At 43.3% G+C, this 57,671-nt stretch carries 60 protein-coding genes and 1 tRNA gene (2 of these 61 only partly in view); 31 read left to right on the top strand and 30 right to left on the bottom strand.

The genetic code is table 11. From position 1 onward, the window contains the following. The 6 genes in view from nqrF to GKR61_RS14520 are tightly spaced (at most 15 nt apart) and all read right to left on the bottom strand, a layout consistent with a single transcriptional unit that may run on beyond the window. On the bottom strand, positions 1-213 hold the start of the coding sequence (gene nqrF / locus GKR61_RS14545; RefSeq protein WP_036954195.1) for an NADH:ubiquinone reductase (Na(+)-transporting) subunit F. The gene continues 1,014 nt to the left of window position 1, outside the view; the window shows 213 of its 1,227 coding nt (coding positions 1-213); it begins with the start codon at positions 211-213; its stop codon lies beyond the left edge, outside the window. Positions 214-228: 15 nt separating this feature from the next. Next, positions 229-825, bottom strand: coding sequence for an NADH:ubiquinone reductase (Na(+)-transporting) subunit E (gene nqrE, locus GKR61_RS14540; protein WP_006657396.1), 597 nt, complete (start codon positions 823-825; stop codon positions 229-231). A 4-nt stretch (positions 826-829) separates the two neighbouring features. Next, on the bottom strand, positions 830-1,459 hold the full coding sequence (locus GKR61_RS14535; protein WP_036954193.1) for an NADH:ubiquinone reductase (Na(+)-transporting) subunit D: 630 nt from the start codon (positions 1,457-1,459) through the stop codon (positions 830-832). After that, positions 1,452-2,246, bottom strand: a complete 795-nt coding sequence (locus GKR61_RS14530) for a Na(+)-translocating NADH-quinone reductase subunit C (protein ID WP_036954191.1) — start codon at positions 2,244-2,246, stop codon at positions 1,452-1,454. The genes GKR61_RS14535 and GKR61_RS14530 overlap by 8 nt, the downstream gene beginning before the upstream one ends. Next, complete coding sequence (locus tag GKR61_RS14525; RefSeq protein WP_036954189.1) at positions 2,239-3,477, bottom strand: NADH:ubiquinone reductase (Na(+)-transporting) subunit B; 1,239 nt, start codon at positions 3,475-3,477, stop codon at positions 2,239-2,241. The genes GKR61_RS14530 and GKR61_RS14525 overlap by 8 nt, the downstream gene beginning before the upstream one ends. A gap of 4 nt (positions 3,478-3,481) precedes the next feature. After that, positions 3,482-4,825, bottom strand: coding sequence for a Na(+)-translocating NADH-quinone reductase subunit A (locus GKR61_RS14520; RefSeq protein ID WP_036954187.1), 1,344 nt, complete (start codon positions 4,823-4,825; stop codon positions 3,482-3,484). A gap of 415 nt (positions 4,826-5,240) precedes the next feature. On the opposite strand from GKR61_RS14520, the gene GKR61_RS14515 reads away from it, so the two are divergent. After that, complete coding sequence (locus GKR61_RS14515) at positions 5,241-5,978, top strand: L,D-transpeptidase family protein (RefSeq protein ID WP_036954185.1); 738 nt, start codon at positions 5,241-5,243, stop codon at positions 5,976-5,978. Here the strand turns inward: GKR61_RS14515 and GKR61_RS14510 are convergent. Both GKR61_RS14510 and lpcA read right to left on the bottom strand, forming a co-directional pair. Beyond that, positions 5,949-6,716 (bottom strand): class II glutamine amidotransferase, encoded by a 768-nt coding sequence (locus GKR61_RS14510; RefSeq protein WP_036954184.1) that lies wholly within the window; start codon positions 6,714-6,716, stop codon positions 5,949-5,951. The two genes, GKR61_RS14515 and GKR61_RS14510, sit on opposite strands and share 30 nt — an antisense overlap. 26 nt (positions 6,717-6,742) lie before the next feature. Continuing rightward, complete coding sequence (gene lpcA, locus GKR61_RS14505) at positions 6,743-7,321, bottom strand: D-sedoheptulose 7-phosphate isomerase (protein WP_036954182.1); 579 nt, start codon at positions 7,319-7,321, stop codon at positions 6,743-6,745. 341 nt (positions 7,322-7,662) lie between these two features. Here lpcA and fadE point away from each other — a divergent pair, with 341 nt between their 5' ends. Beyond that, positions 7,663-10,128 carry an acyl-CoA dehydrogenase FadE gene (gene fadE / locus GKR61_RS14500; RefSeq protein WP_154600394.1) on the top strand — a complete coding sequence of 822 codons (2,466 nt, stop codon included), beginning with the start codon at positions 7,663-7,665 and terminating at the stop codon, positions 10,126-10,128. Between the two features lie 94 nt (positions 10,129-10,222). Here fadE and lysA read toward each other — a convergent pair whose 3' ends face one another. Next, on the bottom strand, positions 10,223-11,497 hold the full coding sequence (lysA, locus tag GKR61_RS14495; RefSeq protein ID WP_154600395.1) for a diaminopimelate decarboxylase: 1,275 nt from the start codon (positions 11,495-11,497) through the stop codon (positions 10,223-10,225). A gap of 123 nt (positions 11,498-11,620) precedes the next feature. Between lysA and GKR61_RS14490 the strand changes: the two genes are divergently transcribed. After that, positions 11,621-12,556, top strand: a complete 936-nt coding sequence (locus GKR61_RS14490; protein WP_108479438.1) for a LysR family transcriptional regulator — start codon at positions 11,621-11,623, stop codon at positions 12,554-12,556. Here the strand turns inward: GKR61_RS14490 and GKR61_RS14485 are convergent. After that, the gene (locus GKR61_RS14485) at positions 12,536-13,450 is read right to left on the bottom strand and encodes a LysR family transcriptional regulator (RefSeq protein WP_108479439.1); all 915 of its coding nucleotides are present in this window, start codon (positions 13,448-13,450) and stop codon (positions 12,536-12,538) included. The genes GKR61_RS14490 and GKR61_RS14485 overlap by 21 nt on opposite strands. A 125-nt stretch (positions 13,451-13,575) precedes the next feature. Between GKR61_RS14485 and GKR61_RS14480 the strand changes: the two genes are divergently transcribed. Together GKR61_RS14480 and GKR61_RS14475 are read left to right on the top strand one after the other, a co-directional pair. After that, positions 13,576-14,448 carry an MBL fold metallo-hydrolase gene (locus GKR61_RS14480; protein WP_154600396.1) on the top strand — a complete coding sequence of 291 codons (873 nt, stop codon included), beginning with the start codon at positions 13,576-13,578 and terminating at the stop codon, positions 14,446-14,448. A 146-nt stretch (positions 14,449-14,594) separates the two neighbouring features. Continuing rightward, positions 14,595-15,239 carry a DsbA family protein gene (locus tag GKR61_RS14475; protein ID WP_154600397.1) on the top strand — a complete coding sequence of 215 codons (645 nt, stop codon included), beginning with the start codon at positions 14,595-14,597 and terminating at the stop codon, positions 15,237-15,239. Here GKR61_RS14475 and GKR61_RS14470 read toward each other — a convergent pair. Then, positions 15,232-15,909: a prepilin peptidase gene (locus GKR61_RS14470; protein ID WP_154600398.1), complete on the bottom strand. Its 678-nt coding sequence runs from the start codon at positions 15,907-15,909 to the stop codon at positions 15,232-15,234. The genes GKR61_RS14475 and GKR61_RS14470 overlap by 8 nt on opposite strands. A 277-nt stretch (positions 15,910-16,186) precedes the next feature. Here GKR61_RS14470 and rsmE point away from each other — a divergent pair, with 277 nt between their 5' ends. The 9 genes from rsmE (at position 16,187) to hemW (ending at position 23,006) form a co-directional block, all read left to right on the top strand. After that, positions 16,187-16,918 (top strand): 16S rRNA (uracil(1498)-N(3))-methyltransferase, encoded by a 732-nt coding sequence (rsmE, locus tag GKR61_RS14465; protein ID WP_036954167.1) that lies wholly within the window; start codon positions 16,187-16,189, stop codon positions 16,916-16,918. 9 nt (positions 16,919-16,927) lie between these two features. Beyond that, entirely contained in the window at positions 16,928-17,875 is a 948-nt protein-coding gene (gshB, locus tag GKR61_RS14460) for a glutathione synthase (protein ID WP_036954166.1), read from the top strand. A 142-nt stretch (positions 17,876-18,017) separates the two neighbouring features. After that, on the top strand, positions 18,018-18,581 hold the full coding sequence (locus GKR61_RS14455) for a YqgE/AlgH family protein (RefSeq protein ID WP_108479443.1): 564 nt from the start codon (positions 18,018-18,020) through the stop codon (positions 18,579-18,581). Beyond that, complete coding sequence (gene ruvX, locus GKR61_RS14450; RefSeq protein WP_036954161.1) at positions 18,581-19,000, top strand: Holliday junction resolvase RuvX; 420 nt, start codon at positions 18,581-18,583, stop codon at positions 18,998-19,000. The genes GKR61_RS14455 and ruvX overlap by 1 nt, the downstream gene beginning before the upstream one ends. A gap of 128 nt (positions 19,001-19,128) precedes the next feature. Then, the gene (locus GKR61_RS14445) at positions 19,129-19,821 is read left to right on the top strand and encodes a YggS family pyridoxal phosphate-dependent enzyme (protein ID WP_154600399.1); all 693 of its coding nucleotides are present in this window, start codon (positions 19,129-19,131) and stop codon (positions 19,819-19,821) included. Between the two features lie 16 nt (positions 19,822-19,837). Beyond that, a complete protein-coding gene (gene proC, locus GKR61_RS14440; RefSeq protein WP_036954159.1) occupies positions 19,838-20,659 on the top strand; it encodes a pyrroline-5-carboxylate reductase in 822 nt (273 codons plus the stop codon). 21 nt (positions 20,660-20,680) lie between these two features. Beyond that, positions 20,681-21,265, top strand: coding sequence for a YggT family protein (locus GKR61_RS14435; protein WP_036954157.1), 585 nt, complete (start codon positions 20,681-20,683; stop codon positions 21,263-21,265). A gap of 15 nt (positions 21,266-21,280) precedes the next feature. After that, entirely contained in the window at positions 21,281-21,874 is a 594-nt protein-coding gene (locus GKR61_RS14430; RefSeq protein ID WP_036954156.1) for an XTP/dITP diphosphatase, read from the top strand. Beyond that, complete coding sequence (gene hemW / locus GKR61_RS14425; RefSeq protein ID WP_036954150.1) at positions 21,867-23,006, top strand: radical SAM family heme chaperone HemW; 1,140 nt, start codon at positions 21,867-21,869, stop codon at positions 23,004-23,006. Before GKR61_RS14430 ends, hemW begins: the two co-directional genes overlap by 8 nt. 96 nt (positions 23,007-23,102) lie before the next feature. Here hemW and GKR61_RS14420 read toward each other — a convergent pair whose 3' ends face one another. The 5 genes from GKR61_RS14420 to trmB form a co-directional block, all read right to left on the bottom strand. Further along, on the bottom strand, positions 23,103-24,053 hold the full coding sequence (locus GKR61_RS14420; RefSeq protein ID WP_036954223.1) for a siderophore ABC transporter substrate-binding protein: 951 nt from the start codon (positions 24,051-24,053) through the stop codon (positions 23,103-23,105). A 236-nt stretch (positions 24,054-24,289) separates the two neighbouring features. Further along, the gene (locus GKR61_RS14415) at positions 24,290-25,021 is read right to left on the bottom strand and encodes a DUF2884 domain-containing protein (protein WP_036954148.1); all 732 of its coding nucleotides are present in this window, start codon (positions 25,019-25,021) and stop codon (positions 24,290-24,292) included. A 42-nt stretch (positions 25,022-25,063) separates the two neighbouring features. Beyond that, positions 25,064-26,032, bottom strand: coding sequence for a glutaminase B (gene glsB, locus GKR61_RS14410; protein WP_410431244.1), 969 nt, complete (start codon positions 26,030-26,032; stop codon positions 25,064-25,066). Positions 26,033-26,068: 36 nt separating this feature from the next. Beyond that, positions 26,069-26,398, bottom strand: a complete 330-nt coding sequence (locus tag GKR61_RS14405; RefSeq protein ID WP_036954142.1) for a YggL family protein — start codon at positions 26,396-26,398, stop codon at positions 26,069-26,071. A 2-nt stretch (positions 26,399-26,400) separates the two neighbouring features. Next, positions 26,401-27,117: a tRNA (guanosine(46)-N7)-methyltransferase TrmB gene (gene trmB / locus GKR61_RS14400; RefSeq protein WP_108479449.1), complete on the bottom strand. Its 717-nt coding sequence runs from the start codon at positions 27,115-27,117 to the stop codon at positions 26,401-26,403. Positions 27,118-27,354: 237 nt separating this feature from the next. Between trmB and mutY the strand changes: the two genes are divergently transcribed. The 5 genes from mutY to caiF all read left to right on the top strand — a co-directional run bounded on the left by mutY (position 27,355) and on the right by caiF (position 30,920). Further along, positions 27,355-28,422 (top strand): A/G-specific adenine glycosylase, encoded by a 1,068-nt coding sequence (gene mutY, locus GKR61_RS14395; protein WP_154639855.1) that lies wholly within the window; start codon positions 27,355-27,357, stop codon positions 28,420-28,422. Further along, complete coding sequence (locus tag GKR61_RS14390; protein ID WP_006657365.1) at positions 28,419-28,688, top strand: oxidative damage protection protein; 270 nt, start codon at positions 28,419-28,421, stop codon at positions 28,686-28,688. The genes mutY and GKR61_RS14390 overlap by 4 nt, the downstream gene beginning before the upstream one ends. A gap of 123 nt (positions 28,689-28,811) precedes the next feature. Further along, positions 28,812-29,885, top strand: a complete 1,074-nt coding sequence (gene mltC, locus GKR61_RS14385; RefSeq protein ID WP_036954136.1) for a membrane-bound lytic murein transglycosylase MltC — start codon at positions 28,812-28,814, stop codon at positions 29,883-29,885. Between the two features lie 191 nt (positions 29,886-30,076). Continuing rightward, a tRNA-Phe gene (locus tag GKR61_RS14380) sits at positions 30,077-30,152 on the top strand. Between the two features lie 375 nt (positions 30,153-30,527). After that, entirely contained in the window at positions 30,528-30,920 is a 393-nt protein-coding gene (caiF, locus tag GKR61_RS14375) for a carnitine metabolism transcriptional regulator CaiF (RefSeq protein WP_036954132.1), read from the top strand. A gap of 96 nt (positions 30,921-31,016) precedes the next feature. Here the strand turns inward: caiF and caiE are convergent, their stop codons facing one another. From caiE to caiT, 6 genes are all read right to left on the bottom strand, one after another. Then, a complete protein-coding gene (caiE, locus tag GKR61_RS14370; protein WP_036954130.1) occupies positions 31,017-31,610 on the bottom strand; it encodes a carnitine operon protein CaiE in 594 nt (197 codons plus the stop codon). A gap of 33 nt (positions 31,611-31,643) precedes the next feature. Next, positions 31,644-32,429 carry a crotonobetainyl-CoA hydratase gene (caiD, locus tag GKR61_RS14365; RefSeq protein WP_108479451.1) on the bottom strand — a complete coding sequence of 262 codons (786 nt, stop codon included), beginning with the start codon at positions 32,427-32,429 and terminating at the stop codon, positions 31,644-31,646. 27 nt (positions 32,430-32,456) lie between these two features. Next, complete coding sequence (gene caiC, locus GKR61_RS14360; protein WP_154600400.1) at positions 32,457-34,016, bottom strand: crotonobetaine/carnitine-CoA ligase; 1,560 nt, start codon at positions 34,014-34,016, stop codon at positions 32,457-32,459. Positions 34,017-34,088: 72 nt separating this feature from the next. Further along, positions 34,089-35,309 (bottom strand): L-carnitine CoA-transferase, encoded by a 1,221-nt coding sequence (gene caiB / locus GKR61_RS14355; protein ID WP_036954124.1) that lies wholly within the window; start codon positions 35,307-35,309, stop codon positions 34,089-34,091. 70 nt (positions 35,310-35,379) lie between these two features. Next, complete coding sequence (gene caiA / locus GKR61_RS14350) at positions 35,380-36,522, bottom strand: crotonobetainyl-CoA dehydrogenase (protein WP_036954121.1); 1,143 nt, start codon at positions 36,520-36,522, stop codon at positions 35,380-35,382. A gap of 49 nt (positions 36,523-36,571) precedes the next feature. Beyond that, positions 36,572-38,089, bottom strand: coding sequence for an L-carnitine/gamma-butyrobetaine antiporter (gene caiT, locus GKR61_RS14345; RefSeq protein ID WP_036954118.1), 1,518 nt, complete (start codon positions 38,087-38,089; stop codon positions 36,572-36,574). A 527-nt stretch (positions 38,090-38,616) separates the two neighbouring features. Between caiT and fixA the strand changes: the two genes are divergently transcribed. The 5 genes from fixA (at position 38,617) to GKR61_RS14320 (ending at position 43,387) form a co-directional block, all read left to right on the top strand. After that, entirely contained in the window at positions 38,617-39,390 is a 774-nt protein-coding gene (gene fixA, locus GKR61_RS14340) for a putative electron transfer flavoprotein FixA (RefSeq protein WP_036954115.1), read from the top strand. An 11-nt stretch (positions 39,391-39,401) separates the two neighbouring features. Beyond that, the gene (locus GKR61_RS14335; protein ID WP_154600401.1) at positions 39,402-40,343 is read left to right on the top strand and encodes an FAD-binding protein; all 942 of its coding nucleotides are present in this window, start codon (positions 39,402-39,404) and stop codon (positions 40,341-40,343) included. Between the two features lie 54 nt (positions 40,344-40,397). Next, the gene (gene fixC, locus GKR61_RS14330) at positions 40,398-41,684 is read left to right on the top strand and encodes an FAD-dependent oxidoreductase FixC (RefSeq protein WP_036954109.1); all 1,287 of its coding nucleotides are present in this window, start codon (positions 40,398-40,400) and stop codon (positions 41,682-41,684) included. Then, on the top strand, positions 41,681-41,968 hold the full coding sequence (gene fixX / locus GKR61_RS14325; RefSeq protein WP_036954107.1) for a ferredoxin-like protein FixX: 288 nt from the start codon (positions 41,681-41,683) through the stop codon (positions 41,966-41,968). The genes fixC and fixX overlap by 4 nt, the downstream gene beginning before the upstream one ends. Positions 41,969-42,064: 96 nt before the next feature. Next, positions 42,065-43,387, top strand: a complete 1,323-nt coding sequence (locus GKR61_RS14320; RefSeq protein ID WP_108479456.1) for an MFS transporter — start codon at positions 42,065-42,067, stop codon at positions 43,385-43,387. A 32-nt stretch (positions 43,388-43,419) separates the two neighbouring features. Here GKR61_RS14320 and GKR61_RS17975 read toward each other — a convergent pair whose 3' ends face one another. The 7 genes from GKR61_RS17975 to GKR61_RS14285 form a co-directional block, all read right to left on the bottom strand. Beyond that, positions 43,420-44,001 carry a hypothetical protein gene (locus GKR61_RS17975; RefSeq protein ID WP_051422722.1) on the bottom strand — a complete coding sequence of 194 codons (582 nt, stop codon included), beginning with the start codon at positions 43,999-44,001 and terminating at the stop codon, positions 43,420-43,422. Positions 44,002-44,457: 456 nt separating this feature from the next. Beyond that, on the bottom strand, positions 44,458-45,240 hold the full coding sequence (locus GKR61_RS14310; protein WP_036954101.1) for a sulfite exporter TauE/SafE family protein: 783 nt from the start codon (positions 45,238-45,240) through the stop codon (positions 44,458-44,460). 6 nt (positions 45,241-45,246) lie between these two features. Continuing rightward, complete coding sequence (locus GKR61_RS14305; RefSeq protein WP_154639854.1) at positions 45,247-46,089, bottom strand: MurR/RpiR family transcriptional regulator; 843 nt, start codon at positions 46,087-46,089, stop codon at positions 45,247-45,249. A gap of 15 nt (positions 46,090-46,104) precedes the next feature. Continuing rightward, on the bottom strand, positions 46,105-47,469 hold the full coding sequence (locus GKR61_RS14300) for a PTS transporter subunit EIIC (protein WP_154600402.1): 1,365 nt from the start codon (positions 47,467-47,469) through the stop codon (positions 46,105-46,107). Positions 47,470-47,522: 53 nt separating this feature from the next. Further along, positions 47,523-48,443 (bottom strand): N-acetylmuramic acid 6-phosphate etherase, encoded by a 921-nt coding sequence (murQ, locus tag GKR61_RS14295; RefSeq protein WP_036954092.1) that lies wholly within the window; start codon positions 48,441-48,443, stop codon positions 47,523-47,525. Positions 48,444-48,630: 187 nt separating this feature from the next. After that, a complete protein-coding gene (locus GKR61_RS14290; protein ID WP_230083169.1) occupies positions 48,631-49,323 on the bottom strand; it encodes a carbohydrate-binding family 9-like protein in 693 nt (230 codons plus the stop codon). Positions 49,324-49,515: 192 nt separating this feature from the next. Further along, on the bottom strand, positions 49,516-50,427 hold the full coding sequence (locus GKR61_RS14285; protein ID WP_108479459.1) for a LysR family transcriptional regulator: 912 nt from the start codon (positions 50,425-50,427) through the stop codon (positions 49,516-49,518). Between the two features lie 103 nt (positions 50,428-50,530). Between GKR61_RS14285 and GKR61_RS14280 the strand changes: the two genes are divergently transcribed. From GKR61_RS14280 to GKR61_RS14250, 7 genes are all read left to right on the top strand, one after another. Then, positions 50,531-51,130: an FMN-dependent NADH-azoreductase gene (locus GKR61_RS14280; RefSeq protein WP_036954084.1), complete on the top strand. Its 600-nt coding sequence runs from the start codon at positions 50,531-50,533 to the stop codon at positions 51,128-51,130. 521 nt (positions 51,131-51,651) lie between these two features. Beyond that, positions 51,652-51,951, top strand: coding sequence for a helix-turn-helix domain-containing protein (locus GKR61_RS14275; RefSeq protein ID WP_036954081.1), 300 nt, complete (start codon positions 51,652-51,654; stop codon positions 51,949-51,951). A gap of 92 nt (positions 51,952-52,043) precedes the next feature. Then, a complete protein-coding gene (locus tag GKR61_RS14270; protein WP_154600404.1) occupies positions 52,044-52,622 on the top strand; it encodes a fimbrial protein in 579 nt (192 codons plus the stop codon). 60 nt (positions 52,623-52,682) lie between these two features. Further along, positions 52,683-53,393 (top strand): fimbria/pilus periplasmic chaperone, encoded by a 711-nt coding sequence (locus GKR61_RS14265; protein ID WP_036954075.1) that lies wholly within the window; start codon positions 52,683-52,685, stop codon positions 53,391-53,393. A 40-nt stretch (positions 53,394-53,433) separates the two neighbouring features. After that, positions 53,434-56,061, top strand: a complete 2,628-nt coding sequence (locus GKR61_RS14260) for a fimbria/pilus outer membrane usher protein (RefSeq protein ID WP_230083168.1) — start codon at positions 53,434-53,436, stop codon at positions 56,059-56,061. 54 nt (positions 56,062-56,115) lie between these two features. Further along, on the top strand, positions 56,116-56,637 hold the full coding sequence (locus GKR61_RS14255) for a hypothetical protein (RefSeq protein ID WP_154609515.1): 522 nt from the start codon (positions 56,116-56,118) through the stop codon (positions 56,635-56,637). 30 nt (positions 56,638-56,667) lie between these two features. Further along, positions 56,668-57,483: a hypothetical protein gene (locus GKR61_RS14250; protein ID WP_154600407.1), complete on the top strand. Its 816-nt coding sequence runs from the start codon at positions 56,668-56,670 to the stop codon at positions 57,481-57,483. A 137-nt stretch (positions 57,484-57,620) separates the two neighbouring features. Here GKR61_RS14250 and GKR61_RS14245 read toward each other — a convergent pair whose 3' ends face one another. After that, on the bottom strand, positions 57,621-57,671 hold the end of the coding sequence (locus tag GKR61_RS14245; protein ID WP_036954067.1) for a helix-turn-helix domain-containing protein. It continues 288 nt past the right edge of the window; only the last 51 of its 339 coding nucleotides appear in the window; its start codon lies beyond the right edge, outside the window — the gene reads right to left on this strand; it ends in the stop codon at positions 57,621-57,623.

Here is a 57,671-nt window from a genome sequence, read left to right as displayed (position 1 = left end):
ACCACAGGCAGAAGAAACAAAGATACCCTGGTTTGCTAACATACCTAACAGCTTATCGCCTGCTGGAGCATCAAAGCTCTTCTCAGGATCGCCGTTGACTTCAACTTTAATGTTCCCTGTATTGACCAACTTGGACTTTGCAAACAGGATCAGGCCTGTCAGCGCCAAGACAATCAGGGTAAACATAACTACGCCTAGAATAATAATATCCATGAATTCTTCTCGCCTTTATAGCTGCACACCGGAGAAGGACATAAAGCCCAATGCCATCAAACCGGTCGTGACAAAGGTGATGCCTAACCCTTTAAGACCCGCTGGAATGTCTGAATACTTCATCTTTTCACGAATCGCGGCCATTAAGACAATCGCTAACATCCAACCAATACCGGAACCAAAGCCATAAACAATGGATTCAGTGAAGTTGTAGTCACGCTGAGCCATGAAAGATACACCACCAAAGATTGCACAGTTTACGGTGATCAACGGTAAGAAGATCCCCAATGCGTTGTACAGTGATGGGAAGTAACGATCTAAAATCATTTCCAGAATTTGAACCAGTGCCGCGATAACACCGATAAAGGTAATGAAGTTGAGGAATGAGAGATCCACACCTTCAACTAGCGCGCCGTCACGTAACACTAAGTTGTACACTAAGTTGTTCGCAGGGACGGAGATACCAAGCACCACAGTTACCGCAATACCCAGTCCAAAAGCAGTTTTTACGTTCTTCGATACCGCAAGGAATGTACACATCCCTAAGAAGAAAGCTAACGCCATGTTTTCGATGAAAATGGCTTTTACAAACAAGCTAATATAATGTTCCATGCTCTTAATCCTTCTCTACCTGAGCTGGTTTCAGAGTACGTAGACCCCAAATCAGCATACCGATGATAAAGAATGCACTTGGCGCTAACAGGAATAAGCCGTTTGGCATGTACCAACCACCATTTTGCAGTGATTCAAATACCGTAATACCAAACAGTTTACCGGAACCAAATAGCTCACGTAGGAAGCCAACCAGTACCAGAATCACACCGTAACCAAGACCGTTACCGATACCATCCATAAAACTTTCGATTGGTGGTGCTTTCATCGCATACGCTTCAGCACGCCCCATCACGATACAGTTGGTGATAATCAAACCAACGAATACGGAAAGTTGTTTCGAGATTTCATAGGCATAGGCACGTAAGATTTGGTCAACCACAATTACCAATGATGCAATAATTGCCATTTGAACAATAATACGAACACTGCTTGGAATGTAATTTCTAATTAATGAGATAAAAAAGTTAGAGAACGCGGTAACTAGCGTTACGGCGATGGTCATAACCAATGCAGTTTCAAGTTTAGTGGTCACCGCTAATGCAGAGCACACACCCAAAACCTGCAATGCAATTGGGTTATTATCTAACAATGGTCCTAGTAGGACGCGTTTTACTTCTTTAGAATCAGCCATTATTCAGCGCTCCTTCACGAACTTTTTTCAGGAACGGACCAAAACCGTTATCGCCTAGCCAGAAATCAAACATATGTTGAATACCGTTTGAAGTCAGCGTTGCACCTGAAAGACCATCGATACCAAATGGGTTATCGGTGGCACCACCACGCACGATTTTGATTGCAGGGATACCCTGCTCATTGAACAGTTTTTTACCCGGCCACTGCGCTTTCCATTGTGGGTTGTCAACTTCACCACCCAGACCCGGCGTTTCACCATGCGCATAGTAGGTAATACCGCGAGAGGTTACACCATCGATATCCACGGCGATAAAGGCATACATTACTGACCATAATCCTGAACCATAAACTGGCAGAATCACTTGGGTCACTTTCCCTTGTTCATCTTTAACCAGATAAATTTCAGCGCTATTGGCACGACGGCGAATTTTCGCAATGTCTTCTTCTGGGGATAGTGCGATGCTGGTCTCTTCGCTACGCAGTTCGCTGTTTAAGTCAAAACGACTTACGCTGTTAGATAGTTCATTCGTTTTGAAATTCAGCAATTTAGGCTCGATACGCTCGCCATACACTTTTTGAATTTCTTCAGCGCTCATTTTAGGTTGCAGCAGACCTGCAACACTTAAAATATTACGCTGAGTATCTAACATCATTTGTTCTTGTTGCTGAGGTTTCAGACCAACCGCAGCACCGGCAACGACGACGGAACAGACTAAGCAGAGAATGAAAACAACGATAAACGTTCTGCCGACGCCATCTTTATTTACTGGTTTATCATTAGCCACGGGCTTTTCTCCGTTTAATATTTGCTTGAACGACCATATAGTCAAACAGAGGAGCAAACAGGTTGGCGAACAGGATTGCGAGCATCATCCCTTCAGGGTATGCAGGGTTCACAACCCGAACAAGTACGCACATTACGCCGATCAAAATCCCGTAAGCCCATTTACCTTTATCGGTAAAGGAAGCGGAAACAGGGTCTGTCGCCATAAAAATCATACCGAAGGCAAATCCGCCTAAAACCATGTGCCACCACCATGGCATAGCAAATAGTGGGTTGGTGTCTGAACCGATAAAGTTGAACAGGTAAGACATGGCAATCATACCCAGCATCACACCCGCCACGATGCGCCAAGAGGCGATACGGAAGAAGATGATAAATGCGCCACCGATGAAGATCATCAGGGTAGAAACTTCACCAATTGAACCCGGCATGTTACCTAAGAAAGCTTGCATCCAAGTGATTGGCTCGCCAGTTACTGTGTTTACCAGTGAACTCACACCACCCGTCGCCCATTGTGATAGAGGCGTTGCACCCGAGAATCCATCAGCCGCAGTCCAAACTAAGTCACCTGAAATTTGTGCAGGGTAAGCAAAGAAAAGGAAAGCACGACCCGCTAATGCAGGGTTAAGGAAGTTACGACCTGTACCACCGAAAATCTCTTTTGCAACAACCACACCAAAGGTGATACCGAGCGCCGCTTGCCATAATGGAATGGTAGGCGGAACAATCAGCGCAAATAAGATAGAGGAGATAAAGAAGCCTTCGTTGATTTCATGACCACGGATCATGGCAAACAACACTTCCCAGAAACCACCGACCAAGAATACCACTAAGTAAATTGGCAGGAAGTAAATCGCACCTAGCAGCATTTTGCTGCCCCAGCCGGCATCCGGTGCTAAAGAAGCACCTAATAATTGCGCTAGAGAATAGTGCCAATCACTCGCTAAAACTTGTTGCAGTTCAGCGCCACTGTATAAGTGATGCAGCGCGGGAATAGCTTGGTTACCGACATTATACATACCCCAGAACATCGCTGGGAAAACAGCAAGCCAGACTAAAATCATCATGCGCTTGAGATCGATAGTATCGCGTACGTGTGAGCGACCTTTTGTCACCGTGCCCGGTGTATAGAAAACTGTCGCAACAGCTTCATACAATGGATAGAATTTTGCTAATTTTCCACCGGGTTCAAATTGGTGCTCATATTTTTCAAATAAATTTTTCAGACCCATGGAATTACCCTTCTAGCTCAATCTTGGTCAGGACATCACGTAGTACTGGACCATATTCATACTTAGCTGGACACACATAGGTGCACAGTCCCAAGTCTTCTTCATCGAGTTCCAGACAACCCAGTTCCTGAGAAGTATCGGTGTCCCCTGCAAGCAGATCACGCAGTAAGTGGGTGATCATAATATCGAGAGGCATTACACGCTCATAGTTACCAATTGGTACCATTGAACGCTCACCGCCATTCATCGTCGTGGTAAAATTGAAGCGTTTATTCTTCAAGAAATGCCCGATGGTGGTACGCGTGATAGTGAACTTGTTCACTCCTGGCATAATCCATCCAAACAGCTCTTTTTCACGACCTTCCGCTAATACAGAAACTTGGTTATGGAAACGACCAAGATAATGATGAGCATCATCACAAGTCACGCCCCACAGCACAGAACCAGAAATAATGCGGTTCTCACCTGCTTTGAGCTGACCTTTGGTTAATTCGTAGATATCTGCGCCAAGGCGAGTGCGTAGCAAGCGAGGTTTCTCAACTTGCGGACCTGCGACAGAGACAACGCGATCAGTATAAAGATGACCAGTGGTAAATAATTTACCGATAGCAATCACATCTTGGTAATTGAGGCTCCACACTTTTTTGCTAATGCTAACAGGCTCAAGGAAATGAATATGAGTCCCTGCTAAACCCGCTGGATGTGGCCCTGCAAATTGTGTGTATGTGATTTGTGCATTAGCAGCTTGTTTTGGAAGCTCGCCCGCACCATGACAAACATGCACCTTGCCTTCAGTCAGTCGGCTCAAAACGATGAGACCGTCAGTAAAGGCTTGTGCATTTTCACCAATAATAATCGAAGGATCAGCAGCAAGAGGATTAGTGTCAATTGCAGTCACAAAAATCGCTGCGGGGGATGAACCTGGCTCCGGAGAACGGCTAAATGGGCGCGTTCTTAAAGCAGTCCATAAACCGGATCTTAAAAGATTTTGTTCAACCTGCTCTTTCGTCAGTGATGGGAGTTGGTCAGTAGAATAAGACTCGAAAGTCTCTTGTTCGTCACCATCGATTTCGATAATAACAGACTGAAGTACACGACGCTCACCACGATGAATAGCAATAATTTTACCGCAGGCTGGGCTCGTAAATACCACGCCAGGATTCTTTTTATCTTCAAAAAGAACCTGCCCTTTTTTTACACGCTCACCTTCTTTAACCAGCATCGAAGGACGCATTCCGACATATTCTTCACCTAGCACAGCTACGTGTTGAATTTTCGGGCCGTCTTCTATCACTTGGGCTGGCTCACCTGCTATTGGAAGGTTAAGGCCTTTTTTAATTTTAATCATAAGATCTGCACAAGTTTATCAGTTAAACCCTAAGCTAACGATTCAGCAATGAATGATAGCGACTCAATAATAAAAATAACTCAAGTTGCTTACGCCACTCGAGTAAGTAAATCTAACAATATTGCTACACTTTCTCTTCTTCTGCCGAGGTCAATTTTATCAGTTCCCTCGACCTCTGTCCGGTTATAGAAGTGACCTAGTTCAAGCAAATTGCAATAAAATTTAAAATTTTGTTGCAACAATTCGTAAATACCTACATGTTGGCTCACATTTATCGAGCATCGATTAATTTATAGTCAATAATGATTCATTAGAAAATTATTAACTTGATATATTAAATTTTGTTCCATTCGTCTAAAATATGCTGAATTTGGTCCATTTTTAATCAGCTTATTTTTCAACATTTGGCTTAATTATGCATATAAGTAAAACCATTGGTGTTTATTTACTCTTCACATTTGCAGCGTCTGCATTTGCTCAAGAAGAAAACACATTATTCTCCCTTAATAGTAAGCCAACTGCTCAGCCTGATTCACCGATATTTATTCAAATATTTAAGCAAGAGGGTGTGCTTGAGCTCTACCAAAAAACAGCCGTAGGAAAGTATAAATTAGTCAAAACCTACCCTATCTGTAAGTTTTCTGGTGGACTAGGTCCTAAAAAGATAGAAGGTGACTTGAAAAGCCCTGAGGGGTTTTATCAGATCACGCGCTCACAACTCAATCCAAATAGTCGATATTACCGATCTATCAATCTTGGATTTCCTAATGAGTTCGATAAGACGCAGGGGTATTCTGGTAACTATCTGATGATTCACGGTAGCTGTGTGTCTGTCGGATGTTATGCAATGACAGATAAATCCATGGGGGAAATTTATCAAACCGTGGAACAAGCACTTCAAAATGGTCAACCTGCCGTTGATGTGAGCATTTATCCATTTCGCATGACTAAAATGAATATGCTGCGTTATCGCAATTCAACGCATTATGCTTTCTGGAAACAGCTTCAACCTGCTTATGATTATTTTGAGCGAACCGGCAAACCTGCTGAAATATCAGTAACATTAGGTAAATATCATGTTAACAGCATGCCAGAAACGCCCACTAAGTTATTGGGATCTAAATCACAGTATGCGTTGGCCACGGTCGAATAGCACAAATTCACCGGGTTCAATTTTTTGCCACGTCTCGTTACCTGTTAAGGGAGCCGTGGCAATAACTGAAACAATATCACTTGGCGTTGTGCACTGTTGGAAGTCAATCTCGATGTCCTGATCCAACAGTTTCGCTTTACCAAACGGTGCCCTACGCGTGATCCAATGCAGCTTTGTTGAGCTAAACGCCATCAAATATTGCCCATCGGATAACAACATATTAAATACCCCTTTTTCACGCAGTTGCTGCGCAAGAGTGCCAATAAAACGGAAAACAGCTTTCCAGTTTGTTGGTTTTCTTGGATATTTTTGATTCAGTTGATGTAAAATCCAGCAAAATGCCCATTCACTATCAGTTTCACCAATTGGTCGATAGTGTCCCGTCTTTAATGAACGAAACCCTTTCAATTGCCCATTATGCGCATAAGTCCAGTTTCGTCCCCATAATTCCCGCGTAAACGGATGGGTATTCACCAGTGAAACATCCCCTCGGTTCGCCTGACGAATGTGCGCCACAATGCTTTCTGATTTGATGGGGTATTCCTGCACAAAACGCGCCACAGGGGAGACAAAACTCGGTTGAGGATCTTTAAATGTGCGACAACCTAATCCTTCGTAAAACGTGATCCCCCATCCATCTTTATGTGGGCCAGTCTGCCCACCACGGGAAATCAGTCCACTTAGGCTAAACGTAATATCGGTTGGTACATTGGCACTCATGCCAAGCAACTCACACATTTAAAGTCTCCTGCTACTAAAAATGGTTACTTAACCATCTCTTTTTCAATTAATTGGATCAAAATATGGATCACTTTGATGTGGATCTCTTGGATACGATCTGCGTAACCAAAATGCGGAACGCGAATTTCAATATCCGCGCTTCCAGCCATTTTTCCGCCATCTTTCCCTGTCAGGGTGATGACTTTCATGCCTTTCGCACGTGCCGCTTCAATCGCTTTAATAATATTACCAGAGTTACCTGAGGTAGAAATGCCAAGCAGCACATCACCTTTTTGCCCTACCGCTTCCACAAAGCGAGAGAAAACAAATTCATAACCAAAGTCATTACTCACGCAAGAAATATGACTAACATCGGAGATAGCGATCGCTGGGTAGCCAGGACGGTTTTCACGATAGCGTCCAGTTAACTCTTCCGCAAAGTGCATTGCATCGCAGTGAGAGCCACCATTACCGCAAGAGAGAACTTTACCACCCGCTTTAAAAGAGTCCGCCAGCAACACTGCTGCTTTCTCAATTGCTTGCAGATTTGCATCATCACTTAAAAATTTTGATAGCGTATCTGCCGCTTCAGTCAGCTCACCACGGATCAAGTCTTGGTACATGAGTTTCCCCTTAATTTTCACGAATGCTTGATGGAGATAATTACGTCTTTATAGGTAATTTATCTTTGATTTCTCGATTGTTGCACAGGGTACATTTTGTTTCTACTTTTGATTGTACCGTATGGGGTATGGTTGACGAAATCTCCAGCAGTGCGCTTCTGGTCTGAGGCTAGCTAAATGCAGGCTATTTTTTCATCCGCTGTCCCTTTACAAAGGCAACTGATGATTTTGTGAGCCAAGTTGTAATTAAGATGTAAATATCTTGCTAATTGTTTATTACCAGATATAGATTAATAAAACAAACAGGTCAGACCTCTTACAAGTAGACAGGAGCTTCAACTATGATCCTTCTCAGTATTGTTTTATTTATTGCGTTAATCGGCGTGCTGAGCTACCACAAAAGCTCACTCATTCTGAGCACCGTTATATTACTGGCTTATACCGCAGCCATGGGAGCTGCTAATGTCTGGAGCTACTGGATGCTGTTGCCCGTCGCTCTGGTTTTACTGCCATTTGTCATCACGCCAATTCGCCAATCACTGTTTTCATCAAAAGCGATGACAATGTTCCAGAAAGTGATGCCACCGATGTCTAGCACAGAAAAAGAAGCGATTGATGCTGGAACCACTTGGTGGGAAGGTGACCTGTTCCGTGGGGCACCAAATTGGAACAAACTTCATAACTACCCAAAACCACAACTCACCGCAGAAGAACAAGCGTTTATTGATGGTCCAGTGGAAACTGTTTGTGGCATGGTGAATGACTTTGAAGTCAGTCATGAACTCGCAGATTTACCGCCAGAAGTCTGGCAATATCTACGCGATCACCGTTTCTTCGCCATGATCATCAAAAAAGAGTATGGTGGATTAGAATTTTCAGCCTACGCCCAATCTCAAGTCCTGCAAAAATTAGCGGGTGTTTCCGGTATCCTTGCTATCACTGTGGGTGTTCCAAACTCATTAGGTCCGGGTGAATTACTGCAACATTATGGTACCGATGAGCAAAAAAATCGTTATTTACCAGGCTTAGCTACTGGTGAAGAGATCCCATGCTTTGCATTAACTAGCCCTGAGGCGGGTTCTGATGCAGGTGCCATTCCTGATGCTGGTGTTGTCTGTATGGGCGAATGGCAAGGCGAACAAGTTTTAGGTATGCGCTTAACTTGGAACAAACGCTATATCACCCTTGCGCCAATCGCCACTGTATTAGGCTTAGCCTTTAAATTAACTGACCCAGATAAGCTACTGGGTGGCGAGAAAAATCTCGGTATTACCTGCGCTCTGATCCCAACGAACACCCCAGGTGTTGAAATTGGTCATCGTCACTTCCCATTAAATATACCATTTATGAATGGTCCAACTCGCGGGAAAGATATTTTCGTACCTATCGATTACATTATCGGTGGTCCGCAAATGGCGGGACAAGGTTGGAGAATGCTGGTGGAATGTCTGTCTGTTGGACGTGGGATCACATTGCCATCCAACTCAACAGGTAGCTTGAAGAGTGTCGCAATGGCAACAGGGGCTTATGCTTATATCCGTCGTCAGTTCAAACTTCCTATCGGAAAAATGGAAGGTATTGAAGAGCCTCTAGCCCGTATTGCAGGTAATGCCTATTTAATGGATGCCGCAGCAACTCTAATTACCTCCGGTATTATGCTGGGCGAAAAACCAGCAGTGCTCTCCGCCATTGTGAAATACCACTGTACTCACCGTGGTCAACGTTCAATTATCGATGCGATGGATATCACGGGTGGTAAAGGCATCTGTTTAGGAAGTTCCAACTTCGTTGCCAGATCCTACCAAGGCGCACCTATCGCCATTACCGTTGAAGGCGCCAACATTTTAACGCGTAGCATGATCATCTTTGGACAAGGCGCCATTCGCTGCCATCCTTACGTTCTCGAAGAAATGGCGGCAGCTCAAGACAATAACCTGAATAAGTTTGATAAAGCGGTATTCGGTCATATTGGTCATGTGATCAGTAATAAGTGCCGCAGTTTCTGGTTAGGTTTAACCAATGGGCGCGGCAGCAGCGCACCAACTAAAGATGAAACTCGCCGTTATTACCAAATGCTTAACCGCCAAAGTGCTAATTTAGCCCTACTCTCTGATGTGTCGATGGGCGTTCTAGGTGGTAGCTTAAAACGTCGTGAGCGTATCTCTGCTCGTCTTGGGGATATTCTGAGCCATCTGTATCTTGCTTCTGCAACGTTAAAACGTTATGAAGATGAAGGTCGCCAAAAAGCGGATTTACCGCTGGTGAAATGGGCCCTTGAAGATTGTCTGTATCAATCAGAAAAAGCGATGGACGATTTACTGAAAAACTTCCCAAATCGCTTTATTGCTGGCGCATTGCGTATTGTTCTGTTCCCGACAGGTCGTGCAATGTCGATGCCATCTGACCGACTGGATCACAAGCTGGCGCAGCTAATGATGGAGCCATCGGAAACACGCGACAGAATTGGACGTGGTCAATTCCTAACCCCTGTAGAGAACAACCCGCACGGCTTAGTGAACCAAGCTCTGTATGACATTATTGCCGCAGAGCCAATCTTTGAACGTATCTGCCGCTTAACAGAACGCAAATTCAGTTTCACGCGTTTAGATAAGTTAGCCGACCAAATGTTGCCAGAAAACATTATCACCCAAGAAGAAGCAGATATTTTACGTAAAGCAGAAGCCAGCCGCTTACGTACTATTAATGTCGATGAGTTTGATTTCGATGATTTAGGTGTGGTTCCATCAAAAAAGCCACACACTGAGTCAGAGGATGAATCTCAGTCGAAAAAGAAAAAAGCGGCGTAATTAAGTTAACGCGCTAAAAATTGTCACTGTACTAAAAACAACAAGGGAGCCAATAGCTCCCTTGATTTATATTCATCTATTAATATGAATTAATTTACAGCTCTAAAGCTAATAATTCTTGAATAGTTTGACGGCGACGAATCAGCGTCGGTTTTCCGTCAATGAACATAACTTCTGGCAATAATGGGCGGCTATTATAGTTCGATGACATTGATGCGCCGTAAGCCCCTGTGTCATGGAAAACCAAATAATCGCCAACGTTGACTGCTGGCAGTAAACGCGTTTCCACCATCCCGCCTTCTAGCTGGGTAAACACATCCCCAGATTCACACAATGGACCCGCCACGATCGTCTCTTTTAATGGCTGATTGCCTAATGAACAAAAAACAGCGCTGCCACCGTCTGCTGGCAATACCGAAATATGGTGATAACTACCATACATCGCAGGGCGCATTAAATCGTTAAAACCGCTATCCACCAGCACATAATGGCGGCTGCCCATATCCTTAACCGCACGCACTTGTGCCAATAAAATACCCGACTCCGCCACTAAATAGCGCCCCGGCTCAATTTCTAATTCAATAGAGTGACCTAAGTGCTGCGCGATACGCTGGCGGGCGTTATCCCACAGGCTGTAATAGTGCTGAACATCAATGAGTTCATCCTGTTCGCGATAAGGCGTTGATAGACCACCACCCGCCGAGATAGCCTCAATATCCACGCCCGCAGACATCACCAGCTCCACCATAGAATCACACACATTAGCAAGATGCTGGTAGTCAACACCGGAGCCAATGTGCATGTGAATGCCCACTAACTTCAGGTTGTACTGTTGGATTTTCGCTAATGCTTCGGGTAAATCTTGGTGCCAAATCCCGTGCTTGCTGTTCTCTCCGCCCGTATTGGTTTTTTGGCTATGACCATGTCCAAAGCCCGGGTTAATACGCAGCCAAACTGGGTGACCGGCTTTATACTCACCAATCTGTTGTAGCATATCGATAGAGCCCGCATTCACAGGAATATCTAACTCTGTCACTTTCAGTAATGTTGCTGGATCTAACACATCCGCCGTAAATACGATTTCCGACTTTTCACGCCCCGGCTGAAAACCCGCCACTAACGCACGCTCAATTTCACCCAATGACACCGAATCCACTTTCACGCCCTGTTCACGCATCAGACGCAGAATATGAATGTTTGAACACGCTTTTTGAGCAAAACGAACGGTATCGAACACTTTTAATTGTTCAATACGGTCAATAATCACTTCACTATCATAAACCCAGACAGGCGTACCAAACTGCGCAGGCAGTGCACGTAAATGTTCAGGAGTGAGATACTGGCTGGTGGTGTTGGCGAATGTGGTCATCGGAACCTCGTTGGCAAGTTTTATTATAGTGAGTTCGATTATTAGACGAATAAGACGGGAAAAAAAATATCCTTTTTGCTAAAGTCTATTCATATTTGATATAGAAATACGAGAGGAGCAATCATGCAGGCAATTTCTTGGCGACATATTGAAATTTTTCGTGCGGTAATGACCACCCCCAACCTCACGGAAGCGGCAGCATTGCTAAATACCTCTCAGCCAACCATCAGCCGAGAACTGGCGCGACTCGAGCATTTATTACAGTTTAAATTATTCGATAGAGTCAAAGGTCGCCTACACCCTACGGCGCAAGGCTTGCGCTTTCATGAAGAAGTCGAACACTCCTATTATGGTTTGGAGCGTATTCGCAACTCAGCAGAAACTATTCGCCGCTTTGAACACGCCCAGATTTCCATTGCCTGCTTGCCTGCATTTGCACAATCTTTACTACCGCAAGTTTGCCAAGCCTTTATGGAAAATTACCCTGATGTGAACTTAACGGTGATCCCGCAAGAATCCCCCGTATTAGAAGAGTGGCTATCCGCCCAACGTTATGATGTGGGGCTAACTGAGCACTTACAAACCCCGCCGGGCACGGAACAATTGACTTTAGGTTCCTTAAATGAGGTTTGTGTACTACCCGTTGGGCACCCTTTTGAGCAGAAAAAGATCCTCACCCCACAAGATTTTCATCAACAGCGTTTTATTAGCCTGTCTCTGACAGATAGCTATCGGCAAATCATTGATACCATCTTTGCTGAGCATCAAGTGGAGCGCAAAATGGTGATGGAAACCCATTCCGCTTCCTCTATTTGCGCCATGACATTGAAAGGAATTGGAGTCTCTATCGTCAATCCCCTAACTGCATTGGATTTTTATCAGCAATCCGCAGGTAAACTGGTGATCCGCCCACTCAGTTTTTCAATCCCATTTACCGTCAGCTTAATTACACCGAACCACCGCCCATCTTCACAAATCACCCATATTTTCACTGAGCATTTACAACGCACCTTTACACAAATAGAGCATGACCTCACCTTAGCGCTGCGACATCAATGAGAGCCAGTGAGGTGAGGTTTTAAACCAATTGGCAAGGAAGTCGATCACGGCACGTAATGGCGTTGGCATATGCTGCCGACTGGTATAGACCCCGTAAATACCAAGGGGCATCGGTGTATAATCCGGTAACAACTGAACCAACGCCCCCGATTGCAAATAGCTCGCCACGGAATAGTAAGGTTGCATCGCTATACCCGCGCCATTTAATGTCGCTTCCATTAAAAATACGGATTCATTGGCACTTAAACGTCCATCGACTAATACCGTCGAGGTTTCACCCGCTTTTTCAAAACTCCACATGCTACGTCCAAAAAAGCTGTAAGTGAGGCACTCCATCAGAGCCAAATCTTCGGGTTTGGTGGGTAAATTTTTACCTTGTAGAAACTTCGGCGAAGCACAAATTACGGAATGGCAGGTCGATAACGGCTTGGCAATTAAATTCGGTTCTAACTGATTGGTGATACGGATAGCCAGATCGATACGCTCCTCGATTAAATTCACCGATTTATTCGAGATCTGCATATCAATCATCATATTGGGATACATCTGCAAAAACTCAGAAATGGCTAGAGACAACGCACTTTGAGCGATGGATTGGGAGCAGCTAATCCGCACCAAACCCGCTAACTCTTTCGTATCGTGCTTTTGCTCTACCGGAACGCTTAAAGAGATAGCATTTAGCTGCAATGATTGTTGATAAACCCCTTCCCCCGCTGACGTTAAACTTAAGCGCCGCGTGGTACGGTTAAGTAAGCGCACCCCTGCCCACTGTTCCATTTCAGCCAAATAGCGCGTCACCATTGCACGGGACATGTCCAATTTATCTGCCGCACCGCTGAGGCTACCTTGTTCTACAATAGTAATAAACACCTGCACCGCTTTGAGTCTATCCATATTATTTGACCGATTTATGCAACAAAGATGACCTAATTATGGCGTTTTTCTTACCTTAATTGCAATTTAATATACACACCAAGCCAAATCAGGCACACAACACGACTTAACATTAGGATAAGAAAATGAAACTATCGACTGTATTAACTGCAACCGCCTTTGCTACTGCCACACATTTTGCTCAGGCTACTACCTTAACTTTAGATGTTTATAACCCGGGCAATAACAGCGTGTTCCCTGTCTCCTCTGAAATTATCAGCGGCGATAAAGAAGTGGTTTTGATTGATGCACAATTCCAAAACAATGATGCCCAGCAGTTGGTCGATAAAATCAAAAAGCTGGATAAAAAGCTGACCACCATTTATATCAGTCACTCAGACCCAGACTACTATTTTGGTTTAGAAACACTGACTAAAGCCTTCCCTGATGCCAAAGTGGTTGCGACTCAACAAACCGTTGATGCGATTAACGCCACTAAAGATGGCAAACTGGCTTACTGGGGCGGCGTCTTAAAAAATGAAGCACCAAGCAAAGTTGTGGTGCCTGAAATTATCAAAACCAATCACTTCACTGTGGATGGTGAAACGTTAGAAATTAAAGGGTTAGATGGCGCATCACCAGACAGAAGCTACGTTTGGGTGCCTTCACTCAAAGCGGTTGTCGGGGGTGTCGTTGTTTCTGACAATATCCACGTTTGGGTTGCCGACACTCAAACCAAGCAATCGCGCCAAGATTGGCAACAAACGCTAGAAAGTATCAAAGCGCTAAAACCAAGTGTGGTTGTTCCGGGACACTTTACAGGTAAATCCAAAATGGATCTGGCGAGTGTGACCTTTACCCAAAAATATTTAACGGACTTTGAAAAAGCTAACAGCCAAAGTAAAGATTCCGCAGAACTTATCAAGAAAATGGAAACTCTCTACCCAAACTTGGATGATAAATCCAGCTTAGAATTAGGCGCTAAAGTGGTAAAAGGCGAAATGCAGTGGCCACAATAAGCCGCTGACAATAGAAAATAAAGACTGTCAATAACGGAGATAGCGACGATTAACCCGCTATTTTCCGTTAGCTTGTTTTTTTAACGACCAGCTTTTCAGCTATTCGAATAGAATGATAAAACAAAGAATTAGAGAGAATAAAAACCATGAACACAATTACCCTACATTATATTTATGACCCTTACTGTGGCTGGTGTTATGCCGCTGCGCCGTTAATTGCCATTGCTGCTAATCACCCAAATATTCACCTAGAATTGCACGGTGGCGGAATGCTTGCGGGTAGTGCACGCCTACACCTTGATGACCAATTCCGTCAATATATTTTGCAATCAGATAAACGCATTGCAGCAATGACGGGACAAGTTTTTGGTGATGACTACATCGCCATGTTACATCAGCCAAACGTCGTGATGGATTCCGCGCCACCACAAACCGCCATTTTGGCGGCAACAAAGCAAGGCAAAGGCGTTGAAATGCTTAAAGCGTTGCAGAAAGCTCACTACGTTTCAGGTCGCCAGATTAAACAGCCCGAAGTCTTAGCCGAAGTGGCGCAAGAAATTGGTTTAAATATTGACCAGTTCCAAAAAGATTATGCCCAATGTGCACAAACGGAAACCGACGCTCATATTGCACAAAGTAAGCAATTACTTGGGCAATCTGGCGCTTCTGGCTTCCCAACGCTACTGATCGAACAGCAAGGCAAATGGCTGCGCGTACCGCTGCAAAACTACCTTGGCGAGCCAGAAAAATGGCAGCAATTTTTAGACTCACTGGTGAAAGCTGCTAATTAGGATGCCAGCTAAGCAACAGCCAAAAACTGGCACTACCAATAATGGCGGGACCAAACGGAATGCTCCGCACGAATTTCTGTTTGCCTCGCCGTTCCTTTTTTTCTCGCCATGCGCGCCAAAGAAAATGCAGTAAACCTAAGCTCGCCGCAAGCCCCAGAAAATAGGGAAGATAGAATAGACCGAGCCACGTCGCACACGCGGTAATTAACTTAAAATCCCCTCTCCCCATTTGCGGTCGCCGACGAATTTTCTCTACTAACGTCGTAATAGCCACTAACCCAATGTAACTGAAGAGCAGCGCATAAATAGCGGATAACAAATTTCCCGCTGGCATTCCCCATTGAAACAACAGACCAAAAACTAATAACGGATAATTGAGGACATCTGGCAAATAACCTGTTTTTAAGTCGATTAAACCTAGTGGAATAACCAAGTTGAAAAACAGAAATAATAAAGCGAGAGCCGAAGGTGGATAACCAAGGAGCACAATCCCCGCGCCCAATATCCAATAACCTATCCATACCCAATTGACGTAAATGCTAATACCCGGTAAATCAAAATAACGGGCGGGAATTTCCCTTAGTAACCGAGTTGTCAGCCACGCTGACAAGAGGGACAATAATGTGACTAACGACATAGGTATTAAAAATCCATTTACGGCATCAATCATGGTGTTCTCCTTTTCCATGAGCGCTAAAGATGGGTTTACTAGACAAAGACAGGGCTTACTATACGGCGATGAATGCAGAAACCAACACTATAATTTCGTGGTTTTGGGTCGGTTTTATCGACAAATTTAGCGTGGATATGAGAGTGTGAAATGCAAGGCACAGACGAGCTAAAAAATCCCTCTTTTTAGTTATAAACTCAGTCCGTCCTCTTGTTTTTCGAGATTCTGCCCCCATATCCTGCATCAGTTATCTTAATTATTGGACTAAGGAAAAATCATGCGCGTTCCACGCATTTATCACCCAGAGCCACTCCAAATTAACACTACCATTTCGCTTTGTGATGATGCAGCCAACCATGTGGGTCGAGTTCTTCGCATGACAGCCGGACAACAGCTAGAATTATTTGATGGAAGCAACCATATATTCCGCGCTGAAATTACAGAAGCAACGAAAAAAAATGTGTTTGTCACTATCCAAGACAGCACATTGGATGACCGTGAATCCCCATTAGATATCCACCTTGGGCAAGTGATGTCCCGCGGTGAAAAAATGGAATTTACCATTCAAAAATCCGTTGAACTTGGCGTTAACACAATCACACCACTGCTTTCAGAACGTTGTGGCGTACGCCTTGATGGCGAGCGTTTAGAGAAAAAATTACAGCAGTGGCAAAAAATTGCCATTGCTGCCTGTGAGCAAAGTGGTCGCAACCGCATTCCTGAAATTCGCCCCGTTCAATCCCTTGAAGCGTGGTGTGCGGAAAATGACGGCGCGTTTAAAATTAATTTACACCCTCGGGCAAGTGAGAGCATCAACACGCTCCCCACTGATTTAAAGCACGTAAGATTACTGATAGGTCCAGAAGGTGGCTTATCTGCTGACGAAATTGCCATGACAGCCAATTATCAATTTACTGATATCCTGTTAGGGCCACGAGTATTACGAACTGAAACGACCGCGCTAACCGCTATAACGGCATTACAAGTGCGTTTAGGTGACTTGGGTTAAGGAGATAAAATGATCAAGCTCGGCATAGTAATGGATCCTATTTCATCCATTAAAATCAAGAAAGACACCAGTTTTGCAATGATGCTGGAAGCTGCACGCCGCGGTTATGAAATCCATTATATGGAGATGAACGACCTGTACCTGCACCAAGGTGAAGCCCGTGCGACCACAAAGATCGTGACGGTAGAAGAGAACCCAACCAAATGGTATGAGTTCCATTCAGAACAAGATATCGCCCTGAGCGACCTTGATGCCATTTTAATGCGAAAAGATCCGCCATTTGATACTGAATATATTTACGCGACTTACATTCTTGAGCGCGCAGAGCAAGCGGGCAGCTTGATTGTCAACAAGCCACAAAGCCTACGTGACTGTAACGAGAAGCTGTTTACGGCATGGTTCCCTGAGTTAACGCCAGATACCTTAGTCACTCGTAGCTCTGAAAAACTGCGTGAATTCCATAAAAAACACGGCGACGTGATTTTTAAACCGCTGGACGGTATGGGCGGCGCGTCTATTTTCCGTTTGAAGAAAGAAGACCCGAACGTTGGCGTTATCATCGAAACGTTAACGGAGCACAATTCCCGTTATTGCATGGCGCAAAACTTCTTACCTGCCATTAAAGAGGGTGACAAACGTGTGCTGGTGGTTGATGGTGAACCTGTGCCATATTGCCTCGCGCGTATTCCAGCACAAGGGGAAACCCGTGGAAACCTCGCAGCGGGTGGCCGTGGTGAAGCCCGTCCATTAACAGAAAGTGACTGGGCGATTGCTCGCGCTGTCGCACCGACCTTAAAAGAAAAAGGTCTGATTTTCGTGGGTCTGGATATTATCGGTGATCGCTTGACTGAAATTAACGTCACGAGCCCAACCTGCGCCCGTGAAATTGAAGCTGCATTTGATATCTCCATCACCGGTATGTTGATGGATGCGATTGAGCGCCGCCTGAAAAAATAATTTTTATGAAGGATCGTGTGTAAATAAAAACACATTATTTAAAAGGCAGCCTTTCGAGGTTGCCTTTGGTGTTATTTGCCATCACAGTAACAAGCTATCTTTATCATAACGAATAGGAACATAACCCCTGAGCTTGCCATTTATGAATTTACAGAATCATTTTTTAATTGCCATGCCTTCACTGACGGATCCTTATTTCGACCATTCCGTGGTGTATATCTGCGAACATAATGAAAATGGCGCAATGGGCCTCGTGATCAACAAGCCTATTGAAGATTTTTCTGTCGCAACCATGCTGAAAAAGCTGGAAATTGACGTGTCTGACAACACCAACACGCGAAACCTTGAAAAAATGGTAATTGCGGGCGGACCTGTTTCTGAAGAGCACGGGTTTATTATCCATACCCCTGTTGCAGGCTATGCGGCAAGTTTACGCCTCAATGACCATGTTATGGTAACAACCTCTAAAGATATTTTAGAAACATTAGGCAGTGAACAGCATCCCATGAATTCTTTAGTGACGCTCGGTTATTCAAGTTGGGAACCTGGGCAATTAGAAAATGAAATCATGGAAAATAGCTGGTTGACTGTTAAAGCGGATCCTAAACTGATTTTTGATACGCCGTTAAACGAACGTTGGAAAGCCGCAGGTAACCTTTTAGGCATCGACATTCATAATATCTCCATGCAAGCGGGGCATGCTTAATGTCAGCAAGAACTTTATTAGCGTTTGATTTTGGAACGAAAAGTATTGGTGTCGCTGTCGGTCAAGAGATCACCGGTACCGCTCGCGCATTAGCCTCATTAAAAGCCAGCGATGGCAGACCCGACTGGTCACAAATTGAAAAATTGCTCAAAGAGTGGCAACCGCAGCTGGTGATCGTTGGTCTTCCTTTAAATATGGATGGCACTGAGCAGCTCGTTACTAGCCAAGCACGTAATTTTGCCAATCGCATTCACGGGCGCTTTGGTGTGCAGGTTCAGCTACATGATGAAAGGTTGTCTACCGTAGAAGCGAAATCGGGACTGTTTGAGCAAGGTGGCTATCGCGCACTAAGTAAAGGCAAAGTGGATTCTGCCTCTGCGGTGGTGATTTTAGAAAGTTGGTTTGAACAAAATTACTAAAAGGCACATCTTTACGTTTATTTTCCCCATTCAGTTGCTGCAAAGGTGCCGTTCGCCCTTAATATGTTTTACACTAGGGTTAATTCTCACTATTCACCGAAAGCAACTGAAAAACGGTATTGAATAACATGACCATTCAAAAAAACCTATCTGATGTCACTGAGCGTATTCATCTTGCTGCAACCGAGTGTCACCGCTCCCCTCAAGATATTACCCTGTTAGCTGTGAGTAAAACCAAACCTTGTGAAGCCATTCTGGAAGCCATTGAGGCGGGTCAGCGCCAATTTGGTGAAAACTATGTGCAAGAAGGCGTGGAGAAAATCCAGCACTTTGCAGAAAGAACCGACTTAGTTTGGCACTTTATTGGCCCACTACAGTCAAATAAAAGTCGCTTAGTGGCAGAACATTTTGATTGGTTCCATACTTTAGATCGCGCCAAAATCGCTCAACGTATAAATGAGCAGCGCCCTCAAGATAAAGCGCCGCTGAATGTGCTGATCCAAATTAATATTAGCGATGAAAACAGCAAGTCTGGAATAACCCTTGAGGAAGTAAATGAGCTTGCGGCTCAAGTCGCCCAATTACCCAATTTAGTGTTACGTGGGTTAATGACCATTCCAGCCCCAGAAACCGATTATGAGCGCCAATGCGCAGCGTTTCGCCAAATGGAACAGGCATTCGAGCAGTTGAAAGCTAACTATCCGACTGTGGATACCTTATCCATGGGAATGACCGACGATATGCGCGCCGCAATCCACTGCGGGTCGACCCTTGTCCGCATCGGCACTGCAATTTTTGGCGCCCGTCAGTACCATAATTAATCTTTAGGAGAACAACATGCAACATCGCAAAATTGCCTTTATTGGCGCGGGAAATATGGCAAATGCCATTATTGCGGGTCTTGTGGCTCATGGCTATCCTGCATCGATGATCACCGTCTGTTCACCAACCCCTGTGCGTCGTGACAAAATGGCGCAAGACTACGGCATCATTAGCACTAATGATAATTTCACTGCCGCCCAACAAGCAGACGTGATTGTGCTTGCCGTCAAACCGCAAATGATGAAAGAGGTTTGTGAGCCATTACAGAAACTCACAAACTTAGAAAACAAGCTGATTTTAACCATCGCAGCGGGTATTCCTGCTGCTCGTTATAATGACTATTTCGCCCATTCACTGCGTTTAGTGCGCATTATGCCAAATACCCCATCATTGGTAGGCAAAGGCGTTAGTGGCTTGTTTGCTCAATCGAATGTTTCTGAAGATGATAAGCAATTTACTCAGCAATTGATGGAAAGCGTCGGTTCAACAACCTGGTGCACCAAAGAGAGCGAAATCAACAATATCATTGCGTTAACCGGTAGCTCCCCCGCTTACTTTTTCTTGTTTATGGAATCCATGCAGCAAAAAGCCGAGCAGCTTGGTTATGATGAAAAACAAGCTCGCGAGCTGGTTCTTAATGCCATTGAAGGCTCCGTGGCATTAGCGAAATCACAGGGAGATACCCCATTTTCAACCTTGCGTGAGCAAGTCACCTCTAAAGGCGGTACCACCGCAATGGCTTTAGAGCAATTTTACCAAGGTCATCTACCGCAAACCGTCGCCAACGCTATGCAAAGCGCGATTGACCGTGCGGAAGAAATGGAAAAACTTTTTTAATTTATTTTTTTGGGATAAGCCATGCAGACTATCGTTTTTGTTGTTACCACCCTGATTCAACTGTACATCTTTGTGCTTCTGCTCAGAGTATGGATGCAGTGCGTTCGCGCCGATTTCTATAACCCATTCTCTCAGTTTGTAGTTAAAGCCACTCAACCTATCGTGGGGCCTTTACGCCGCCTAATTCCATCTGTTGGCTCCATTGATACTGCAACCCTGCTGGTGGCGTTTGTACTAGCAATTGCTGACATTATCTTTGGCATGTGGGCAACCAATATGCTGCCGGCCATCGGTCTAACCTTACTGCCAATGGGATTAATTCTCTTACTGACTTATATCGGTAAATTGATTTTCTGGATGATTTTAATTCGCGCCATTTTAAGTTGGGTCAGCCAAGGTCGTAATCCTGTCGATTATTTACTGTTCCAATTAACTGAACCGTTAATGGCACCGATTCGTCGCATTATCCCAGCCATGGGCGGGTTAGATTTCTCTGCGATGATTGTGATGTTTATTTTGATCGCCCTGAACTACTTACGCGTTGATATCTCTTTAATGATTGACCCTGCGTTAACCGCCATGCTGTTCTCCGTCGGCATTATGTAAGGGAAGAGAGAAACAATGCAAAAAGTTGTATTAGCCACTGGTAACCCGGGCAAAGTTAATGAATTAGCGGATTTACTTCGCGAGTTTGGCATGGATATCGTCGCTCAAACCAGCCTTGGAGTTGAGTCCGCGGAAGAAACCGGATTAACCTTTATCGAGAACGCAATTTTAAAAGCTCGCCATGCTGCGGCACAAACAGGCTTACCCGCCATCGCTGATGATTCCGGTATTTCTGTTGATGCATTAGGCGGCGCGCCGGGGATTTACTCTGCGCGTTATGCGGGGGAAGATGCGACTGACCAACAAAACCTCGATAAGCTTCTCGATGCCATGAAAGATGTGCCGGATGAGCAGCGCCAAGCGCAATTTAACTGCGTGTTAGTCTATCTGCGTCATGCCGAAGACCCGACACCGTTAGTGTTTCATGGTCGCTGGCACGGAGTATTAACCCGTGAAGCGAAGGGGCAAGGTGGCTTTGGCTATGACCCAATTTTCTACGTGCCAGAATTAGGCTGTACGTCTGCAGAATTGACTAAAGCTGAAAAACAGGCGGTATCACACCGCGGTAAAGCCCTTGCGATGATGTTGGATGCCCTGAAAAATGCTTAAGCTTCCTCCATTAAGCCTGTATATCCACATTCCTTGGTGTGTACAAAAGTGTCCGTATTGTGATTTCAACTCACATACTCTTAAGGGGGAAATCCCTCAAACTGAGTATGTTGAGCATTTACTTAGCGATCTTGATAAGGACGTGGCGCTGATTGGCGTCCGTCCTGTCAAAACCATCTTTATTGGCGGCGGTACTCCGAGTTTATTAACCGCTGAATCCATGCAGATGTTGATGGATGGCGTTCGTCAGCGGGTGAATTTAGACCCTGAAGCGGAAGTCACCATGGAAGCCAACCCCGGCACCGTGGAAGCTGACCGCTTTGCAGGCTACCAAGCTGCGGGGATCAACCGCATTTCTATCGGCGTACAAAGTTTTGGCGATGATAAACTGATCATGTTGGGGCGTATTCATGGTCCCAACGAAGCCAAGCGTGCGGCTCTGCTCGCCACCAACTTAAATCTACGCAGCTTTAATTTGGATTTAATGCACGGCTTACCGTCACAAACTCGCGACGAAGGGCTATCGGATTTACGTCAAGCTATTGAACTCGCTCCGCCGCATCTTTCTTGGTACCAGCTAACCATTGAGCCGAACACACAGTTTGGTTCTCGCCCGCCACGTTTACCGGATGACGATACCCTATGGGATATCTACACCGAAGGGCATAAATTACTGACAGCAGCGGGTTATCAGCAATATGAGACTTCCGCCTATGCCAAAGCAGATTATCAGTGCGAACATAACCTTAACTATTGGCGGTTTGGGGATTACCTCGGTATCGGCTGTGGCGCACATGGCAAAATAACCTCAACTGATGGGCAGATTTTACGTACTGTCAAAACCAAGCACCCGCGGGGTTATATGGAAGGTCGTTATCTTGATAATCAATATAATGTCGAGAACGAAGACCGCCCATTCGAGTATTTTATGAACCGTTTCCGGTTACTTGAAGCGATGCCTCGCCGTGAATTTACTGAATATACCGGTCTGGCAGAGTCTGTGGTTCGCCCTGCTATCGATGAAGCCTTAGCCAAAGGCTATATCTCAGAAACCGCTGATGAATGGCAAATTACCGAACATGGAAAATTATTCTTAAACTCCCTTTTAGAGCTGTTTTTAGGGGAAGAATAATTTCTATTTCTCCATAAAAAAGCCAGCTTAATGCTGGCTTTTTCTTTTACTAAAGGTAATAAACAAGGGTAATAAACGAAAATAATAATCTATCGATTACAGTGCCTTGGTGACTGCATCGATTTGCTCAGTGAGGCTGACTAAACCGCCACCGGAGAGATACCACAGGTCAGATTGCAAATAGGTAATTTTGCCATCTTTATACGCTTTGGTTTCTTGGATGTTTTGGTCTTCAAATACCGTTTTTTCCAATTTACCTGCGCCAATCGCTTCACTGCGATCCACAATCAAAATCACATCAGGGTTCGCTTGTGCGATAGTTTTGGTATCTACCACACGGCGTTTGGATTTATCAGCATCCGCTTGAACAGGTAATTCAGCACGTTGCGCTTTTACCACATCGTAAACAACCGCTTGGTTATTTGGGATTAATTTGCCGTCATTGTGCAGTAAAACCAGCACTTTTTTATTGGATGCAGCCGCTTTTTTCTGGGCTTCTGCAATGGTTTTATCCAATTGAGCCAGTTGCTCGTCCACTGCTTTTTGGTCACCGTATAAATCGCCAATTAAACGAATGTTGGCTTTCACTGACTCAATATAATTTTTGCTGTCAGAGCCTAAATTCAGTGTCGGGGCAATTTTTGATAATGCATCGTAAGATTTACCTTGGCGACCCGTGATCACGATTAAATCGGGTTTCAATGCAGCGATCTCAGCTAAGTTTGGCTCTTTCATGCCACCTGCATTTTTGACTGTCGCAGGGATGCCCGCTTTTACATAAGCAGGTGCATTACCCATCGGCAGAGCGACAACCTTGTCCCCTAACCCCAGTTTTTGCATTGAGTCATAAATACCGAAATCAAACAGAACCACTTTTTGTGGTTTTTTCACCACTTCCGTTTCACCGGAAAGGTGTTTAACCGTGACTTTTTCAGCACCTTGTGCAGTGATTGCGTTTGGCGTAAATGCAGCAGATTCAGCACTCAGTGCGTAAGGCGCGGAGAATGACAGGATGGAAACCAGTACCGCTGGAATAAACTTTTTCATATGAATAACACCCATTTAGTCGTTAAGCCAAACCTGCATTCTAAGGAGAGTTACTCATAAGTCAATTAAATGATAATGATTCTTAGTATTGTTTTTATTTATGTTAATGCCGTCATGGTTTGTAGTTATGGCGGTATGGTTTGATGAGGCTTTTAATGTAAAAGGCAGTAATCAGTTTCCCTATTACTGCCTTTCATTACCAATGATAGCGTTGAAAACTCACCAAACTACCTGAATTATTTACTGTTAATTGAATTCAGTAAGCTAATGCGTTGTTGCTCTAATGAAGTGACTTTAGAACAGACTTGCTGACCAAACTGCTGAAAGCTATTTTCTTGGTTTTTCCATTCACTATCAATTTCTTGTTGTAACCCACCAAGGCTACCTAACATGCCTTGCAGCATTTTGTTGGTATCACCACCAGCAAGTAACTGTTTTCGCCCCATTTCATTGATACTGTCTTGTAAAATCCCACCTAAGCTTTCATTGACTAATTCACGCCCTGAAGTTTCCACTTTCTTGATGCCTTCATGGTGGAAAGCGTAGCCGTTTGAACGAGTTTCAATGATTTGGTTAATTTGACCGTTTAAATCTTTTTCAAGCTTAGTCAGGCGGTTGCGAATATTACTATCGCTGCCAATCACTTTAACCACCACTTTATCGAGAGATTTACGCGATGCCGCTAATTTCTCTTCAGATTCTTTTTTGATCCACGGTAAATCCTGACGAATAGCCGATTGATAACGCAGTGCTTGCTGCTGTTGCTCAGATGTCAGTGCAACTTTTTGGCCATTCAGAGTGACATCACCATTTGGGGTGATTTTTAAATCGCCACTGCGACCGACGACTTGGACATTATCAGGCGTCATAAAAATATCGTCTTTAGGGGTTACCGAGCAGTTGTAATCCGCCGCTTGGCTAGTGGCGCAGGCCAGTAATGAAAACGCAATTAAAGTACGGCGTAACATAAAATCTCCTCGTCGATTACCTCTATATTTATTGAGAGGTAATTAGAAAACAGAACGTCCAATTCGCTTAGATAAAAGCTCTAAGGCAGCACAACCCACCAAAGAGTTTCCGGCTGAATCTAATTCCGGTGACCATACTGCCACCGTAAATTGGTTAGGAACCACACACACAATACCGCCACCGACGCCTGATTTACCGGGCATTCCAATACGAAATGCAAACTCACCGGAACCATCGTACATACCACAAGTCATCATCAACGCATTGATTTGTCGAGATTGTAGCGGCGTGATAATTGGGTCTATCGAACAAGGCGACTCACCTTGATTCATTAAATAGGTAAAACACCTAGCCAGTTCGACACAATTCATACTTAGAGAACAATAATGAAAATAAGTTTCTAAAACCGTTAAAACATCATTATCAAAATTGCCAAAAGATTTCATTAAATACGCGATAGCTGCATTACGGCTCGCGTGTTCCATTTCTGAGCGAGCGACATTGATGTCGTAGCTAATGTCGGGTTCGCAAGCAAGTTTTCGGACAAACTCCAGCATCCGCTGTTTTGGTGCACTCAAACGAGATTGCAGCATGTCGGCAATCACAATCGCGCCAGCATTGATAAAGGGATTACGAGGAATACCTTTTTCCATCTCTATCTGAATCAATGAGTTGAACGGCAACCCTGATGGCTCTTTACCTACACGACTCCAAATTTCTTGCTCTTCGTAGCGCGTCATTGCCAAGGTTAAACTCAGAACCTTAGAAATGGATTGAACTGAGAAACGTTTTCTCGCATCTCCCGCTGTGAAAATATCGCCCTCTGCGGTATGAACCGCAATCCCCAAATGATGTGAAGGAATACCGCCAAGCGCCGGTATGTAGTCAGCCACCTTCCCTTGACCTATCAGGGGGCGGACTTGCTCCAAAATATCATGCAGTAATTGGTCAGAAAACTGGGTGCTCAAGTGTTTTGCTCCAGAATGGATTACTCTAGAAAACAAAGGCATCCAATTGGATGCCTTTATTAATAATCAAACTAGTTATTATTCCCACCAAACATCAAACAGTTCAGAAACAACAACGTCGTTCATCCCTTTTGATTTTAGCCAGTTTTCAACGATTTGACGGTGTTCTTCGGTGCATTTACCAATTTTCTGCAGGCAAACAATCCCTTCCCAGTTCATGTAGCCGCTAGCTTCAAATGCTAGGCCGTTTGGCTCGATAGCTTCAGCAATCAGTTGGTCAACGACGCTGTCCACTTCTTCGATTGGCGTGCCTTCTTTAAAGTTCCACTTAACAATGAAACCTAATTCTTGGAACTCGTCCAAACGCATTTTTTTACGTAAACGGCGACTACGTTGTTGTTTAGCCATGATTAAACCCTCTTAAACATTAAATCCCATACACCGTGCCCTAACCGCTGGCCGCGCTTTTCAAACTTTGTTTCTGGTCTTGACTCTGGACGAGGAACGTAGTCCCCTGACGTGGATACGTTTTCATACCCAGCCACACTGGTCATTACCTCAAGCATATGTTCTGCATAAGGTTGCCAGTCTGTCGCCATGTGGAATACACCACCATCAATTAATTTACTGCGAATTTTTTCTGCGAAAGGCACCTGCACAATACGACGTTTATTGTGTTTCGCTTTATGCCAAGGATCAGGGAAGAATAACTGAACCATTGCTAAGCTGCCGTTCGGGATCATGAAGTCTAAAACTTCAATGGCATCGTGGCACATCACGCGTAGGTTGGTGATGTTCTCTTCTTTTGCTGATGCCAAACAAGCCCCAACGCCCGGTGCATGCACTTCAATACCCAGAAAGTTTTGATCTGGGTTTTGTGCTGCCATCGTCACTAATGAGGTGCCCATTCCAAATCCAATTTCCAGAGTGACTGGATTTGAATTATTAAATAGTTTTGCGAAATCAAAGGGTTCGTTAACAAAATCGATGCCCATTTCTGCCCATTCGCTTTCTAATGCCTCTTCCTGACGTTTTGTCAGACGCCCTTGACGGCGGACAAAACTACGGACACGGCGCATAACCCGCCCTTCTTCATTATATTCGGGGGAGATAACGTTATTGATCATAATAAAGTTCTAAAAAATTCGTTGTCCAGTTAGATAATGTGCCAACAAGAGTATAAAAAAAACCAAACATACCTAATTAATTAATATCTAAGTATGGTGGGAAAGGGAGTTTAGCAAAACTTCAAGGATCTTGCAGTTGATAATTGGATAACTTTACACAAGAAGCGGTTTACAGCTATCACCGTCTATGTTGCAATCCTCTCCATGACTGAAATCGCGATAAAAATATTATAAATAATGGAAGCTCAACAATTCTCAAGTGCAGTGCTCAAGTGGTATCACAAATATGGTCGTAAAACCTTGCCATGGCAGCAGGAAAAATCCTCCTACCATGTTTGGCTCTCTGAAGTCATGTTGCAGCAGACCCAAGTCAGCACAGTCATTCCCTATTTTGAAAAGTTCACCCAACGCTTTGCGGATATTACCGCGCTGGCGAATGCGCCCCTTGATGAAGTTCTACATTTATGGACAGGACTCGGCTATTACGCACGAGCGCGTAATCTGCATAAAGCCGCGCAGGTGATTGCCACCCAATATAATGGTCAATTTCCTACCACATTTGAGGAAGTGAATGCGCTTCCGGGGGTGGGACGTTCAACGGCAGGCGCCATTCTCTCCCTTTCTCAACAACAGCATTACCCAATTTTGGACGGTAACGTAAAACGCGTGCTTGCTCGCTGCTATGCTGTCGCGGGTTGGCCTGGTAAAAAAGAAGTAGAAAATCGCCTGTGGGAAATCAACACCAATGTCACCCCCAAAGTGGAAGTGGAATATTTTAACCAAGCCATGATGGATCTTGGGGCGATGGTGTGTACTCGTAGTAAACCCAAATGTGAGCTATGCCCACTCAATACCGGCTGTATTGCTTATGCTAACCACTCTTGGCAAGAATATCCGGGGAAAAAACCTAAGCAGAAAATTCCGGAAAAAAGTGCATGGTTTTTGATCCTTCAACATCAAGATAATGTCTGGTTAGAACAGCGCCCACCTTCGGGTATTTGGGGCGGCTTATTCGCATTCCCACAGTTTGAGAGCCATGAGCAACTGGCTCAGTGGCTGGCTGATTCTGGTCTGCAACATGACACGCCAGAACAATTAATTGCTTTTCGCCACACGTTTAGCCATTTCCATTTAGATATTATCCCTGTAAAAGTTAATATTCAGGCATTTAACTCTGCCATGGATGAAGGCAACGGACTCTGGTATAACTTACACCTAGGCGCAACCGTTGGGCTTGCAGCTCCGGTTGAAAGTTTACTAAAACAACTTGCCTTACTACCTGATATTCGAGGAAAAAATAAATGAGTAGAACCATTTTTTGCACTTTCTTACAACGTGACGCTGATGGGCAAGATTTCCAGCTTTACCCAGGTGAATTAGGAAAGCGTATTTTTAATGAGATTTCGAAAGAAGCATGGAGTCAATGGATGACAAAACAGACCATGCTGATCAATGAAAAGAAATTAAACACCATGAACCCAGACGATCGCAAAATGCTGGAACAAGAAATGGTGAAATTCTTATTTGAAGGTCACGATATTCAAATTGATGGCTATACCCCGGAAAAATAGTTTTTAGGTCTATACCTATCGAACCTCAAGTTGCATGGCTCGGTTTACTAACCTCCTGCAACTTGAATGTTTTAGAGTAAACGACCAAATAAGTAGCTAGCTTGCATTAATATTGTGGATCGTATGAAAAAATTATTTGCACTCACATTGTTGATTCCCCTGATTGTCTCTTGCTCCAGTAATCAGAAATCCGACTTTAATCCCGACTACGTCAAAGATACTAATGGCTTTGATATTTTGATGGGGCAATTTGCTCATAACATCGAAAACATATGGGGGATCAAAGAAGTCCTCATTGCAGGACCAAAAGATTATGTGAAATATACTGATGAGTATCGTACTCGTAGCCACATTAACTTTGATGCAGGGACTATCACGGTTGAGACCATCTCCGCCGTTGAACCGTCAGAACACCTGAAAAAAGCCATTGTCACCACTTTATTGATGGGCGATGACCCGAATTCCATCGATCTCTATTCTGATATAAACGACATTCCCTACAGTAAAGAGCCATTCCTGTTTGGTCAGGTGATGGATAATACAGGGGAACCGATCCGCTGGGAGTGGCGAGCCACTAAATTTGCAGATTATCTGATCAGCAATAAAATGCAGCGCAGACAGTCTGGTATGAATATTGTTTGGTCGGTGACCATGCAATTAGTACCAAACCACTTAGATAAACGCGCCCATAAATATCTGCCTTATATTAAGAAATCCTCCGCAAAATACGGCGTGGATGAATCATTAATTCTGGCTATTATGCAAATTGAATCGAGCTTCAACCCATACGCGGTTAGCCGTTCTGATGCGCTAGGCTTGATGCAAATTATGCCAAACACGGCCGGTAAAGATGTGTTCCGCTCTCAAGGTAAGTCTGGGGTACCAAGCCGCAGTTATCTGTTTGACCCAGAGCAAAACATTGATACGGGTACAGCATACTTAGCTATCTTACAAAATAGTTATTTAGGCGATATCAGCAACCCAACTTCACGTCGCTATGCGGTCATTACGGCTTATAACGGCGGCGCAGGCAGCGTGCTACGCGTATTCCACAATGATAAGAAACAAGCGGCTCAGCGTATTAACAATCTCGAGCCGGGGGAAGTTTACGAAACGCTTTCCACCAAGCACCCTGCGGCGGAATCTCGTAATTATCTTATTAAAGTGAATAAAGCGCAGAAAAAATATCTACGCTAATAAATCCTTAAAATAGCGATAAAAATGCCAGTAAACCATCACGGTTGTTGGCATTTTTTTTCACCTTTTGTGAGTTTTTGCATTGATTTGCTTAAAAATTAATTGAAACGCTGAAAAAAAACGCATTCAATCAAAAGTTTTTAGAAACCGCCTTGACTCACTCTCTTAAATCAGGTTTAATACGCTCCGTTGCCCGGATAGCTCAGTCGGTAGAGCAGGGGATTGAAAATCCCCGTGTCCTTGGTTCGATTCCGAGTCCGGGCACCACTATTTAAAGAACCCGCCCTAGTGGCGGGTTTTTGCTTTTTAGCCTTTCCAAACTGATTCAACCCCAATCTACTCAGCAACTACCTTAACTTAATCTAAATTTCATAAATTCAGATCTTATTTGATTTAGCTCCACATTTGCGTTGATTTTATAGCGTATAAATAACTATATGATAAAAGTTGTTTTGTAACTCTTTGGTAAACAACAAAAAAACAACCCAGAGTTAATCTTCTCTCAACGTTTTTAACCAACTTTTAATCATTAATCATGGCTATTTATAGTCTAATAAATATACAAGACATCATAACAACAAGATTGGCGTATAGTTTCTTATTGCCTTAATCACTTTTAAGCAATGAGCTGAAGGAGCGCTTATGTGTAAAGAATCAGTGAAAAGCCCGATGTATTTATCCATTGCAAACTGGGTAATGAAACAGGGTCGCTGGATCACCGCCAGAGAAATCTCGAATAACTTTGAAATTCCGCATACCAATGCGGTGAATATTGTCTCTTATATTCTTTCGGATGTGGCAGAAATACAGTGTGAAGTCAAAATGATCCCCAATAAATTATCGGGGCGAGGCTGCCAATGCCAACGATTGATTAAAGTGACTAAAATTGATAGCCAGCTTTATTCTCGCCTAAAAAATTACACTTCCGAGAAAATGACGATTGAGTCACCAGTGAAAACGAATCTCGTCCCACCAACAGAACTTAATCGTGAGCAGAAATGGCAGTGGATGCTATCTAAAGCCCAGCGTCGTTAATATTATTTTCATCGACGCCATAACGAAAAAACGCAGGCTTAAAGCCTGCGTTGAGGTTACTGACAAAGTATTATTGACGATTTTTGCACATTGGTATCATTGACCTTTCGGTTTGACATCCGTGGTTCCCTGCAACCGAGGGCGATTCGGCTCTATCTCAGTTAACGGAATGGCTTTTTCTAAACTTTGACGATAACGTCCCGCTAAATCTTGATACTCTTTGGTATTTAGCTGTTTCCAATGAAGCTCTTCATCGCTCACATGGCGAAAAAAACGCGCAGGTGCGCCGATCAACATTTGTCTTGGCTCACCTTGGAAACCCGCTTTAACAAAACTCATCGCACCAATAATGCTCTCATCACCGATGACAGCACCATCCATCACTACACTATTCATACCGACCAGCGCATCACGCCCAATAATACAACCATGTAAAATTGAGCCATGACCAATATGTCCAGATTCCCGCACAATAGTCTCAACATCACTGTAACCATGCATGATGCAACCGTCTTGAATATTCGCCCCTTTTTCGATGGTTAGGCGCCCATAATCCCCCCGTAATGAGGCATTTGGACCCACAAACACATCGGCACCAATAATGACATCACCAATCACCACGGCGGAAGGATGAACGTAGGCCGTTGGATGCACCACGGGTGTCACCCCTTCAAAGCTATAAAAACTCATAATCACCTCACCGTCATCCAATCACTGGTAGGATTAGCGTCCTTTCCAGTTTGGCTCACGCTTCTCTGAGAATGCTAAAGGACCTTCCGTAGCATCTTCGGAGTGCAATACGGCAGGGTAGTTTTCTAACACACCACTGCGCATCAATTTATAGCCCTCTTCCACCGTTAATTCTCCGGTTGCACGGAAAATTTCTTTCAGTGCGGCAACGGCTAACGGAGCGCTTTGTGTGATTTTTTCAGCCAGCTCCCGAGCTTTATCCATTAAATTCTCGATAGGCACGACTTCATTCGCAATCCCCCAGCGCAGAGCCTCTTGAGCATCCATTCGGCGCCCTGTCATTACCATCTCATTGACGATAGGCGCAGGCAGAATTTTTGGTAAGCGCAGAACGCCGCCGCTATCAGGCACAATACCTAATTGCGCTTCAGGTAGCGCGAAACTGGCATTTTCAGAGCAGATAATCATATCTGCCGCTAGCGCTAGCTCAAAACCACCGCCAAACGCATAACCGTTTACTGCCGCGATCACGGGTTTATTTAAGTTGAAAATCTCAGTTAATCCCGCAAAACCACCTGGACCAAAATCAGCATCAGGGGCTTCCCCTTCCGCCGCTGATTTTAAATCCCATCCCGCAGAGAAAAAACGTTCTCCAGCCCCCGTAATAATGGCCACTCTCAGTGTTGGGTCATCACGGAAATTAAGGAAAACTTCTCCCATTTTAAAACTGGTTTTTGCATCAATGGCGTTGGCTTTAGGTCTATCGAGTACAATTTCTAGCACGGCACCATGACGGGTAACTTTTAATGATTCGCTCATAGTTTAAACCTTTAGGTTGTTATTCGATTATTTCAGATGTTTTTTCAGCACCTTACCAGAGCAGTTACGAGGTAAACCTTGACGGACTTCCACCAATGAGGGTACTTTGAACTTCGCCATTTTCGTTTCACAGAAAGCGAAAAACTCTTCTTGAGTTAGCGTAGCCCCCTCTTCCAGCACGATAAACGCTTTGATAGCCTCATCACGAATGGCATCCATCACACCGATAACCGCAACATCCGCAACTGCCGGATGGGACGCAATGATGTTCTCAATTTCGCTACAAGAGACGTTTTCCCCGCCACGTTTGACCATATTGCTACTACGGTCAACAAAGTAGAAAAATCCATCTTCATCTTGATAAGCAAAATCGCCTGTGTGCATCCACCCTTCACTATCAAAAGTTTTCTCTGTGGCTTCTGGATTGTTGTAATAGGCTTTAAATAAGGTTTTACCCCGCTCGCCTTTTACACATAGCTCGCCAATTTCCCCGGGTTTTAACGGTTGATTATGTTTATCTCGAATTTGAGCTTGATAACCAAATCCAGGGCGTCCAATGGACGGCCAGCGCCGTTCATCCCCAGGTCTATCACCAATCAGCCCAACAATAGTTTCAGTCATGCCGTACGATGTAAGAAACCGCGTCACCGCAAAGCGATCCATAAACTGTTGTTTTTCTTTATCACTTAAATTGAGATAGAACATCACTTCCCGTAAACAGTGCGCTTGCTCATTGTCGGCAACTGGTTGACTCATTAAGGTGCGGATCATCATTGGGATCAGCTCTGCCACTGTCGCGCGATGCTTCACAATCTGTTGCCAAAAACGCCGAGCACTGTATTTCTCAAGGAGAACAAAGGTTGCCCCAGCGGAGAATGCCGCCATAGCCGCTGTGCATTGGCAATCGATATGAAAAGCGGGCATCACCGTCAAATAGACATCATCAGAACGTAATGCACATTGCCAAGAGGAGTAATAACCAGCAAAGCGCAGATTATAGTGGGTGATAATGACCCCTTTTGGTTTAGAGGTCGTCCCTGAGGTAAATAGAATTTCGGCAGTATCATCCACACTGAGTTCAACCTGCTCCGCCAGCACAATCGATTGTTGAGCTAGTTCAACGGTAAAGTCAGTTATACCTTGCTGCGTTGGTAATTGGGTGTCTGAAATTAAGAAGATATGTTCGAGCGCTGTTGCTTTGTCATCAACAAGAGTTTGGTAAATATCGGCAAAATGGGGACGAGTGACAACCAGCCGAGGTTGGCAGTTTTGGATGATCCACGCGCTCTCTTCGTACTTAAATCGCGCATTGACCGGCACCATGATCGCCCCAATTTTGGCAAGACCAAACCAGCAAAAGAAAAACTCTGGGCAATTATCTAAATGTAACGCAACTTTATCCCCTTTTTGGATGCCATAGCTTAAAAAGAGGTTAGCAGTGCGGTTAATCTGCTGATTCATTTCTAAATAGCTGAATTCACGCACATCGCCATCACAGGATTCAAAGATAAGCGCCTTTTTATTGACGTGAGTTTTCGCAAAATCATCCCACATTTGACGCAAATTTTGTTTACCGATTACATCCATTAATTGTTATCCCATCATTTCCCTAATGTCTATTCAGCCCAACAGGAATGATTGAACTGAATAGTCATTGAATTACTCAACAATTTTAGCCAGCCCTTTCTCGACCAGCCCCCTAATCTCATTTTCGTTATAACCAATATTTTGCAGAATATCCGACGTGTCCATGCCGTGAGATGGCATGCCGCGCCAGATTTGCCCCGGATTGTTTTTGAATTTTGGCATCACGTTTGGACCACGACAGGTACGGCCTTCCATGGTTTGCCAACTGGTGATAGATTCGCGGGCAATATATTGTGGATTGGTTTCTAATTCTGGAATGGTAAGCACCTTGGCACTGGCAATATTCAGCTCCGCCAAACGCGCTAAAACCACATCAATGTCACGCGCCCCTAGCCACTCATCTAATTTTTCTTCAACAAGTGGACCATACGGACACTCAACACGGTGAATGAGCTGCGTACCTTCAGGAATTTCCGGTGTACCCAATAAGTGAGCAAGACCAATATCTTTGAAGATTTCTTGGATCTGAGTAATACCCACAATCTCCATTACGATATAACCGTCTTTACAGCTATAGAGACCGCAACCGGCATAATATGGGTCTTTCCCTTTTGTCATTCGTGGGCAAATTTCGCCGCCGTTAAAGTAGTCCATCATGAAATATTGCCCCATACGCAGCATCACTTCGTACATGGCAATATCAATACTTTCGCCTTTACCTGTTTTTTGAACTTTATACAGCGCCGCTAAAGCGGAGGTGGTGGCGGTCATGCCAGAAAAATAGTCTGCGGTATACGGGAATGCCGGCATTGGCTGGTCTTTATCACCGTTTTGAATTAAATAACCGCTGAATGCTTGCGCAATGGTGTTATACGCCGCAAGGTTGGTGTATTGCGGGTCGCCGTATTGTCCGAAGCCTGATAAGTGGGCGATCACTAATTTCGGGTTATGCTCCCACAACAATTCATCGGTGATCCCTCTGCGCGCAAAGGCTGGACCTTTACTGGCTTCGATAAAAATATCCGTCGTTTCCATCAGTTTAAGGAACGCTTCTCGGCCTTCATCTTTAAAGATGTTCAGCGATAGCGCCCGTAGATTGCGGCGAGATAGTTGCGGGTAGTTAGGTTGAACGCGAATAGTGTCAGCCCATGCGACGTTTTCGATCCAAATAACCTCTGCGCCCCACTCTGCGAACATTTGTCCGGCAAATGGGCCTGCAATTTCAATCCCTGAAAATACCACCCTAACCCCAGATAGCGGGCCAAACTCGGGCATTGGTAAATGCTCTGCCATTTTCTCATCTCCTGTGAAACTAAAGTGATCTCCCGAGAATCTCAGGAGATCAATCAACGACAAACCTCGATTAGCGGTACTGTTTCAGTACGCTACGACCTAATGTCAGTATTTGCATTTCATCTGAACCGCCCGATACACGATCCACCCGCAGGTCACGCCAGAAACGTGCGATACGGTGTTCACCTGCAATACCCACACCACCGAGGACTTGCATTGCTGAATCCACAACTGCAAATGCTGCGTTTGCACAGAAGTATTTACACATTGCCGCATCACCAGAGGTGATTAAACCGTTGTCACTCTTCCATGCAGTTTCATATAACATGTTGCGCATCGAATTGAGCTTGATCGCCATATGTGCAAATTTTTCTTGAATTAATTGATAACGACCGATGGCTTCACCAAATTGAACACGTTGGTTGGCATAGCGCGCCGCATCTTCAAACGCACACATTGCTGTACCGTAGTTGGTCAATGCCACTAAGAAACGCTCATGATCAAACTCTTCTTTCACACGGTTAAAGCCGTTGCCTTCACGACCAAACATGTCTTTTTCATCAAGTTCCACGTTGTCGAACGTAATTTCACAGCAGCTATCCATGCGCAGACCCAGTTTTTCAAGTTTGTTCACCTTGATACCCGGCTTGCTCATATCTAAGAACCACTCAGTGAAAACAGGTTTATCCGGTGAATCCGCATCGCGGCTCATCACCACGATGTATGGTGTGTACGCACTACTGGTGATAAAGCATTTGCTACCGTTTAAGTACACTTTTCCATTACGGCGAGTGTATGTCGTTTGTAAACTACCAACGTCAGAACCTGCACCCGGTTCAGTAATAGCGGAGTTCCACATCTGTTTACCCGTACCACGGAACGCCATGATTTTGTCGATTTGCTCTTGAGTACCTTCACGCAGAACCGTATTAAAACCACCCGGTAATTGGTACAGAACATAGGTAGGAGCACCCAAGCGACCTAATTCCATCCATACCGCAGCAACCGTAATAAAACCTGCATTTAAGCCACCGTGCTCTTCAGGGATCAGTAGGTTATCAATTTCCATATCCGCTAAGGCTTTTACAAAACGCTCTGGGTATTTGCTTTCACGGTCACATTCAGCGAAATAGCTTTCCCAGTTCTCACTTGCCATCAGTTCACGGATCCCTGCGACAAACAGTTCCTGCTCATCATTCAATCTAAAATCCATATCAATAACCTCTTCAATGTTGTTTCTGAAATATTATTTCTGAGTAAAATTAATCGTTTTTCCAATGCACTCTTGCATCTTTAATAAAGGAGAGCGTTACCATGATGTTCACGAAAAAAAGTGGGCATCCTCCGGCAATAATCGCCGTTTGAATGGGTTTCAATCCGCCTAATGCCAGTAAGACAATGCCAATCACGCCGACAAGTACAGACCAACCAATACGCACTAATAACGGTGGCTCCTCTCCATCTTTCACTGCGCGACAAGTCGACATAGCGAGAGTGTATGAACAGGCGTTAATCAGTGTGACAGTGGCGATAAAGCAGAGGATGAAGAAGCCCCAAATTGTTACAGTGCTCAAAGGTAAAGCGGCCCAAGTTTCAATGATGGCTCGTGCAACACCGAACTCTTCAATCAACTTAGGAATGTTAATGACATTTTTATCAATCAGTTGGAGCGTGTTACTGCCGAGAATGGTCCAAATTAAGGTAGTACCTGCGGTTAAGCCCGCAACCATACCTAAACACAGTTCACGAACAGTACGTCCTTTGGAAATACGTGCGAGGAAAATACACATTTGAATCGCGTAGATAACCCACCAAGCCCAGTAAAACACGGTCCAACCTTGAGGGAATCCACCTTTGCCAACTGCATCGGTATAGAACAGCATGCGTGGCATATACATTAATAATACGCCGACAGAGTCTGTAAAATAGTTGGCGATAAAGCTCGCACCACTGACAATAAGCACCCATCCAAGCATTAAGAAACTTAAATAGCTGCGTACATCACTGGCGGCTTTCACCCCTTTTTGCAGACCAAATGCTACACACACCGCATTGAGGATGATCCAGCAGAAGATAATGATCGCATCAAGCTGCAAGGTATGTGGAATACCAAACAGATATTGAATACATTCAGTCACCAGCGGTGTTGCCAGACCCAAGCTGGTTCCCATCGCTAAAATCAATGCAACCAAATAGAAGTTGTCGATAATGGTACCAAACCAGCCATTGGCACGCTTCTCACCCACCAGCGGAGCCAGCGTACTACTTGGGCGGATCACATCCATTTTACGAACAAAGAAAAAGTAAGCGAAAGCAACAGAGAGGAAGCTGTAAGTTGCCCACGGCAGCGGTCCCCAATGGAACAAGCTGTAAGCTAATCCGATACTTTTAGCTTCATTAGAATAAGGTGCAAAATCAAACGGCGGCGATGAAATATAGTAATAAATTTCAATCGATCCCCAGAACAGCACCGCGGCTGAAGTACAAGATGCGAACATCATAAAAATCCAGCCAGCTCGGCTAAATTCTGGCTTTTCATCCCCTAAACGTTTCTTCGCATAAGGTCCGAAAATTAACCAAAACCAACCACCAAACATAATGACCATATACCATTCAAATGCCCATCCCCAGACATTGGTGACATAGCTAAAGACTTGGTTAATCACTTCGTTTGATGCATCGAGGTCACGTACTGTTAACCAGCACAGTAACCCGACAATAATTAATGGTGGGAAAAAAACTTTCGGTTCTATTCCGACCTTTTTATTTTCTTTGCTCATAGGTCTATTCCAATTTATTATTTAATACATAAGTTTTAAAACAATAAATATTTAACATTCATTTAATGACTTCTAAATAAACGCCTCTTAAATATGCCCAATTACTTATTATCAATAGCCAATTAAAGATTAATTAATTTATTTACTATTTGAATCATGTCGGCTCACCAATAACAATTCTGTTATTAAGGTCACAATATTATTCGTGATAAAAATTTGTTATTAATTTTTACGTTAAAAACAGAAAAATAAACCAATGAAAACAAAGTGATGAAATATAATGTTAGGTTAATGTTATTAAACTCATTCAGTATTGGTGATTAAGCTAGCAATATTGAACATTAGATTGCTAACTTGATGATTTTTACAGTATTGGTGAGTAATGTAACAGTATGAATATTTAAACCTGCTTTAATTTAAGGCATTCAATATTGGTGATATAGGTTTTATTTTTAAATATCCAGTTCGTGATACTCATATAAATATTAAACCACAACTGTTCCATTTATTTTATTCTAGGAGATGTAATGAATATTATTACATGCTACAAATCTGTTCCTGATGAACAAGATATTGTTGTTAATAGCTCAGATGGCTCTTTAGATTTTTCTCGCGCTGACACTAAAATTAGTCAATATGATTTAAATGCCATTGAAGCTGCGAATCAAATAAAAGCGCAGCAACCAGAAAGCAAAGTTATTGCGTTAAGTATTGGTGGCAAAGCACTGACCAACATGAAAGGTCGTAAAGACGTTTTATCCCGTGGTCCCGATGAATTAGTCGTGGTGGTTGAAGACCAATTCGAATATGCCCTGCCGCATCAAAGCGCGATTGCCCTTAGTGCTGCCGCCAAAAAAGTGGGCTTTGATTTGATTCTGTGCGGTGATGGCTCTGCTGACCTCAACGCCCAGCAAGTCAGTATTTTAATGGGAGAGGAGCTGCAAGTTCCTGCCATTAACGGGGTCAAAAAAATCCTCTCTATTGCACCAGATACCATTGTTGTTGAACGTGAACTCGAAGACGAAATCGAAACGTTATCCATTCCACTGCCTGCGGTTATTGCTGTGACTTCAGACATTAACGTCCCTGTTATTCCATCGATGAAAGCCATTTTAGGTGCGGCGAAAAAACCTGTTCAAGCATGGACGGCTGCTGATATCGGTCTTGGTGATGTGGCGGCGTTATCGGCTCAATCGATTGCTGCACCAAAACAAAAAGTTCGTCAGCGCATCATTATTGAAGGCGATGGCGATGATCAAGTTGCACAGTTCGCTGAACATTTAAGAAAAATCATTAAATAATAGGGGGAGTTATGAGCAAATTATCAACCGTTTGGGTACTGAGTGACATGACTTCTCGCTTACCTGAACTGATCGGCGGCGCGCAGACTCTTGGTGAACATGTCAACGTTATCGCATTGGATGACGCGCAAACCACTCAAGCTTTTCAACTCGGTGCGAACCAAGTTATTCAATTATCCGGCAAACCTGATGACCGCATTATCGAAGATTATGCAGATACCGTCGTCGATGTGATCAAGCAACATGGTGATACCGGACTGCTGTTATTGCCAAATACACGCCGTGGAAAACTATTGGCGGCACGTTTAGGCGCAAGACTGCAAGCCGCTGTATCGAATGATGCTACCACTGTCGTCATCGAAGATAACAAGCCAGTTATCAAACACATGGTCTATGGCGGTTTGGCGTTCGGCAGTGAAACATTAAGCAGCTCATTTTCCATCGCCACAGTGGCGACTGGGACTTTTGATTCCGCATCAAGTAATGCATCACTTAGCGGCACAGCCCAAGTTGCACAATGGATTAAACCGAAACAATCTGTTGTACGTACCTCGGTTCAGCAAAAAGCAGGTAACTCCGTTGAGTTAGACAAAGCGCGCCTTGTGGTCAGTGTGGGTCGAGGCATCGGTAGCCAAGAAAATATTGCCATTGCTAAAGCATTAGCGGATTCCATTGGTGCTGAAATTGCGTGTTCGCGCCCTGTGGCTGAAAACGAAAAATGGATGGAGCATGAACGCTATGTGGGTATTTCCAACCTGATGATCAAACCTGAACTGTATCTGGCAGTCGGTATTTCAGGGCAGATACAACACATGGTTGGCGCCAATGGCGCTCAAACAATTGTTGCCATCAACAAAGACAAAAATGCCCCTATCTTCCAATTTGCAGACTACGGAATTGTTGGGGATCTCTTTAAAATTCTTCCAGCATTGACTCAGCAACTGGCCAAATAAACATCCTAAGTAGTGGGGGAACTCCCTCACTACTGTATTAAGTTTGGAGACACTATGTCCGATGATATTTTTGATGCAATCATAGTAGGAGCTGGTCTGGCTGGCTCAGTTGCTGCACTGGTACTTGCCCGTGAAGGTGCTCAAGTTCTCCTAATTGAAAGAGGAAACTATGCGGGCGGCAAGAACGTAACAGGTGGGCGCATGTATGCTCACAGTTTAGAGCGGATCATCCCTGGGTTTACCAAAGAAGCGCCTATTGAGCGCATGATCACCCACGAAAAGCTCTCTTTTATGACCGAAACCGGTGCAATGACGGTGGATTACCAAAATGGTGACCCACAAAAACCCGAAGAAACCTCATGGTCCATCCTGCGTGGAAAACTGGATCCATGGTTAGCTGAACAAGCTGAAAATGCAGGTGCACAATGCATCACTGGGATCCGCGTTGATAAGCTGGTTGAACGTGATGGCAAAGTCGTTGGTGTCGAAGCTGACGGTGATGTACTCGAAGCCAAAGTGGTGATCCTCGCTGACGGTGTAAATTCCCTTCTAGCAGAACAATTGGGCATGACAAAACGCGTCAGTGCCGAGCATGTCGCTGTCGGCGTCAAAGAGCTGATTGAGCTACCAAAAGACGTTTTACAAAACCGCTTTAACCTTCAAGGTAACGAAGGTGTTGCGTGGCTATTTGCAGGCTCGCCAACCGATGGTTTGATGGGCGGTGGTTTCCTTTACACCAACGAAGATACGATTTCGTTAGGGCTAGTCTGTGGTCTACACCACATCAAAGACGCCAAAAAATCCGTTCCACAAATGCTCGAAGATTTTAAACAGCACCCTGCTGTCGCACCATTAATTGAAGGCGGAAAAATGATTGAATACGCCGCCCATGTGGTGCCTGAAGCTGGTTTAAAAATGCAATCTGAACTGGTTCGAGATGGTGTTCTTGTTGCTGGCGATGCCGCAGGTATGTGCATGAACTTAGGCTTTACAATTCGCGGTATGGACTTAGCCGTCGCTTCAGGTGAAGCCGCAGCTCAAGCCGTACTCAGCGCAATGAAAAAAGAGGACTTTAGCAAGCAAGGCCTAAGCGAATACCTCACTTTGCTGGAACAAGGTCCATTGCGCGATATGAAAGCCTACCAAAGAATGCCTGAATTCTTAGATAACCCGCGCATGTTCACCGCATACCCGGAGATGGCACTTGGTATTGCCAAAAAACTGTTCACCATCTCAGATGAAGCCCCTGTGCCTCTGCGCAAAACCATGCTGCAACATGCGAAAAAAGTCGGCTTTATGAATCTAATTAAAGACGGAATTAAAGGAGTGAGAGCGATATGAGTGCTCCCGTAAATGTTGATGTCAAACTCGGTATTAACAAATTTAATGTCGATGAAGAGATCCCCCATATCGTTATCAAAGAGCAACCTGATATGGCGGTACTCGAAACATTAACCAAAGCCTGCCCAGCAGGTTTGTATAAAAAACAAGATGATGGCTCGGTGCGTTTTGATTATGCCGGCTGTCTTGAATGTGGGACATGCCGCATTCTGGGTCTCGGTAGCGCACTGGAAAAATGGGAATATCCACGCGGTACCTTCGGTATTGAGTTTCGATACGGCTGATATAGCTAGCGCTTACTCTCGAAGCGAAGTTATCCCATAAAGTTATGTTGCTTCGAGAGCTTTTTTTATTTTATTGCGCTAATGCAGGTAACGACTATGCAACCTAAAAGCTTTGATGACATCCAGTTTTCCTCAGTCCACCGCCGCATTATGTTGTGGGGCAGCGGTGGGCCTTTTCTTGACGGTTACGTATTAGTCCTCATTGGCGTTGCCTTAGAGCAACTCACTCCAGTGCTTAATTTAAGTAATGAGTGGATTGGTTTACTCGGTGCGGCCACGTTAGCGGGGCTGTTTATCGGTACCTCTTTATTTGGTTATATCTGCGACCAAGTCGGTCGCCGTAAAATGTTCCTGATTGATATTGTGGCTATTGGGGCAATCTCCGTCGCCACTATGTTTGTTTCAACGCCTTTGCAGCTTCTATTAATGCGCTTTTTAATAGGCATAGTCATCGGGGCTGACTACCCGATAGCCACGTCGATGATCACCGAATTTTCTAATACTAAACAGCGTGCTTTTGCTGTCGGGTTTATTGCCGCGATGTGGTACGTCGGTGCCACTTGCGCCAACCTTGTGGGCTATGCTTTATACGATGTTGAAGATGGCTGGCGCTGGATGCTTGGGAGTGCCGTAATTCCCTGCATCGTGATTTTGATTGGTCGTTTTGATTTACCTGAGTCGCCACTTTGGCTGATCCGCAAAGGTCGGCATCAAGAATGCCAAAAGATGATGACCAAATTATTCGGTCAGCCCGTGGTATTTGAGGCCGAAGAGCAAAAGAAAACCCGCTTTATTGATATTTTTACCAAGCGGCACTTCTCTTTTGTCTTATTCACCGCAGCGATTTGGACTTGCCAAGTGATCCCCATGTTTGCCATTTACACATTTGGCCCGCAAATTGTCGGGGAACTTGGTTGGGATCAAGGGAAAAATGCCGCGCTCGGCAATGTCGTCATTAGCCTATTCTTTATGCTCGGCTGCTTACCTGCAATGTACTGGCTCAACAAAATGGGCAGAAGACCTTTACTAATAGGCAGCTTTGCAATTATGACCTGCGCTTTGGCAATCCTTGGCTTATTCTCCAACTTGGGGATCTGCTTGGTAATCATTATGTTCGGTATTTACGCTTTCTTTTCTGGTGGTCCAGGGATATTACAATGGCTGTATCCGAACGAGCTTTTTCCGACCGATATTCGTGCTTCCGCTGTTGGTGTGATTATGTCTATAAGCCGCATCGGAACCATTTTTTCAACATGGGCACTGCCTGTCTTTATTCACGAATATGGCATTAGCCATGTGGTGCTCATGGGGGCTGGCGTTTCGTTAGTCGGCTTAGTGGTTTCCATCCTGTTTGCGCCAGAAACCAAAGGATTAACCTTAGCGCAAACCTCCAAGATGAGCATAATGAAAAGAAAATAGCCTAATACCCGTTTTAAAAATCTTTCGGCTAATCACAACGAAATCTCGGGGATTAAATATCCCCGTGTCCTTGGTTCTATTTCATGCTCTTTAGAGATTAATTCAACTTTATCACTTCTTAAAAATTGAATACCCGTAAGGTCATATCCATAAATATCTTTCAGCGCCCATTCTTTTTTTAAAAAATGGCCGCTTAATAAGGAATCTAGCCGAGCTAAATCAACTTTTATTTTCTCATTAGAATAAGTATTGAGTTTTGTCTGTAATTTATAGCGAAGAAATTCCAACATAATAATGCTTGCATTACATATCGCATATTGGTTTATTGACGCTAAATTCCCACCAATGACATAACATTCCCAGTTATGATGAACATCAACAATCGCATCCACTTCACTATTTTCATATAATGGTATAAAGCCATAAAACATCTGAAGAAGAAAAAGAGTTTCACACTCAGTTAAATAATCATCCGAAGATGAAAAACTAGGTAGCTTATCTCTAATTAACTGAATATAAGCACACGCTTGTTGAAATTGCTCTAGGTTTAAGTTTGTTTCAACACCATAAAACTGTGTTGATTGGCTACACATATGTGTTAACTGATATTTCATAATATAATCATTTGGGATTGATGCTTTTCAATACTCTTGAAAAACAAATAATGTGTTTTCCAAAATATAAATCGCAATTTAAAATTAATTACATACCGTATCTTTATAAGAGCATCCACTTCAATATCAATTGTTTAAAGCAAAAAAACAACATCAATTATTACATATACAAAAAAGATAGCGCCATACTTTAAAATTCAACAATGAAAATCAAAAATAGATTCATTTTCAATTAATAAAAATTTATTATAGTCCAATATTTTATTAATGATAATATTTTTTCAATTAAGAGAACAAGAAATCAATTATATTTATAAATTTATTAAAAATTGATTTTCTTTTTTAGATGGGAATTAAATAGAAACCAATGTTGATAGTTTAAATATAACGATATTTAAACTATCAACTTCAGATAAATGAAATAAAGTAGACGAGCAAGAAAAAATCATTTCACCTTTATGGCATAATCACTTTCCATGTCATCATCACCGCACTGCATAAAATCAGCAATAACGTAATATATTGGAAAGTTCGCTCAGATAATTTCACCAGCAAATATTTCGCTAGCGGCATCACTAACAGTGCCCCTACACATAAAATTAATGCCAGTTTTAAATCCGTGTGACCATCTTGCGCATAAGCCAGCGCCGAAGAGCCTGATAACACCGTCGTCACCACAATTGATGTGCCAATGGCTTGCTTAATATTTAAATCCATATAACGCAATAACATGGGTAGAACGACCACTCCGCCGCCAACCCCAGTTGCGCCTAATACAATTCCCGCCAATACCGCCGGGATCGCCATCGCTTTCAATTGGTTTTCTTTCACGGCAACTTTTTTACGCGGATTAGCAAAAAACATCCGTTGAATAAATAAATACAATGAAAAAATAATGGCGGCGGAGACCAACAGATTAATGCCCCACTCCACCTGTTTTTCATAAGCAGGGATACTGCCTAGCCACGTCACAAACAAGCTGGATAAAAACGTACTTGGCAACATAATCGCCAAGACAATCAGCGCTCCTTTTAAGGGAATATTGCCTAGCCGAAAATGCATGTATGACGAAGAGACCTTCATCAACATAGAGAGAAAGTTGGCCGTTGCCACTGCGGCTAAGGCGTTAAGCCCAAAAAAATAAGTCAGTATGGGTAAAACAATCACACCACCGCCCACACCGGTTGTGCTTATAATCAAGCCAATCAGTGCGCCGATGGCTAACTCTGTGACAATCATGGTGGTTTATCCTGCCTGACTAACGGCTTGTCGACCTTTTTGCAATGCGATGTCTGCATCTTCATTGGCAAGGGTTAAATATTTGAAAAATAGCGTATCGAATATCACCATCTGCAACACTTGAGGTGTGATCACCCCCAGCTGAGAGTGTTGTTCATCATAGTAATATGGCAGCGTTAAATCCGCGAGACGCGCCGCGTCATCTTGCCCAAAGCGCGTTAAAGCAATCGTCGTGCAGCCATTTTCATGCGCCGACTTCAGCATTCGGTTAACTTCTGGCGTATTTCCCCTTGCTGTCACGGCGATGGCGAGATCCCCTTCACCTAAATTTGCCGAATAGCTCAGCTGCACATGCAAGTCAGGGCTAAATAACGCCGATTTATTAACGCGAATCAGTTTATGGAAAATATCATTCGCCACAATCGCTGATGAGCCAATACCAAATAGCACAATGCGCTTCGCTTCAACCAATTTTTGTGCGACGGCATCAACCGCGGCGGGCTCTAGCAGTTCTAAGGATTTTTCAATGGCACTAATAAATAACTGCCCAGATTTAGCGATAATCTGAGCCGTATCATCGTTACGGCTCAGATTGCCATACAAACTTTCCGCTTTGTGTTGCTTCTCATCAGATAAATAATCGACTTTGAATTCAGGATAGCCACGATAGCCCATTTGCCTTGCAAAACGAATGACGGATGCGCTGCTCACGCCAGCCTCACGAGCCAATTCAGCGGCATTCATTGCCACAAGGCTATCGCGATATTCCAGCAAAAACTTCGCAATACGCTGCTCTGTGCCTTTGCCTCTCGTCAATAAGCTTTCCAATTTTACTGTCAGTGCTGACATGGCTATACCTTCTTATTATTTTTCTGGATCGTTGAAGCCTATTATCATACTGGCAATGAAACCGACAATCCATGCGCCTGCTACCGCAATCAGAAAATCCAGAATCTGCCCATCACCCACCAGCGGAATTAAGGACAAGCCTGCGGTACCAAATGGAATGATAATCCCCACATGGAAGAACGCCATCAGCGCACCGCCTGCGGCACCACCGATACAGCCAGCAATAAACGGTTTACCCAGCGGTAAGGAAACACCGAACAGTAATGGCTCACCCACGCCGAAGATACCGACGGGTAACGCGCCCACTAAGGTTTTCTTTAAACGCTGGTTTTTGGTTTTCAGGAACACCCAGAAACATGACCCCACTTGCCCCATTCCGCCCATGGCTAAGATTGGGAATAAATAGTTCAAACCAAAAGTTTGTAGAATTTCCGCATGAATTGGGATCAAACCTTGGTGCAGACCAGTCAGTAATAAGAATAGGAAGCTGCCACCTAAGATGCCACCCGTTGCTACTGCCCCGCCACCACTACTCAGTAGCGCCACAGAAACCCCTTGTGCCAGCACTTGGTTCAGATAATGACCCGCCGGTTGGAAGACGACTAACGCCACCATTGCAGAGACTAAAATCGTCACAAATGGCGTCACAATCAGATCTAAACTCTCTTTAATGATGCCCCTAAACCACACTTCAAACTTAGAGGAGAACACCACCACCATCAGCACCGCGAAAATTCCGCCGCTATTCGGTTGGAGTTTTTCACCAAATAAGGTGATATCAGCTAAGCCCGGCATCGCTAAAAGCCCCGCCATCACAGCACCAATCGACGTGGATGCGCCTAATTCTTTCGCGGTATTTACCCCAATCATAATGGATAAATAGGTAAATACTGCGCTACCGATCAGCTTTAATAATTTAAACAGCTCAGGGAACTGATCCACCACACCTGGCGCCACTAAACGCACAATATTAATCAGCCCCATAATTAGACCACAACCAATTAACGCAGGAATGGTTGGGACAAAAATTGCGGCTAATGTATTCAGCATACGGCGGATCGAGAACGATTTTTTCTCTGGCGCTGATGGTGTACTTTCATCACTTGCTACGCCGCTGTTTTGCATTCTTTTATTCATCACAGAGAAGACTTTCGCCGCCGTCCCCATGCCCACAATCACTTGTTGTTGTTCACCATTAAAGACAACCCCCTTCACGCCCTCCACTTGCTTAAGCGCATCTGCATCAAACTTGCTATTATCTTTTAAAACCAGACGGATACGCGTCATACAGTGGGTTAAGGTACCCACGTTTTCAAACCCGCCCGCATATTTTTCTATTTCTCTGGCGAGCACTTCCAGATGTTCTATCTTATTAGCCATAGGATTTCCCCGGTGTCGACTGAGTTATGACTCTGTTTATGTTATGTTTTACGCTATTCACTGTGACTGTTTAGCATCGAATCCAAACTGGTGTTCGGGTTACACTGAACAATCTCTGTCGCTTGTTGTGCAGTAATATTCAATTCATGCATCAAAATGGCGCGGCGCGGGTGATAATCCACTTGCTTCAATAATGCTGCCGCAGTGTCTACATCAATCCCGCACACTTCCCCAACAATACGTTCAGCACGACGCAGTAATTTAATATTACTCGCCATCACATCGACCATTAAATTGGTATGAATTCGCCCTAAGCGTCCCATGACACAGGTGCTTAGCATGCCTAAAATCATTTTTTGTGCAGTGCCACTCTTCATGCGCGTAGAGCCAGAAAGTACTTCCGCCCCCACATCCGGCGCAATGGCATACTGCGCTAAATCACTGAGCAAACCGTGTCCACGGGTGGTTATCCCCACGGTTAATGCCCCGATTTGATTACCATATTCAATCGCCGCTAAGGTAAATGGCGTTCGTCCACTTGCCGCAATACCAATAATCACATCTTTTTCCGTTGCACCGCGTGCCCGTAGTTCTTCTACCGATGCTTCCGTTGAGTCTTCAATATTTTCAACGGCTTTCAGCATGGCTGAATGACCGCCCGCAATAATCGATTGCACCATTTCTGGCGATGTACCAAATGTTGGCGGACACTCTGCGCTGTCTAATACCGCCAGTCGACCACTGGTGCCAGCGCCCACATAAAAGATCCGCCCGCCTTGTTTTAAACGATCCGCAATCACATCCACCACATTGGCGAGCTCTGGCAATACCGACTGTAATGCCGTTGCTACCGTGCTATCAGCCTGATTGATCACCGTTAACATCGATAAGGTATCTAAGCGAGAAAACTGCAATGTGTCCTGATTAAGTTCATTGTTCAAACAATCACTGAGCGTATTTTCGGTTACTGACATGGCACACCTCAACTGAAACTATATTTCATTAAAAAATACTATTTATGAATTTTAATTTCAATCCTAATCATTACAAGTTATTCACTTGTGATGATTTACGTGACTGGTCTCACAACAACAACATGAAAAAGTGTGAAAGAACCGGTGGCAACTTTATAAAGCGTTTAAGGCTGCCACCGGATGAGGGTTATTTGACGAGCTTACAGCTTCCGAAAGCGGAAGGGATATGGAAGTCTGGCTTCACTGAATCCGGCTTGATCCAGCTGATCCACTTACGCACTTGCTTAGGCTCACCGGCACTAAATTCGCCGCGCAGAATGGCGCACATCAAGGTTTTCTTGTCATTATCTTGCCAAAGATTCAGCTTGGTGAATTCATCCAGATCGATTTTCCCCGTTAACACATAGCCTTCAGGGGTAACTTGTCCCACCGTTTTTAGTGTTTGCCAATTCCAGCTTGGATCCACTTCTCGGTAAAAATTGGCTTTCGCGTCAAATGTACGCCCAGAAGGGTCCATTTCAGCCGTGTAATACGGTTTTAACTCAGGGCTGGTTGCAAAAAATAATTCCACACGGTCTGAATCCAATACCGCCTGATCTTTATCAGCATCTTTGCCTAGCTGGATATCTTTATCGTCAGCAATAAAGCGAAAATAAAGTGCATTATCGCTCCATAATGCACGAAAATCAGTTTTTGGTGGCGTCTCATTTTCCCACGGATACGTGAAGTCAGTGAGCACTTCAGCTTGCTCCCAAACCGCCGATTTTTGAGCATCTTCAAGGGAATTGATCTGCGCAGTATGATGAATGGGGTACTCTTTTGCTGCCACGCTGGCAGTCACTAACAAGGTTGTTGCTGCAAATAGGGTGATTAATTTCATGCCTTGCCTCACTTTATCGGTTTTATAATGTGCGAATAACATCATGGTGTTTTTTATAACGGAATCGTTATGATCATTTAAGAAATTAAATTTCATAACACATAACGAATATAGAATTAAAATTTCACCAAGAGCAAGGCATGTTCAATAAAAACCCTCACATTGTGAAGAGGCTCACTGTTTATAATTTCGTTATTCTGACCTTAAACTTAAGGCTAACTTTTCACGAATCGTATCGATAACCACTCTTATTTTTAGCGGTAGAAAGGACGTAGCAACCCACACGACAGAAATTGGGTAACGAGCACTTTGATAGTCAGATAAAATCTCAACAAGCTGTCCCGAATGTATTTTTTCTTGTGCCAGCCACTGAGGCAAATACGCAATTCCCGCCCCTTTTATTGTCGCCAACATAATTGTTTGCATATCATCCATAATCAATTTACTGGTGGGTAAATAGCGGTGCTCTTGCTGAGCTCGATCATACACTTGCCAAGGCAAAATGTGTCCGCCCTGTGTGTAGGCAATAAGCTGATGCTTTTCTAATTCGCTGAGTGCCGTCGGCGTACCGTTTGCCGTTAAATAATCGGGTGATGCACAAAAAATCATTTTATGGTGACCAATTTCATGTGCAATCAATTGGTTTGAATCAGCAAGTTGCCCCACTCGCACTGCGACATGAACCCCTTCTTGCTGTAAATCCACATTCCGGTCATTCAATAACGTTTCAATTTCCAATTTAGGGTAAAGGTTCATTAACTCAATCAGTAGCGGGATAACATATAAGTTTCCCAATAGCCTAGGCGCGGTAATGCAGACCTTCCCTTCGACATTACGCTTGCCGCTTTCCAAGAAGTTTGACGCTTCTTGCAGAGAGTTCAGCGCATGACTCGCATATTCATACAGCACCATTCCATCATCCGTTAATGTTTGCTGACGGGTAGTTCGCTGAAACAGTGCAACGCCTAGGCTATTTTCTAAACGTGAAATACTTTTACTCACTGCTGAACGAGTTACATGTAGCCGCTCAGATGCCGCGGTAAAATTTCCACTTTCAACCACAGCAATGAAAATAGGTAAACAGTTCAAATCTAACTTGTTCATATTGGTGCTCATTTGGAAACAATATAAGGAAAGAATATCACTCATTGTCAACTTATCAAGCCAGATATACTGACCACATCCTAAATTGATAAGGAACAATTCCATGAAAATTTTAGTTATCAAATCCAGTATTAACGGTGCACAATCGCAAACCAATACCTTAATTCAGCAATATCTGGATGAACGTAAAGCCCAAGGCTATCAAGACTGTGTTATCGAGCGTGATGTGGCAGAAAATCCATTACCCGTTCTTAATCAAGCCCGTTTCGCAGCATTAAGAGGCGCAGAAATTAGCAATTCTGATTTAAAAAATACCACAGAGCTTTCTGACCAGCTTATTGCTGAGCTTAAAGAGAGTGATTTACTGCTCCTTGGTGCGCCAATGTACAATCTCAATGTACCAACTGAATTGAAAAATTGGTTTGATTTAGTGGTTCGTGCTAGAGAAACTTTTCGCTATACCGCAACCTACCCACTGGGGTTAGTGGAAAATGTCAAAGCGCTGGTATTTAGTGCTCGAGGCGGTATTCATTACGGGCAAGAGACCGATGCAATTACCCCTTATTTAAACTCTGTATTAGGGTTAATGGGTATTAATGATGTTCAGTTTATCTACGCAGAAGGTTTAGATATGAAACCCGAAGGTTATGAGACTGGACTCGCCAATGCTCAACAACAATTAATGCGTCTCATTCATCATTAAGTATCATAATAAAATAAATCCCCACTCTACATTATTTAATTCGTGGGGATTTTGTTTTCATTAAATTAACTATAAATACTCGCTTACAATTGTTAATTGTCAGCTAATGGACTGTATTAATTAATATTTAAATAGTTTATTTCTTTATAAAAACAGACTTCACCGCAATACAGCACACCATAAAAACCCTCATAATGAGTAACCAAAAGTGCAAAATGAAAGCAAATATTATATATTGTATCATTTTATTTCATTTCGGGATTAGTAAATAGATTTTATTTATTGATCTACGTCATTATCCAAAAAATCTTTTATTTCACTTAAGATTTAACTCATAAAAAGAGTAATTTAATAGCCAATATTCTAGGATTTTTATTTCATTTGAATGTAACATTATATTTCATCATATTTTGAGTATTTACATCATTATTTAACCTATCTACAATTCGCCTCGTTTTGAAATCATCCAATTAAACAACTCATATTTAACCAACCTAGGTAATTAACTAATTATCAATATAATGAAACTAAATGAAAAAATAGGACGTTTTATTAGAAATGCACGGATAAGCAAAGGATTATCTGAAAAAGAATTAGCATCCTTAATATCAGTCAGTCAGCAACAAATATCAAGATATGAAAGAGGGATATCGACATTAAGCATTGAAAGTATTTTAAGACTTTTAAATGTATTAAATATCCCCTTTGATGAATTTAGTAATAAGGTAATAAAACCAGAACAAAATAGACTTTTCAATTTACTTATTGACGAGTTAGAAACTGACGGTGTAATTCATGTAGGCAATCTCAAAAATACATAAATGTATTTTTCGGAGTGCATGCTTTATTTTGAATGCAAGCACCAAAAAAGAAATAACCCCTTTTAAAATTTTATCTAATGGAAAGTAATATAATGAAATTTAAGTTAATCGCTATCGCATTGCCTATTTCTCTAGCTTTATCTGCAAATGTATTTGCAGAAGGAGAACCTAATGCTCCAGAAGAATTAGCTCCTGTGACTGTCAGTGGTGGCGTTGTTAATTTTGCGGGTACCATTGTGAATACCCCTTGCGTTATTGATAATGATGATGCTTCACAAACTGTTAATTTAGGTCAATACCGCCAAGATGGTTTTGATGGTAAAGATTCTGTATCATCACCCGTTGGCTTTGATATTAAATTAACCGGATGTGCAACTGAAACATTTAAAAATGCCTCTCTGACTTTTGATGGTAATACCATTCTTGACGAAGAAAAAATCCTTGCTCCAGTAGCATCTCAAAGTGGGCAAACAATCGCAACTGGCGTGGGCATCCAAATTTTACAAAACAATAAGTTAGTAACTGTTAATGGCTCAAAGGCAACGGATGCTATTAAGTTGAATGAAGGTGACAGCACATTACGCTTCCAAGCACAGTACATCGCATTAGCAAATGAAGTTACTGCGGGTTCTGCTAACGCATCTGCCAATTTCACGATTACTTATCAGTAATATTTCTGTCTTTGCACCCGTGTCATAGCGGGTGCGCATTATTTTATATCCGGAGTTTTTATGTTTTCGCTACCTAAAGCAAGTCATTATTATCAATGGCTGGTTTCGTTATTCTATTTTGGTTTTTCTTCTCTTTGTTTAGCTGGTGGAATTACACTTGATAGCACCCGAATTATTTACCCACAAGAAAGTAAGCAAATTACCACGGGTATTCGAAATACCTCAGACAAATCAGCTTTTCTAGTTCAAACTTGGATTGAAGATGCTAAAGGAAATAAAATAAGCGATTTTATTTCCACTCCCCCTTTATTTACTAGCGCACCAAGAAATGAAAATACTATTCGATTAGTTTATGTGGGTGAACAATTAGCGAAAGATAAAGAATCTCTATTTTATTTTAATGTAAAGGCTATTCCATCCCTTGATCGGAATGAATTAGCTGATAAGAATGCATTAATCCTTGCGGCTGTAACTCGAGTTAAACTTTTCGTTCGACCAAAAGGATTAAAGATCACACCAAAGGAAGCAGAAAACCTTATCCGATTTAGCAAGATTGATAACCAAAAAATTAAAATATCAAATCCATCACCGTATTACATGACCTTAACGGATCTTCATTCAGGAAATAATGAATTACCATCAACGATGATCGCACCATTTAGTCATATTGAGGTTAATGCACCAGCAGGGTTTGATACCAGTAAATTGACGTTCAGTTCAATCAATGATTTTGGTGGGATCACTTCACCAAAACCAGCCATTTTCAATTAAGAATTAATCTATTTTATTTCAAATGAAAATAAGGTTTTCTATGTTCGTTTCACTAAAAAAATACAAAAAAATCATCAATAACCATTTGAGACCCTCATACTTATTTATCTGCCTTTTTGTAATACCAAGCACTAACGCCCAAGAGGGAGAAAATTACTATTTTCCACCTTCTTTGATCTCTATCGATTCAGAGCATATTGCTGACTTAAGTACTTTCGTAAGCCAAGGTTCACAATTACCAGGAACCTATGACGTTGATGTTTTATTGAATGGCAATCTCAAATACAGAAGAAATATTACCTTTGTCAAAGCACAAGATTGCCAAAAGCAAGATGACCAATTACCTAAATTCGTAGCAGACCAAACAGGGTTAATCCCACTGTTAACGCCGCAGGAACTGGCTGAGCTGGGAGTCAATATTGATAGCCTTCCATTGCTACAATCGGACAACCATCAATGTATTCCTCTGGCGCAATTAATTCCTAATGCGAGCACTGAATTTGATTTTCCGAAAATGAAATTGAATATCAGTATTCCTCAAATAGCATTAAATAATTTAGCCAAAGATGAAATCCCAACAAACCAATGGGATGAAGGAATTAATGCATTATTTACCAGCTATACATTAGGTGTCACTGATAACCAATATCAGCACGATTTCAGTAAAAATATCTATTTGAATCTAAGAAATGGCGTCAATTTAGGGAGCTGGAGATACCGTGATAACCGGACATGGACCAGCTATAAAAGCAAACATAATCAAGAAAATAACTGGCAACATCTCAACAGCTATGTCGAGCGAGGGATCATCCCTTGGCGAAGCCGTTTAGTATTAGGCGACAGTTCAACTAATAATACCGTTTTCGATTCACTGGCTTTTCGAGGCGCACAATTGCGAACGGACGAAAGTATGTACCCTTCTAGTCAACAAGGGTTTTCGCCGATTATCCGCGGCGTAGCAAACAGTAATGCGACCATTGAAATTCGCCAAAATGATTATTTAATTTACCAAGCTAATGTCGCGCCTGGTGAGTTCGCCATTACCGACTTAAACGCCATGAGTTCGAGTGGTGACTTGCAAGTCAGTATTCTTGAAGCTAACGGCGATATTCAATCATTTATCGTGCCCTATTCCTCTGTTCCGCTGTTATTACGAGAAGGTCGAATGAGTTATAGCCTGACCGCCGGTGAGCTTCGCTCGGATAACAGCAATTATGATACGACTCAATTTGGAGAAACGACGCTTATCTGGGGAGCATCGTCATTAACAACGCTGTATGGCGGCGTTCAATATGCTAAAAACTATCTGGCAGGAGCAGTTGGTACCGGCTTTAACTTAGGGACATGGGGGGCATTTTCAGCAGATATCACCCATGCCAATAGCCAATTAACCGATGGGAGTCGCTATCAAGGACAGTCACTGCGTTTTCTATACGCACGAGCCTTCCCTGAAACCGGCACTAACCTTCAACTCACTGGGTATCGCTACTCAACCCGAGGCTACTATACCCTGCAAGAAACATCGTTAAACCGGATGTCTGGCTGGCTATCACAAAATGAAACCCTTGATACCAATGGGGAACTGAAAACCAACCATACCGACTATTTTAATCTTTACGATAATAAGCGTGAAAGAATACAGACCAATATCTCACAAAAGATAACAGGGGTTGGTTCTATTTATTTAACCGGTGTCCGCCAGAGTTTTTGGGAGCGAAATGGCAGTTCGGTGTCCATACAATCAGGGTTGAGTAGCCAGATTGGCGATATTAATTACACGCTCTCATATGGATTAAATAAAAATGTTGATCAATACGATGTAAAAACAACGGATAGGAATATTTTCTTAACGGTATCCATCCCGTTACAGAAATGGTTACCTCAAGGAGCGCCGTCAATGTATGCCTCTTATAGTGTTAACCACGATAACCAAGGAGAGTTAGTCCAGCAGACCAGCTTAAGCGGAAATTTACTGGCTCAACAAAACCTGAATTGGAACGTTGCTCAAGGGTATTCATCGAGTAATGGGAATGACGGGAATATCAACTTAGCCTACCAAGGCGGCTATGGAAATACTCAAGCCGGTTATAGCTACGGTCAGGATTACCGTAAAGTTTCAACGGGTATTTCTGGTGCAGTGACCCTGCACTCTGACGGCATCATTTTTAGTCAACCCTTTGGTGAGACCAACATTCTGATTTCGGCACCGGGAGCGAGCGATATTCCCGTCGAACATACCAGTGGTGTGAAAACAGATTGGCTCGGTTACACCATCAAGCCTTACGCAACGCCATATCGTTTAAATCGTGTTGCCCTAGATAGCAGCGAATTAGATGAACAAACAGAAATTGAAAACAGCGTTCTTACGACGGTGCCGACTCGTGGCGCTATCGTCAAAGCAAACTTTGTGACTCGCCAAGGTGCTCGCGCACTGGTTCACATCGTAAAAAATGGCAAAAACTTGCCTTTCGGCACCTTGGTCTCGATTGGGCACCAAACGGCAATTGTGAATGATGATGGACAGGTTTATTTATCTGGGCTCGAATCCTCTGGCGAATTAACAGCCAAATGGGGATATGACGATGAAAATCAGTGCCAAGCCATATATTCGTTACCTGAAAATGCAGATCTGCAATCATTAATTCGATTCGATGTTAATTGCCAATAATCATTGGTCAATAACAAAACTATTTTAATTCTTTATTTAAATAACAGGCTTAATATGAATTTAATTATCAATAAACTCGTGAAATTAATTTTGGTCATCACCTGTGTTAGTGGTGCAAATATCAACTTAGCCAGCGCGGAAAGTGCAAGTGCGTTAGTTAAAATAAAAGCGACTGTTTTGGCAGGCTGCTCACTTGATGCACCCGATACCGTTTCTTTAGATAAAATTCCGAGTTCTGCATTCAATGGTAAAACAACCGGAGATGACCTAGATACTTATTCTAAAATATTTACTTTGACCGCCACCTGTTCAGGCACTAACAAATATAAATACACCTTCAAAGCAAATGAAGCAGATGGTTCCTGTATTAAAACAGATGCTGACTTTATGCGCTATTGCTTAAAATTCAATGACGATTACCTTGATTTATCGTCTACCACAGCCACCTTGGAAAGAGATAGCTCCAAAGATGGGGGTAAGACTGAAATCACTGTCGTTCCGCAGGTGTCCTCTACTTCAAGTACCCCTGTTGGTGACGTTAATGGACAGATTACTGTCACTATCGAGCCGATGTAAATTGCGAATTAACCAGTAAGGTCAACAACATTGCGCCAGTTATTTATTTTTATTGTTTCATTGTTTCCGCTGTCTGTTTATGCGGAAACAACATTTATTCTAAAAGAAATTAAAGATGTATATATTGAAGAAATTACGTCCGCAAATAGAAGTACATTGTTTAGATTTGAGGTAGATTACAGCAATCCCGACGGCACATCAGGTCCATTACGATCTGCATGCTGGTCAAGCTTAGAGGAAATGAAAACCGTTTTCTATAGTCATGGATTAGGGGTCTATGCAGAAACCTTTAATGATGGAAAAATTAGACTCAATGGGAGTGGTACAGTACTCAATTATTTTGGGGGGGATAATTCAATTAATGGACTTACATATGTCACGAGCCTGTCAGGATTTAATGATGAAACTTGGGTTTTATACTGTAGCATAGTGACAAATGATTATAGCGGAGGACAGATACTGTTTAGACCGACAACTCTCACCTATACGATTGTTAATTTACATGCATCAAGTATGGCGTATCCTCATATCAGCGCACCGGCTGTCATTGATTTAAAAACTTGTTCACCCGGTGACAACCTGAAGGCTGCTATTCCGTTAACTGTGGGTTTTGAGGGATATATGGGACAAAGTAAAAAAATGGATTTAACCGTAAGATCTCATGATTTACCTGATGATTTTGATATTGTTCTTGATAACCAAAGTATTCTCAATAAACCGCCCCAAGTCATTCAAATGCCAGCAGGGCAAAAAGAGAAACAGATTGAAACTCACTTACAAGGAAAATGCCCAAGTCAAGCAGGAGAATATATTTGGAATGCAGAATATATTACGACTATTCAGTAAGCTTTATTTCGCACTCCATGAGTCACTCATTAATATAAAAAAATCCGCCTGGTAGGCGGATTAAATAATTAAAAATTTGACAAAAAAAATTAATACAATAAAAAACAACAATAGAGAGAACTAATTTTCACACAAAATTAGTTTATTTTATCAAAATAAATTTCAATATCTCTATGGGTATCATTCAA

The organism is Providencia sp. wls1916 (assembly GCF_009706585.1).
GTDB classification, from domain to species: domain Bacteria; phylum Pseudomonadota; class Gammaproteobacteria; order Enterobacterales; family Enterobacteriaceae; genus Providencia; species Providencia lanzhouensis.
This window is presented reverse-complemented; position numbering and strand designations above follow the sequence as displayed.

Coding starts and splice junctions, on each gene's coding strand:
- nqrE (WP_006657396.1), bottom strand. CDS start 825: ATGGAACATTATATTAGCTTGTTTGTAAAAGCCATTTTCATCGAAAAC.
- GKR61_RS14535 (WP_036954193.1), bottom strand. CDS start 1,459: ATGGCTGATTCTAAAGAAGTAAAACGCGTCCTACTAGGACCATTGTTA.
- GKR61_RS14525 (WP_036954189.1), bottom strand. CDS start 3,477: ATGGGTCTGAAAAATTTATTTGAAAAATATGAGCACCAATTTGAACCC.
- GKR61_RS14520 (WP_036954187.1), bottom strand. CDS start 4,825: ATGATTAAAATTAAAAAAGGCCTTAACCTTCCAATAGCAGGTGAGCCA.
- GKR61_RS14515 (WP_036954185.1), top strand. CDS start 5,241: ATGCATATAAGTAAAACCATTGGTGTTTATTTACTCTTCACATTTGCA.
- GKR61_RS14510 (WP_036954184.1), bottom strand. CDS start 6,716: ATGTGTGAGTTGCTTGGCATGAGTGCCAATGTACCAACCGATATTACG.
- lpcA (WP_036954182.1), bottom strand. CDS start 7,321: ATGTACCAAGACTTGATCCGTGGTGAGCTGACTGAAGCGGCAGATACG.
- fadE (WP_154600394.1), top strand. CDS start 7,663: ATGATCCTTCTCAGTATTGTTTTATTTATTGCGTTAATCGGCGTGCTG.
- lysA (WP_154600395.1), bottom strand. CDS start 11,497: ATGACCACATTCGCCAACACCACCAGCCAGTATCTCACTCCTGAACAT.
- GKR61_RS14490 (WP_108479438.1), top strand. CDS start 11,621: ATGCAGGCAATTTCTTGGCGACATATTGAAATTTTTCGTGCGGTAATG.
- GKR61_RS14485 (WP_108479439.1), bottom strand. CDS start 13,450: ATGGATAGACTCAAAGCGGTGCAGGTGTTTATTACTATTGTAGAACAA.
- GKR61_RS14480 (WP_154600396.1), top strand. CDS start 13,576: ATGAAACTATCGACTGTATTAACTGCAACCGCCTTTGCTACTGCCACA.
- GKR61_RS14475 (WP_154600397.1), top strand. CDS start 14,595: ATGAACACAATTACCCTACATTATATTTATGACCCTTACTGTGGCTGG.
- GKR61_RS14470 (WP_154600398.1), bottom strand. CDS start 15,909: ATGATTGATGCCGTAAATGGATTTTTAATACCTATGTCGTTAGTCACA.
- rsmE (WP_036954167.1), top strand. CDS start 16,187: ATGCGCGTTCCACGCATTTATCACCCAGAGCCACTCCAAATTAACACT.
- gshB (WP_036954166.1), top strand. CDS start 16,928: ATGATCAAGCTCGGCATAGTAATGGATCCTATTTCATCCATTAAAATC.
- GKR61_RS14455 (WP_108479443.1), top strand. CDS start 18,018: ATGAATTTACAGAATCATTTTTTAATTGCCATGCCTTCACTGACGGAT.
- ruvX (WP_036954161.1), top strand. CDS start 18,581: ATGTCAGCAAGAACTTTATTAGCGTTTGATTTTGGAACGAAAAGTATT.
- GKR61_RS14445 (WP_154600399.1), top strand. CDS start 19,129: ATGACCATTCAAAAAAACCTATCTGATGTCACTGAGCGTATTCATCTT.
- proC (WP_036954159.1), top strand. CDS start 19,838: ATGCAACATCGCAAAATTGCCTTTATTGGCGCGGGAAATATGGCAAAT.
- GKR61_RS14435 (WP_036954157.1), top strand. CDS start 20,681: ATGCAGACTATCGTTTTTGTTGTTACCACCCTGATTCAACTGTACATC.
- GKR61_RS14430 (WP_036954156.1), top strand. CDS start 21,281: ATGCAAAAAGTTGTATTAGCCACTGGTAACCCGGGCAAAGTTAATGAA.
- hemW (WP_036954150.1), top strand. CDS start 21,867: ATGCTTAAGCTTCCTCCATTAAGCCTGTATATCCACATTCCTTGGTGT.
- GKR61_RS14420 (WP_036954223.1), bottom strand. CDS start 24,053: ATGAAAAAGTTTATTCCAGCGGTACTGGTTTCCATCCTGTCATTCTCC.
- GKR61_RS14415 (WP_036954148.1), bottom strand. CDS start 25,021: ATGTTACGCCGTACTTTAATTGCGTTTTCATTACTGGCCTGCGCCACT.
- glsB (WP_410431244.1), bottom strand. CDS start 26,032: ATGCCTTTGTTTTCTAGAGTAATCCATTCTGGAGCAAAACACTTGAGC.
- GKR61_RS14405 (WP_036954142.1), bottom strand. CDS start 26,398: ATGGCTAAACAACAACGTAGTCGCCGTTTACGTAAAAAAATGCGTTTG.
- trmB (WP_108479449.1), bottom strand. CDS start 27,117: ATGATCAATAACGTTATCTCCCCCGAATATAATGAAGAAGGGCGGGTT.
- mutY (WP_154639855.1), top strand. CDS start 27,355: ATGGAAGCTCAACAATTCTCAAGTGCAGTGCTCAAGTGGTATCACAAA.
- GKR61_RS14390 (WP_006657365.1), top strand. CDS start 28,419: ATGAGTAGAACCATTTTTTGCACTTTCTTACAACGTGACGCTGATGGG.
- mltC (WP_036954136.1), top strand. CDS start 28,812: ATGAAAAAATTATTTGCACTCACATTGTTGATTCCCCTGATTGTCTCT.
- caiF (WP_036954132.1), top strand. CDS start 30,528: ATGTGTAAAGAATCAGTGAAAAGCCCGATGTATTTATCCATTGCAAAC.
- caiE (WP_036954130.1), bottom strand. CDS start 31,610: ATGAGTTTTTATAGCTTTGAAGGGGTGACACCCGTGGTGCATCCAACG.
- caiD (WP_108479451.1), bottom strand. CDS start 32,429: ATGAGCGAATCATTAAAAGTTACCCGTCATGGTGCCGTGCTAGAAATT.
- caiC (WP_154600400.1), bottom strand. CDS start 34,016: ATGGATGTAATCGGTAAACAAAATTTGCGTCAAATGTGGGATGATTTT.
- caiB (WP_036954124.1), bottom strand. CDS start 35,309: ATGGCAGAGCATTTACCAATGCCCGAGTTTGGCCCGCTATCTGGGGTT.
- caiA (WP_036954121.1), bottom strand. CDS start 36,522: ATGGATTTTAGATTGAATGATGAGCAGGAACTGTTTGTCGCAGGGATC.
- caiT (WP_036954118.1), bottom strand. CDS start 38,089: ATGAGCAAAGAAAATAAAAAGGTCGGAATAGAACCGAAAGTTTTTTTC.
- fixA (WP_036954115.1), top strand. CDS start 38,617: ATGAATATTATTACATGCTACAAATCTGTTCCTGATGAACAAGATATT.
- GKR61_RS14335 (WP_154600401.1), top strand. CDS start 39,402: ATGAGCAAATTATCAACCGTTTGGGTACTGAGTGACATGACTTCTCGC.
- fixC (WP_036954109.1), top strand. CDS start 40,398: ATGTCCGATGATATTTTTGATGCAATCATAGTAGGAGCTGGTCTGGCT.
- fixX (WP_036954107.1), top strand. CDS start 41,681: ATGAGTGCTCCCGTAAATGTTGATGTCAAACTCGGTATTAACAAATTT.
- GKR61_RS14320 (WP_108479456.1), top strand. CDS start 42,065: ATGCAACCTAAAAGCTTTGATGACATCCAGTTTTCCTCAGTCCACCGC.
- GKR61_RS17975 (WP_051422722.1), bottom strand. CDS start 44,001: ATGAAATATCAGTTAACACATATGTGTAGCCAATCAACACAGTTTTAT.
- GKR61_RS14310 (WP_036954101.1), bottom strand. CDS start 45,240: ATGATTGTCACAGAGTTAGCCATCGGCGCACTGATTGGCTTGATTATA.
- GKR61_RS14305 (WP_154639854.1), bottom strand. CDS start 46,089: ATGTCAGCACTGACAGTAAAATTGGAAAGCTTATTGACGAGAGGCAAA.
- GKR61_RS14300 (WP_154600402.1), bottom strand. CDS start 47,469: ATGGCTAATAAGATAGAACATCTGGAAGTGCTCGCCAGAGAAATAGAA.
- murQ (WP_036954092.1), bottom strand. CDS start 48,443: ATGTCAGTAACCGAAAATACGCTCAGTGATTGTTTGAACAATGAACTT.
- GKR61_RS14290 (WP_230083169.1), bottom strand. CDS start 49,323: ATGAAATTAATCACCCTATTTGCAGCAACAACCTTGTTAGTGACTGCC.
- GKR61_RS14285 (WP_108479459.1), bottom strand. CDS start 50,427: ATGAACAAGTTAGATTTGAACTGTTTACCTATTTTCATTGCTGTGGTT.
- GKR61_RS14280 (WP_036954084.1), top strand. CDS start 50,531: ATGAAAATTTTAGTTATCAAATCCAGTATTAACGGTGCACAATCGCAA.
- GKR61_RS14275 (WP_036954081.1), top strand. CDS start 51,652: ATGAAACTAAATGAAAAAATAGGACGTTTTATTAGAAATGCACGGATA.
- GKR61_RS14270 (WP_154600404.1), top strand. CDS start 52,044: ATGAAATTTAAGTTAATCGCTATCGCATTGCCTATTTCTCTAGCTTTA.
- GKR61_RS14265 (WP_036954075.1), top strand. CDS start 52,683: ATGTTTTCGCTACCTAAAGCAAGTCATTATTATCAATGGCTGGTTTCG.
- GKR61_RS14260 (WP_230083168.1), top strand. CDS start 53,434: ATGTTCGTTTCACTAAAAAAATACAAAAAAATCATCAATAACCATTTG.
- GKR61_RS14255 (WP_154609515.1), top strand. CDS start 56,116: ATGAATTTAATTATCAATAAACTCGTGAAATTAATTTTGGTCATCACC.